The sequence below is a fragment of the Pseudoalteromonas piscicida genome (assembly GCF_002744175.1).
In the GTDB taxonomy this organism is placed as follows: Bacteria; Pseudomonadota; Gammaproteobacteria; order Enterobacterales; family Alteromonadaceae; genus Pseudoalteromonas; species Pseudoalteromonas piscicida_B.
In genome coordinates this window covers 1-57,671 of the sequence record NZ_NKHF01000099.1, presented here as the reverse complement: position 1 = coordinate 57,671, position 57,671 = coordinate 1, and the positions used below count along the sequence as shown (strand labels likewise).

Sequence of the window (57,671 nt, the reverse complement as noted above, 5' to 3'; positions counted from 1 at the left end):
CAGCAAAGAGAGACGTTAACTCGGCAATATCCTTTAATTGAAAAACTTGAGGATGTCCCTGATGAAATCACTAACCTTGGTCTATTTAGACGTTACGCTGAGACGTATTTAAAACAGCACGACGCAATTAATCAAGACTGCTTGTGTATGGTGCGAGAGCTTGCACCAACGCAACATGGTCTCCCTGTTGAGTTTTACTGTTTTAGCCGTGATAAGCGTTGGGTTTTTTACGAGCATTTGCAGGCCGATATTCTCGACTATATGCTTAGTGTAATGCCTGCTTTTGGTCTTCGGCCATATCAAAGCGTGAGCGACTACTTTGGCGCACACCGGGTTAATACCAATTAGTCTTAATACTTGCTCAATTTGAGGGAGCAAATCTGACGCTAACTGCGTTAAAAATTTCTCATTTAGAACAACTAAATAGCAAAATTTTTGCCTTGCCTACACGGATGTAGGTACCTTGGCGATAGCAGGATGCGGTAGCGGTGTTATCGACAAGATTCTCTCGCCTCAAAATAGATCACCTAATTAAGCTAATTGGTATAAGATAAAAGCTGGACTAAAGCATTAGGTTTTATACCAATTGTTTAATATACGATGTATCACTTTGGATGCGATACATCGTGTTAGCAGCTTGCATATAAATCAAAAAGGAGAACTGATGTTCTCCTTTTTTGCGAGTTACGCGGGTAAATATCTATATGATTGAGGGGCGGTGATATTTTCACCAAGCTCACTTAAACATAAAGGGCGCTCATATTTGACTACATTTCCAACCTTTATGGCTGTACCTCTTTCTCTGCCTAAATAGTATTCATCGAAAAATTGTTTAGAAATGCCCGCAGCTTTCTTCGTTCGGTGCCAAAGTAGCTCTGGGTGTTCGGATATGACATCTTCAATATCAAACTCACCGACCACTTTACCTACAGGCATAGTTGAATAGACTACGACTGTTTTAACGCCATTTCGTTTGAAAGTGTTTTTCCTAAACTCAAATTTTTTTGTGCCTTCAAGGATTTTATCTACAAACTCTGGCTTAATCGACAATAAGACTTTCATTGACCCCTCCTAACCTAGCAATGTGTCTAAACTGCTGGTTCGTTAACTGCATCACACCTGGGTATGCGTTTTTATCAATCCCGACTTCCTCAATCAGGCGACCACGAGTAATACGTCTGGAAAGAGCCGCATTATAAGTGAATCTGATGATATGACAGTATCTTTTTTCATTATAGATTGTTATTAATTCATCGTTAGAAAAAACAGAGTAAGGGGCGCAATATGATAAAAACTCCTTTAATGAGCTGAACTCATGGATATGCCGATATTCTTCGACCACTCCGATTGAAGTGGCTACTGACCGATACCAAGCAGATCCTTGACCGTCTGATGTACGATAAATAACCAATCCGTCTCCAGGTCTAAAATAAGATACGCCTTTCATCTTACAAATGAAGATTTTATGGATGCTATTTGTGTGAGAAACGTCCTGAATAATGTCATGAGTTTCGTTGTTTAGAATGGAATCAGGCAGTAGTCGGGAGTGGAATTCAGGATAAATTGATAACAAATACTGATTAGCTTGGTTTAAACTTACAAAGGGGTAGCTTTGTATAGTTGAGCCTACTTGCTCTCTCATTATTCGAACTAAAACTGACTCAGTGCCATTCGTAGTACTTTTTGTGCCACATGTTATAAATCCATATCTTGAAAACAAACTTTTCAAATATTCATGCTTATCAAATACTGTCACATAAATACTATCAACGTCTTGTGCAAGCGCATGGTCAAAAATCTTTTTAATAAATCTTTCTCCACGACGTGTTCCATGTGAGTTGAACTTAAAAGTGCCAACTTTCAGATGCTTGCCAGGTGGTAAGTGTGGAGAAATATCGGTAATAGGGCCCATTTCTTCTTTTAAGTACATGAATCCGTCAATAGCACGCCCATCTACCAATACGTATGCGAACTCATTTTGCTCTGCTTTACGGAAGAACCAAGCTGGAAACTCGGAATAATCAGCTCGCAATGTATCAAAAAAAGAATCCTGTAGATTAATTTGCCTGAAGGGCATATAGTGCAGGCTTTCCATAAGCTTACTCCAAGTGGGAGCTGATAAATAGAGTCAGCTCTAGTGTATCGTTATTAGTATCGTGGATAAAAAGAGGAACATCTAGCCGTTCGGCTACAGACTTGGCATGTTCTAGTTCACTATTGTTCAACTCTTTATATGCTGATTTGTCGTGTTGTATGCCATCTCTTGCGGCAATTCTCTCTAGGACCACTTTAACATCACAAGTTAGAACACACATAGCCACAGGCTCAATAGATAAGAATGTTTCTTCTGGCACTAGTTGAACGTTATGATTAGCATCGAACAGTGCAAAATGTCCATCCAACAAAAAACAAGGATCATCCACAAACTCATTTAAGGCCGTCAGCAGAACATCTTGGTTTTTTGATACATTAGCAACGGATTTGTTTTTGGTAAAGAGACCTTGCTTTGCTCTTTTTATCAGATCACTGGCTGAATAATGAGGTATATTAAACTCAGAAACTAATTTGTTACAGAGGGTAGACTTTCCGACACCATGAATGCCGCCAATAAATATCACTTTCCTTTTCATCACTACATTTCCATATACGGTATAAACAAATATATAGAACTAAAGCTTCCATCAATTGTCAATGTAATATTAATAAATATTTAATTGATGTGAGTTTATGGCTGTCATACGTATCATGATAGCCCCGATAAATGTCAGGCCATTAACATTTGGTTATTTCGCCGATAGTCTTGCTAATAACCCCGCTACCATCTTGATGACCCATCATGAAATGATGACTCCAATAGTGCGAATAGTTTATCTCTAGCTGATTTTCTACGCCAATCTTCTTTCCAAGCCATTTCATTTGCATAGTCAATCATATATGTCGCTTGCATTTTGTGTGTTGTTCCATGTTCACAACGACTAAAAAAGACTCGGCTTGATTGTTATTTATCTCATCTATCGCTTAGTATTCATTCGAATTATCGACTGTTTAATGGGTGAATATGATTTTATAAGAGTCATAAGCCTTATTATCATCATTTTTTGGTACACATGTTTCTTAGCTGGTGAGAAACAGGTTACGGAGTCTTAAGTACTCAGTTTCTGATGAAAATTCAACTTCAAGAGATTGAACTACAGCATAGAAAACCTAGGGAATTGATGCATCCGAACCTTTCGGAACATTTCTAGGTGCTTCAATAAGGCTGAGGATAAAGATCCATACTTTAACTTTTTTGAGTTAAATTTTTCTAGTTAGTTGTAGTTCAGGTACGTGGATAGGCACTTCATGAATATCGATTACACGCTCTAATGATGCTACATCGGTGTATATTTCTTTCAAGCTCAACGAACTCTGATTTAGCAGAGATGTACTTTTTAGCAAGTTAAGAAACCGATGACGGAGTTCTTGTAGTCATGTGAAGAAGCTTAACTTTTTCACATGATCATTTCATATGCGACAGCTACATAATAGCAGTATTAGCCTTGGTCACTGTGAGCACTAAGCGCTTTAGGCTGTAGCGATGAACTGAGCTATACATTACCAGCAACAAGACCAAACACCACAAAAGCAATCAGTAATTGCCAGATAGCGGGCTTTAACCACTTCAAGACCACAAAACCCAGCACTACTGCAACCATATCTAGCCAACTGTGCACGGCGGAAAGCCAAATAGGCTGATAAAATGCTGCCGCTAAAATACCTACCACACCAGCATTTAACGCAGCACTGATACTGGCAAAGCGAGGCATGGCGATCAGTGATTGCCACTGTTGATTAAATGCCCACATCAATAACAGGCCAGGTAAGAAAATTGCGACTGTTGCTATGATTGCACCTAAGATAGGATTGATTTCTGGTGCTGTCGCGCCAAGAAAGCTGGCAATGGTGAACATAGGACCTGGAATTGCTTGTGCTGCGGCATAAGCGGTTAAAAAGGTTTCCTGTGCGATATTATCAACGCTGGTTTGCAATAAGGGCAATACGACATGACCACCGCCAAATACCAAAGCACCAGCTTGATAAAATTCGGCAAATAGCTGAGTTGGTAATGCCGCAAAGGTGAGCAAAAATAATCCAATAAACAAAGCAAACACCGACCAGTTAGTGCCACTGTGCGGGTTACCCTGAGCACTTGGTGCGTTGCTAAAAGAATAAAAGCAAGCAATCACGGCGAGGACTACGAGTATGCCAAGTTGAGAGCCCAAACTTGGTAAAAACAGCAGCACGAGCGTTGCGATAAATGTGACGATTTTAAGTGCCGTGGTTTTACAAAAGCTTTTTGCCATGCCGAGTACCGCGTCAGCCACGATGACAACAGCAAACAGTTTTAGCCCATCAATAATGGCAAGCGCCGACCCTGAAAGTTGTTCGGCCGTTAATGCCAGTAGTACCATCAACAAGAAAGAAGGTAGGGTAAAACCTAAAAAAGCAGCAACCCCGCCAGCAACTCCCGCTTTTTCAAGACCGATGGCAAATCCCACTTGACTAGAGCCTGGGCCTGGTAAGATCTGCGAGAGACTAATCATGTTGGCGTAGCGCTCGCTACTTATCCATTTTAAGTTATCGACAAAGTGTTTTTTAAAGAATCCGAGATGTGCGGCAGGACCGCCAAAACTTGTGCAGCCTAATAAAAAAAACTGATAAAATATTTTCAGAAACATAGTTTACCTTGTGATATTGTTAACTCTATATCCTTACAGTTTTATATGACATTTTTATGACTATTGCGTACACATGGGTCGCAGTTGGATAATCACTATGCAAATAAGATTATTGCCGTATTTGTTTGCTTTGCTTACAAGTTTTACCGCCTTTGCTCAACAGATAAACGTTGCGGTTGATCATGCGCCCCCTTATAGCATCATCGAAGACAGTGGTGAAGTTCATGGTTTAATTCTAGATATTCTTACCACCATTCGCGAGCAAAGTGCTATCGATTATCAAATTAATGCGGTGCCATGTCCGTTTTCTCGCTGTATGCGCATGCTAGCACAAGGTGAGGTGGACGTGATGGGAGGCTTGATACGTACACCGAAGCGGGAAAAGATCATGCAGTTTGTAGATCCGGCTTACATGACTTTGACTTCCTCTTTTGTGTTTTATGCAAGACGAGATAGCGACATTACCGTAGAGCAATACACAGATCTTTATACCAAGCGGATCGCAGTCATGCGAGGTGGTGCTTTTTATCCTCGCTTTGATGAAGATAGGGAGCTTAATAAAGTACCTGTTTTTAGTGAACGTATTGCCTTTGATTTATTACTAAAAGGGCGCGTTGACCTAGTTATTGCTGTTGAGGATACAGCTGAAGTTGCCATGGAAGTATTAGGTCAACCGATTGAAAAGCTAAAGAAGGTATCTTATCGACATCAACAAGCCATTTATGGACATATGGCGATGAGTAACCAATTTAATGATAGTCCTCTAGCGCAAAAAATTCGTCAGGCAATGGCGCGTCTAGCCAAAGAAAAGCAATTAGACAGCGTGGTTGCAAAGTATAAGCTTCCCCCTGTCTCTGAACATATTCAAGGTGTAACACTGCCACATCCTTAACACCCCCAGCAAGCACGCTTCAGCGAGCGTTAATTGTTTATTGCAACAATAGACACAATCAAGTTGAATTAAACTCAGGTGGGATAATGATTGCAAGAAATATGTTAATCGGTGCAGCAGTGGTGGTTGCGTTGTCAGGATGTGAAATGAATAACACAGGTAAAGGCGCTGCGATTGGTGCAGCGACTGGTGCTGTGCTAGGAAAAGCAACCGGTAATCATAAAGACAAGCGATTAGCAATTGGTGCTGCCGTTGGTGCCATAGCCGGTGCAGCTATTGGTAATTATATGGACAAGCAAGAAGCCGCTTTTAATCAAGAATTGGCAGGTACTGGCGTGGAAGTGGTACGAGAAGGCGATCATATGCGTCTAGTTTTACCGTCGAATATTACTTTTGCCAGTGGTAAATCAGCGATAAGCCCTGGTTTTTATAACACATTGCAAGGTATTGCACGTGTTATGCAACAGTACGACAAGACATTCCTCACGATTGTAGGCCACACAGACTCCACAGGTTCAGCAAGTTTCAACCAAACGTTATCTGAGCAACGTGCTAATAGCGTGAAGCAGTACCTTTTATCGCAACAAGTGTTGCCGGCACGATTATATGCAGAGGGGATGGGAGAGTCCCAACCTGTTGCAAGTAATCAAACTGAGCAAGGAAAAGCACAAAACCGCCGAGTAGAAATCAAAATTATTCCAAACCGCGCGTAGGAAAATCAAGGAGTGCTATGTTTGAGCACTCCTTTTTATAGATTTCGGCTGCTATAAAAATAAGGTATTTATCGAATTAACAGATAAATCAGGCCTGCGCCGATAATGCCCCCAACACTTAGGGATAAGATTGCAGTAAACAAGAATAAATGGTAACTCACTGTTTTGTCAGCTTTGTTTCCTTTACTTTGGAGCATGCCAGTCAAATCAATAAGCTTGGCTTGGGAGATTTCAAACACTGCACACAAGCTCATGACAGTCTCTTTACTTGCCGTCCCGTCGCTCTCGACGCGTTGAATTGTGCGTAGACTAACTCCAGAGGCATCTGCTAAATGTTGCTGAGTCCAACTCTTTTCGGTTCGTAACTGCTTTACTGTATTGTTATTTATTTGCATGATCTACATCCTTGATGCGCTTTTAAAGTACTGTGCTGCCGTACCAACGCCCCAAGTAGTAGGCTAGAGTGAATAAGAAAATGCTGGCAACCAGGCCGTAACCCATAAAAGTGAATATGATCTTGGCTAAGGTCAACTTTTCATTTACTGGAGTGCTTGATTGTCTACCAAGTATTTTTTTTCCTTTGAGTAATAGGCACTCAGTTTCAAAAGTAAAACTGTTAATTACGCAAAATTTGGCTTCATAGTCCTGATCTGCAAAAGTAAATCTATGGGTGCCTCCAAAAGAAAAGTTGCGCTTTTTAGAAACACAAACATCATCAACGAAAACATACTCACAGCCATTTAGAACGTTTGCACAGCATGTAATCTGGTGATCTCCATCTTGGAAATATACTTTGTAGGTAGCTTTTTCTAGTTTTTCTAAGTCAGACATATTGAACTCCAGTTAAGTTGTTGTCTCCACTGTGCCTGTTTCTCCATTAAAACACGCCGACACACTTACGTCAGCGCTTAAACTGTCATATGACAATAATTTATAAAATTAATTAACTTAATGATTTTAATGCTTTTATACCGAATGTTAAGGTTGGGTAAGACATGGAGGTCAGAAAAAGCACTGAGCTTTATAAAGCTTTATGACTCAGTGCCTCAACAAAAAGAGAGTCTAATGTGTTTAAAGCGTGTCACACACCACTTCAGCTTTGCAGGTAATTACGCTGACATTGGTGTAACCGATACGTGTAAGTTGCTCTGCGGCAAAAATAGCACGGCCACCAGCAGCACAGTGCAAATAAATTGGTCGGTCTGCGTCTTTTTCCAGTTCAGGAAGTTTAAACTCCAATAAACCTCGAGGAATGTTGATTGCCCCACTGGCCGATTTTTGGCTATGTTCGGCGGGCTCTCGAACGTCTATGACCAAGCCATTATTTTGTGTGATCTCTGATTTTGCTTGCGCTGCATCGATACAACGCTGATTTGGCTTTACTGTTTTTAAGACATCTTGGGCAGATATCAGCATACGTCACTCCTTATTAGTTTACTTGTCTCATTATGGCTTACCTTTCCTGAATGCCAAGTTTCTTCAAAATGGTGATCATTGGACACCAGTTTGTAAACGCAGATTGCACCAAGTTGGCACATATAAATACACTAAACCAGATCCAATCGGGACTGACAAAATGTGTAAGCAGTAAGGAAATTGCAAACATCACACCAGCGATTAATCGAAGTAAAGGATGTAAGGTCATAACGAAACTCCAATATATTAGTTATCACTAATATTAGACATTGCTAATGTTTGTGTCTATACTTTGTGCAAATTTATTTTTAGGGAGTCAGCATGGATCTTCAGCAAATGGCACAAAATGCCGAGCAGGCGGAGTCGCTACTTAAATTAATGGCAAATAAAAATCGTTTGATGATTCTGTGTTCACTGCAAAAACAGGAGTTAAGTGTTAGTCAACTTAATGAGATGGTGCCACTTACACAGTCTGCTCTATCTCAGCACTTGGCCAGTATGCGAAAAGCTGAAATCGTATCAACTCGCCGTGATGGAGCCACTATTTATTACCAAGTCAGTGATAGTCGGGTGGCGACCATGCTAGAAAGTCTGTACCAGCTTTTTTGTGCTAATTGACCTGTTAGGATGCACTGATTTATGCAAAAGATAGATAGCGCGATTAAGCAAAGCTTACAAGGGCATTTGCCCACGCTTATTTTTCTGTGTTCTATTGTCCTTGGTTTATTTGCACTGCAAATGACACCGAGAGAAGAAGAACCACAAATTGTTGTGCCAATGCTAGATATTCATGTGGAAGTGCCTAACACCGCCTCTCCAGAGGTGGCACGTTTGGTTACCACACCGCTGGAAAAGCTGCTATTACAAATTCCTGGTGTAGAGCACGTATACTCCACAACGCAAACAGGGGCTGCGGTTGTCACATTGAGGTTTCATGTTGGAGAAGACAGAGAGCGGGCGATTTTAAATACCTACACAAAATTGAACGCCAATCAGCACACCATGCCCGGTATCGTAAAGCAATGGCAGATCCGCCCTATAGAAGTAGATGATGTGCCAATCCTCATGTTGGGGTTGTCTAGTTCAAACCCTGCCTTGTATGGCGACTATGAACTGACGCGTTTCGCACAAGAGCTATCTATACAGCTGCAAACTATTCCAGATACCAGTGAAGTCACTGTAATTGCAGGGCGAACAAGAGCATTACGTGTCGAGTTAGATTTGGCCGCATTAGCTGCACATCAAACTACGCCAATGGATGTGCTAGGGGCGATCCAGGCGAGTAACCAAGTTGAGCGGGTCGGGCAGGTGAGTGCAGGCAAGTATTCCTTTACCTTTGAGTCTGGGGATGCGATCCGCGACAAGTCTGCGCTTGAAAACCTTACCGTTAACGTGATCAACGGCAGTGGGATAGTCTTAAAGGATGTGGCTGCGGTGATCGACGGGCCAAGTGAGCCTGAAAGTTATCAGTGGCTTGCAAGCAGTAACCTTGGTATGAATGCGCCGCTGGTGACCATTGGCGTGGCAAAACAAAAAGGCAGCAATGCCGTGACTGTAGCTGAGCAAAGCCTCGCACTCATCGCTCAGTTACAACAAGACCTACTGCCTGCTGAAGTGACCGTAAAAGTACTGCGTAATTACGGAGAAACAGCCAATGATAAAGTGAACAACTTAACCTCCAGTTTGGCCTTCGCGGTGTTTACTGTGGTGGTTTTTGTTGGTGTCTTCCTTGGCTGGCGTCCAGCGATTGTTGTGGGGTTGGCAGTGCCTATCTGTTATGGCATTACACTAGGGCTAGATTTTGCGTTTGGCTATACCATTAACCGCGTTACTTTGTTTGCATTAATTCTGTCCTTGGGCTTGCTGGTTGATGATCCAATCACGGGGATCGATAATATTAGTCGATTTATTCACCGTGGGAATGGACAAGATAAAGACAATAATATTGTTGCTGCCATGGTAGAAATAAAGTCGGCACTACTGATGTCTACCTTGACCATTATTATGGCATTTATTCCGCTGGCATTTATCACCGGCATGATGGGGCCTTATATGGCACCAATGGCATTTAATGTGCCGATAAGCGTAATAGCCTCAACCTTAGTGGCCTTTTTAGTGACGCCATGGTTATCTAAAAAATTACTAAAAGCCAAATCAATACCAAAAGCGATTGCCCCGCAAGCCTCTTTTTATGGCAAAGTGATGTTGCCATTGCTAAAACATCCCACCAGAGCCAAGTGGGTGCTATGGGCTGTACTTGGGCTGTTTGTTGCTAGTGTCAGCTTGCCGATATTTCGAGCCGTGCCGCTTAAACTGCTGCCGTTCGACAACAAAAGTGAAATCCAAGTATTAATTGATATGCCCGAAGGCACTAGCCTTGAGCAAACCGCTGCGATGGCCAAACAAATACAGGGGATTGTCTGGTCCGAGGCGGAAGTAACCGATATCGCTGCGTTTGTTGGCAAACCATCGAGCATGGATTTTAATGGCATGGTACGTGGTTACTATCGTAGGTATGGGCCTCATCTAGCTGAACTGCGTGTGCTTTTGGTAAATAAAGAAGCGCGAGCGCATCAATCTCATGCTGTGGTGATGCGACTACGTGAGAAGTTACGGCCGTTCAATCAGGACTTAACCCAAGTTAAAGTGGTCGAAGTGCCGCCTGGCCCGCCTGTTTTGAGCACACTTGTTGCCGAAGTATATGCTCAGCCATTTGTGTCTCGTGCTACTCATGAAACCGCCGCTCAACAAGTTGCAGAAAGGCTAAAGCAAGAGCCTCATGTGGTAGAGGTGGACACGTCTATGGCTACTCCCACCGTATTTAAACGCTTTGTGGTCGATAAGCAAAAAGCTGCGCTGTCTGGTGTCGCCACTGCGGATGTGAACCAGTCTTTGGCCATAGCCAGCAGCACAGTTCGAGCAGGGTTTCTTTATACCGAACATGAAGCAGCAACGGTGCCCATTGAATTAGGGGTAAACTATGCTCAGCGTAATCAATGGCAAAACCTATTAGCTATGCAAGTTCGTGGCCGCCAAGACTTAGCAAAAACCACACAAGAATATGGCTTAGAGCAAGCTGCCAGGCCATTGGTGGCAATCGCTGAACTGGGTGAGTTAACGTCCGTACCAACCGCTCCCATAATAATGCGTAAAGATCTTCAAGAAGTGATTTATGTGTTTGCTGAGCTTAACGGCCGTACACCAGCGGAAGTCATTGCCGATGTCGTTGCGGACGAAAACCAACAGCAGGCTCAAAGCCATTGGTCATCGCGCACCTTTTTACAAAGTGGTGGTGGCATTAGCTGGTCTATGCCTGAAGGCACCAGTTATACCTTTAAAGGGGAAGGTGAATGGCGTATTACAATTGATGTATTTAGAGATATGGGGATCGCGTTTGCATTTGCGCTTGCTGCAATATTTGTGATTTTACGAATACAAACTGCGTCGAGTAGTTTGTCGTTGATTATTATGTCGGCCATCCCTCTTACCATGATAGGGATCATGCCAGGTTTTTGGCTGCTTAATCAGTTTGGTGAACGTGTTATCGCTGGTGCACCAGAGCCGGTGTTATTCACCGCAACAGCGATGATTGGCATGATAGCGTTGGCTGGCATTGTAGTAAGAAACTCTCTTATCTTAGTGGAGTTTATCAATCAGTCTCGAGCGGCAGGCATGGAGATAATTGATGCCTTAATTGCAGCTGGGAGTGTTAGGATGCGGCCCGTGCTACTCACCGCAGGTACGACTTTATTAGGTAACCTAGTTATTATTTTAGACCCAGTATTCAGTGGGTTAGCACTCGCAATCATTTTCGGCATTATTGCCTCAACATTATTTTCGCTGCTGGTTGTGCCAATTGTATATTACTTGGTATTTAAAGAGACGCCAGTATCAGCTCAATCACTCACGAGTTCATCAGGTCAGGAGTCATCACATGTCTCGTAATAAAATTATTATTCCTGTCGTCGCCGTTTGCGCCTTACTACTAATGGTGGTGTGGCTCGCTGGTGGTTTCCAGAATAAATTAGCCCCAGGTACAAAAGCGCAGCAACCGCCGTATCAAGGTGAGCGGTATACGGTACAAAAATCCTCAGTTGCAATCATTGAGCAAGTGCCAGCGAGTGTCGTCGCAAAAGAAAATACCTTAGTATCGAGCCGGCTATTGGCTGAGCTAAAAACACTGAGTGTGAGAGCCGGTGATAAGGTCGTTGCAGGTCAGTTAATTGCAACCTTGGATGATGCGGAGCTTAAAGCGGAATTACAGCGTGTAGCAGCGCAGCAAGCGGCAAACTCGGCCAAGCTTGAGCAAGCAAAAAAGCAGTTAGCACGAAGCAAGTCTTTAAATGAAAAAGGGTTGATAGCGATTAATCAAGTTGATGAGTGGCAAGCCAGTGTGGATGAGCTGCAAGCACAAGATAGCGCTCTGCAAGAGGCCTTTCGCAGTGCCCAAGTGGCATTGGGGTATACTCAGATAGTAGCGCCTATCTCAGGTAAAGTGGTTGAGCGTTTACAAGAGCCTGGCAGTACGGTTAGTCCAGGAAGTGCCATTGTTTCTTTGTTTAACCCACTGCAATTGCAAATCGAGGCGCCAATTCGAGAAGCGCAAGTTAAACACATTCAGTTAGGCAGCGAAATTAAAGTACGTATTCCCGCGCTAGATGTGACACAAATGGCAAGGGTGTCGGAAATGGTTCCTGTTGCCGACAGCCAAGCACGTAGTTTTGTCATTAAGCTTGATATGCCGCTGATGCAAAACGTTGTGCCGGGCATGTATGCCTTAGTGGAGCTGGTGCTTGGAGAGCAGTCCGTGATCCAAATACCCACTCAGATGATCAGCAAACATGGGCAGTTAGCGATGGTTGAAGTTATTGAAAATGATCAGCGCAATAAGCGCTACATCCGCTTGGGTGCTGAGGATGGCAACAAAACCGTTGTGATCACCGGGCTCAACGAGGGCGATCAACTAGCTGTTCATTAACAGCTAGTTGTCCATTGTTTAGATGAAAGTGGCGATCTCTTCGAGTGATTTTTTTACTGTCGCATGTTCAGGGATAGTCGCTTCATCACTTGGATAGCCTGCAACCAGCAACATATAAGGGCGTTCATTATCTTTGTCTCTGCCGCATAACTCAGTTAAAAAGCTCATTGGCTTTGGCGTATGTGTCAGTGTTGCTAGTCCCGCATTGTGAAGCGCTTGGATCAAAAAACCGGTAGCAATACCTACAGACTCGTGTACATAGTAATTGGTATTTTTATCTTCAGCGTGGATCCCGCCTTTTTTCTGACTAAAAATCGCAATTAACCATGGTGCATGCTCAAGGTAGGGTTTTTGCGCGTCAGTTCCCAGTGGTTTGAGGGCGTCTAACCACTCATCACCTGCTCTTCCTCGATAAAATGAGCGTTCTAGCTCTTCAGCTGCAGCTCGGATCTGCTGTTTCTTTTCAGGGCTACCGATCGCTACAAAATGCCATGGTTGGTGGTTTGCACCACTAGGTGCTGTACCTGCGGCCTTTATACAAGTTTCAATGATTTCTTGTGGCACTGGGCGGTCGCTAAAAGCGCGAATACTATGACGCCTTTTACTGTTTTCCAAGAAGGCTTCTGCACGACTTAACATCTCGTCATGAGGATATTCGATAAAATCCGTCAGTGGGTGGTTGGCATGATCTTGCATGTTAGTTTTCCTTGGGTTTTGTAAACTAAGAGTGCTCATTAGTGTTTCAGTGTTTACTTTTATTTGCAATTGATATGTTTGTGTTAATTGTAACCATTTGAGGTAAGTGTTATATAAAGAGCAATAATAAAAATCCAAAAGGGAAATAAAAATGCTCGAAATATCAGGACTTTCAAAAACCTATGACAATGGTGTTCATGCTTTACGAGGCGTAGAGTTGAATATTCCAAAAGGAATGTTTGGTCTACTTGGGCCCAATGGCGCAGGCAAATCATCGTTAATGCGAACCATAGCAACATTACAATCTGCAGATTCAGGCTCAATACAGTTTGATGGTATCGATGTATTACAAGAGCCCAAAGCACTGCGTGAGCGGTTAGGTTACTTACCCCAAGATTTTGGTGTTTATCCTCGAGTTAGTGCCTACGACTTACTCGACCATATGGCCATTTTAAAAGGTTTGAATAACAAGAAAGTGCGTAAGGAAGCAGTAGATGGCTTACTTGCGCAAACCAATTTGTATGACCATCGTAAAAATGCCGTCAGTGGTTTTTCAGGGGGGATGCGTCAGCGTTTTGGTATAGCGCAGGCACTGCTTGGCGATCCTGACTTACTCATCGTTGATGAACCCACAGCAGGACTAGACCCAGAAGAGCGTAACCGCTTTCACAACCTTTTAGTGGGCTTAGGTGAAAGTAAAGTCGTTATTCTATCTACACATATTGTTGAGGATGTATCTGAGCTATGTCCGAATATGGCGGTATTGGCCAGTGGACAGATCTTACTTGAAGGTAATCCAATCGCGCTCACTGAACAGCTACAAGGAAAAATTTGGCGCAAATCTATGACGCTTGCCGAAGCGAAAGAAGCTGAGCAGCATTTGCCTGTCATTTCCAAACGCTTATTTGCGGGTCAAACCTTACTTAACGTATTTGCCGATCAAGCACCTGAAGGGTTTGACGCAGTTCCAGCTGATTTAGAAGACGTCTACTTTTCTACACTGCATACACATCGTAATAATCAAGCAGCGTAAGGAGTAGGCAGATGCTATTTAAAATGATGCGCTTTGAGCTGCGGTACTTTATCCGTCAGCCCTCTTTTTATGTCACTTCTTTGATCTTATTTTTGCTGACCTTTTTTGCGTCAGTTTCGGATGCTGTACAGATCGGTGGAGGGAGTAATGTTAACGTAAACTCTCCTTATGCTATCTTGCAAACCGTTGCCATTATGACGATTTTTTCCATTTTTTTGGTGGTAAACTTTGTTGGTAGTGCGGTGATAAGAGATGAACAAAGCAAGTTTAGTGAACTTATTTTAAGTAAACCCTTGGACTTAGCTCAATATCACTTGGGACGATTCCTTGGTGCTTATCTGGTCACCTTGATTGTGTTTTCAATGTGCTTAGTGGGGATCTGGGTAGGTTCAGGTGTTGGTGGTTTAGCCGGTTGGCTCGACGTACAACTAATCGGGCCTAATAAGCTCAGTTATTACCTAACACCGCTATTCATTATCGCAGCGCCTTCCTTGTTCTTTATGGCCAGCTTATTTGCACTGGTGGCACAAAAATTTAGAACCATGATAGCGATGTACTTAGTTGCTGTTGGTTTATTTGTCACTTACTTTGTCGCGAACACTATCTTCTCAGATATTGAATACCGAGCTATTGCTGCATACCTAGATATGTTTGGTCTATCAGCGATTTCAGCACAGTCAGAGTACTGGAGTATTGCTGAGCGTAATACGTTACTCATCAAGTTAGCTGATGAGGTGCTTTACAACCGATTAATTTGGATGGCTGTTGCGTTGTTCAGTTTAGTTGCGTTGACACTTAAATCATCTCACTATTTACCACAAAAACAAAAAACCAAGAGTAAAGCCAAAGGCGCTGGCAATCAAACTGCTGCCTTGCAGAATCGCTTTGACTTTAAAGCTGGCACTGGCAGTGCGTGGGCACATTTTTGTACCAGAACCACTTTCGAAGTGAAGCACGTACTCAAAAGTTATCCATTCTTAGTATTATTAATTCTGGCCGTTGCAACCTTAATACCGGCATTAGTGGGTTCTTTTAATTGGTATGGTACAGAAGTATGGCCTGTGACTTTCAGAATGGTGGAGCTGATCCATGGCAGCTTCTGGCAGTTGTTGGTAATTGTCTTGGTATATTACAGTGCTGAACTGGTTTGGCATGACCGTGACTCAAGAATGGGAGATATTGTTGATTCGTACCCTGTTGCAAACTGGGTATTTTGGGGCTCCAAATATATTGCTTTAGTAGCGGTAATGACGTTGCTATGCGTATTTGGTAGCTTAATCACGATTAGCTATCAATTAATGTCTGGTATAACCCAGATAGATCTTGCGCAGTATATTGTGCGGTTGGGTTATCTGTATATTTTAGGTTTTGCTTTTCAAACGACGTTAGCATTTTTGATACAGGTAATGAGCCCAAGTAAATATATGGGTATGGGCTTATTTGTTGTCTATTTCATTGTTTCAATCGTGTTGACCAATTTTGGTTTTGAGCACAACATGTATCACTTAGGCCAAACTTCTTCGGTGCCGTACTCAGATATTAATGGTTATGGTCATTTCCTCAGTGCTGCGCATTGGTACAATTTGTACTGGTTTGGTTTTAGCATGATGTTAGCGACGCTCAGCTATGGACTGTGGCCTCGTGGTGCCGGGCAAACGCTTAAAGCACGAATTGCGCAGATGAATTATCAATTAGGCAACACGGGTAAAGCATTATTGGCGTGTGGTGCTCTCATATTCGTGGGCAGTGGTAGCTACATTTACTACAACACCCAAGTGATCAATGAGTTTATCACTCAAGATGAAGCAGAAGATATTGCAGAGCAATATGAACAGCAATTTGCCCAGTACAAAGATGATCCCGTGCCAGTCACGTTAGATGTGCAGCTTAATGCCGAGATATTTCCGAAGACTCGTCGTATAGAAGCACAGGTAAAATTGTTGGTTGAAAACCGCTCTGATAAAGAGATTACGCGCTTCTTGGTGAATAAACCTAACCATACGTTAGAGTGGCAGGTTGAAATGGCTGGCGCTACGCTTGGTGAGGAGGACAAAACCTTTAAGCATGCTTGGCTTGAGCTCTCACAACCGATGACACCGGGCGAGCAGCGTGAAATCACGATGTCGGTCGTACGTCAAACGTTGGGTTTTGTCGATCAAGGCAATGACGTCATGTTGGTGAACAATGGCACCTTCATTGATAACGCTGAGCTATTCCCAACATTTGGTTATGATTTCTACAAACAAATTCTAGACAAAAGTGAACGCCGTCAACGCGGTCTTGAACCGCTAAAACGTGGTAATAAGATTGAAGAAACCCACTATCATCATGAGCCATTATTTGCGGAAAACTTCGTCACATTTGCAGCAACAGTGACAACAGATGAGTCGCAAGTTGCGATGGTGCCAGGCTATTTGCAATCTACACAGACCAAAGATGGCCGTACCACTTATGTTTATGAGATGGATGCCCCAATGTTGCACTTCTACAACATCTTATCGATGGATCTCGAGGTAAAGCGAGAAGAGTATAAGGGGATCGCACTTGAGGTTTACTACCATAAAGATCATGCGTGGAACGTCGATACTATGTTGCAGTCAACAAAAGACTCAATTGATTATTTCACTCGCGAATTTGGACCTTACCAGCATAAGCAAATGCGTATTATCGAGTTTCCTCGCTACCGAGATTTTGCGCAAAGCTTTGCCAATACCGTACCTTACTCGGAGAATATTGGCTTTTTAACGGACACCCGCAATCCTGATAATATCAACGTACCTTATTATGTGACCTCACATGAGCTGGCACACCAGTGGTGGGCGCATCAGGTGATAGGTGCTAACGTTGAGGGCTCAAATATCCTCTCGGAAATGCTGTCGCAATATTCTGCAATTATGGTGATGAAGGAAAAGTACGGTGAGCATAACCTCCGTAAATTCCTGAAGTATGAATTAGATCGCTATTTAAGTGGACGAGGTTCAGATCCGTATGAAGAGCGGGCGCTATCCAGAACCATAGGTCAGCAATACATTCACTACAACAAAGGCTCTGTTGTGATGCTAGCATTGCATGACTTACTTGGAGAAGCGCGATTAAATAGTGCCTTAAGAAGCTTCTTAAATGACTATCGCTTCAGAACGGATATTTACCCAACAACGCTCGACTTTTTGACTTACTTAAAAGATGGCGCCTCTGAACAAGAGCAAGTGTTCATCGAGGATCAGTTTAATGCAATTACTTTGTATGAGCTGAAGCTTGCGAGCGTTGAAGTACAAAAAGCAGCGCAAGAGGGGGAGCTTCATACAGTGACCTTAACGATTGATGCGGCGAAAAAGCACGCGGATGGTGAAGGTAACGAAGAAGAGATTCCGCTTAATCAAGAGATTGATATTGCGTTGTTCTCTGCTGATCCTAACAACATCCAAAGTGATGAAACGCTGTTATATCTGCAAAAGCATGCGATCACATCGGGTGAAAACAAGATCGAACTGAAAGTAAAAGCGTTACCGAAATTTGCTGGAGTTGACCCGTTTGTAAAGCTGATTGATAAGAAAACAGCCGATAATATCAAGTCACTCTAATTTGCTTGACGATAGTGAAAGGGCTTTTTATAAAGCCCTTTTAATTAGCCTGAGCTTCGGATAATTTAGTTTGTTATTAAGAACAATGAATTAACTCTTTTGTTATCCAAGCCTCAGGTTAATTAGGTGTCGCGAATATATCACGGTTGCAAGCTGCCACTTCAAGGTGCGTACTCGCTCTCTTAGAGGGTACTGTTAATACCGTTATGCTTATGAATACACAACGAGGGTAGAATGTATCTACATACTGATAGTAAAAATAACAAGATAAACTTACCTGCGGGAAAGGTCGTGTGTGTTGGAAGAAATTACGTAGCGCACGCGAAAGAACTAGATAACCCGGTTCCAAGTAGTCCGTTACTGTTCATTAAGCCTGCAACTAGCTTAGTACCATTTGACAATACTGTGACGCTGAACGCGGCGCTTGGGCAACATCATTATGAGGCAGAGCTTGCGTTATTGGTTGGCGCGAAAATTGATGCGGACACTCCAGAGCCGCTTAAACATATTGTAGGGATTGGGCTTGCACTAGATCTTACCTTGCGAGACTTGCAAAGTGAGCTAAAAGCACAAGGACATCCTTGGGAGCGCGCTAAAGCGTATGATAATAGCTGCCCGATAACACCTTTTGTGCCGTGTGATACGGATCAGTTGTCTCGCAATATTGAATATCGTTTTTGGCAAAACGAGACACTTAAACAGCATGGTCATTCTGAGCTGATGATTTTCTCTATTGCAACGTTACTGCAAGCAATCACGCAATATTTCACTTTATCTCCTGGCGATGTAGTACTCACTGGCACACCTCAGGGAGTAGGGTGTTTATCACAAGGGGATCACTTACAGCTGCAACTAGGCGACCACACTCCATGGCGCGCCCAGTTGCAGTTGGTTTAAGTCCAGATGATGGTATAGCGCTCGCTTACGAGGGTTGCACTTTCACCTGTTGTTCGTGTTGGTTTAGTACACTGGCATGGCATAGGATGATAGCGATGATGGATATGCCTCCTAATAAGAGCCAGCTGTTGGTCAAATTAGTGTAGGTGAGTAATAAGGCTGTCATCGCAGTGCCAAGGAGGCCACCGAGGCGCGTACTCAATGAGGTCACCGACTCGATACTTGCTCTGACGCTATCACTGCTAAGCTGATGTTGCAGCTGCAATTGTGCAGGCTGTGCTAACCCCATGCAAAAATAGAAGCAAACCAATGCAAGTATAAGCATAGGTACAGAGCTAACCCAACTGAGTAATACCACAAACAGCAGCTTGAATCCGTGTGAAAATGCCATTACATACCCTAGGCGTTGGTCAAACCAGCGGCAAAGTGGTGTACTTAGTGCTGCGGCAAGGCCATTTAATGCAAACCCAAGCGCTAACATTGCCGGAAATATCCACGCTAGTGCTTCTACTGGCACCTGACTATATTGCTCAGCGACGGCAGGCCAAAACTTCTCTATGCTACTTGCAACGGGCACTGCAAATACCAGTATTATCAGCAGCTTGCGCATTCCGCGTTCTTTGCAGGTATTCAGCATAGTAGTGCAATGAGAAAGTAAGGGGCGTGTTACGTCGCCGGTGTGCTTGCTTGTTTGTGCGCTGACGATAAAAAAAGTGCGGGTAAACGTGACCCCGAACACCACAATAGAAATCACGAATAGGGCTTTATACAAAGTGGTTAACTGAAAGTGACTGACATCCATAAACGCTAGAAATAATGTCGCAAATAATGCAGCACTTGCTCCAATAAGATAGCTTAATCCATACACTTTACCAAACCCACTATTGAGGGGCTCATCGCCATCTAATTTTTGATAGGCTTCAACAAACCAAGCGTTGAGTGTGCCAGTCAACGATGCTTGACTTAACCCCCAAAAAACCATTGCAGCACATAGCTGCCATAAGTGTTGGCTAAACAGTAAAGTGAGGTTACAAAGTGCGGCAAATACTAAGGACGACAAGAATACTTTGCGTCGACCTAATGCATCGGCAAGGACTCCACTGGGCACTTCAAACACAATAATAGTCAAAGCCATTACCATCATTGCAATTGCGATATCCTGTAGCACAAAGCCTAGGCTCAGCATATAGGGCGTAAAGATCGGCAGCACTAGCATGCTCGCAAACATGGTTAGTCCAAGGTGTTTCCCATACTGGATGGCAAATTGTGAGCGGGTCATGCGTTAGATACCTGTAAAGTTGAAAATGCTTGGCTAAGCTTATGGCTTATCGTGCTTGCAATGCATTCTAAGTCTCTTTGATCTGTCATGATTTCATCATGTAATCGCAGCAGCGGTACTACCTCTACCGACGTTAGTATGTGATCTAAACCATTACAAGGAGGTTTAAAGGCATCATGATAAAGTGATGGTATATCAGTTACTTGATGTATTATGTTCAATACCTTTAACGGCACGGCAGCATCACTGACATCGTTCGCTGAAAAGAAAGTCACATCATGTTGATAAGGGGCGGTAGTGGAAAAGTGTCGAGTGAGTGTTAAAAAAGCCTCGGCGATGGTTGCAGACTTCACATCATCACTTTGTGCAACCAGCTGTTCTGCTTGTTGGCGTTCAGAGCTCGACAGCAATGGTAATACAGGATCGATTAAAAAGCAGTGTGCAACTTGATAGCCTAAATCACTGAGGTAGTTCGCTACCTCAAGAGACATCATGGCGCCTTCACAAAACCCACCGATAAAGAATGGCCCTGAAGTCTGTTGCGCCAGTATGCGTTCGGCATAGTAAATCACCAAAGGTTGCATGCTAATGTGCTTTCCTGTGAACAACTTTACGTTTTCAACAGCGTGAAGCTGGCAGGACCGGCTTAACTCCTCCCCAAGCTGTGCAAAGCTATCGGCGCCTGCAGCCGCGGGTAACATATGTATCATAGGGAGTGCACTATCATTAAAGGTCAGGCTCGGTGTAAAGTGTGGATGAGCAAGAGCTTGTGCAAGCGCTTCTTCATCATTTAGATGGGCAAACTGTTGGGTTGCCAAGTCACGTATCACCATAGCCAACTCACGAATGGAAGTATGCTCTAACAAGATTTGTGGAGTAAGTTGCCAGCCAAGCTGGCGAGCTTGACCACAGAACTTCAGCATACTGATGGAGTCGGCACCATAGTCGGTAATGGGCTCTAAGACTGAGATCTCATCGCAATGTAAAATTTGCTGCCACAGTGCTAGGATGTTGTGCTCGGTTGTTGTGCTTGGAAGCTCAATAGGCTTGCAGGTAAGCTGTGGCTCAGGAAGCTTTCGTTTGTCTAATTTACCATTTAAGGTTAACGGCAGCGTATCTAAAAACATAACTGTGCTTGGCAGCATATAACTGGCAACCTTGGGACGTAGCGCTTGAAGAACCGCTTCAGCTGTAAGACATTGTTCATCACGTCGTTCGCTAATGATGTAGGCATGTAGCTGTGTTTGACCATGCACGTTACGAGCGATGACCGCGCTACTTTTAACCCCGTCAATGGTATTGAGCTGCTGTTCAATACCAGCTAATTCAACTCTGAAACCGCGTATTTTTACCTGCTCATCATTACGGCCAACATAACATAGCTGATTTTCTTGGTTCCAATAAACTAAATCTCCAGTACGATAGTAAGTACTAGCATTACCCCATAACGAACAGGACACGAATTTGCTATTGCTTAGCTCAGGTTGCCCAATATAACCTGCTGCAACACCACTGCCGCTGACCAGTAATTCACCGGGGCAACCTAGCGGTAACAATTGGTTATGCTGGCCTACAACTGCTACAGCGCGCCCAGGGATCGGTTTACCTATGGGGATTGGCGTATCTTGGGCAGTAACGGTATGTAAAGTGGTAAAGGTTGTACACTCAGTTGGGCCATAGCCATTGATAAAGTGTTGTGGTGCACATTCAGAAGACACCAATTGATGAACAAGGCGCTCCGTCAGAGCTTCTCCCCCGACCAGAAGATAAGTTAAAGAGTGGAAAATCGCGTTATCTTGGCTAAACATGGTGTCGAATAAAGTACGGGTGAGCCACAGTGTCGAAATATTTAACCGGACAATGGTGTCTTTAAACTCGTTTGGAGAGTGGAGTATGTGTTGGTATCCGAGGTGCAGCTGAGCGCCATTCAATAAAGGACCCCAGATCTCAAATGTGGCAGCATCAAATGCAGGGTTAGCAAGTTGAATAAAATTATCATGCGCTGAAAACTGCAGCTGTTCGTTGCTTTGAACCAAAGAAGTACAACCTACATGTGTAACTGCCACCCCTTTTGGTTTACCCGTTGTACCAGAGGTATAAATGATATTAGCAACATCTGTACGCTTGGGTAAATCAAATGGACAAGAGGTGTCACCATCCTCGAAGAAAAGGGCCTCGTTGACTTCAAAGCCGATGACGCTGTGCGTATCAAGTAAGGGCGCCACTGATTGAGCCGAATTGTCATGATAGAGCAGTAGATCTGCTTTACTGTCGTCCAGTTGATAGCGCTTTCTATCATTAGGGTCCTTTAAGGCCAATGGCGTATATGCCGCGCCTAATTTGAGTGTGGCGAGCATAGCAACTACCATGGCAATATCGCTTTGCATACAAATAGCAACGACACGAACCGATGGTACTCGTTTGCGCATCAAATGAGCGAGTTGATTTGCTTTGCTATCTAACGCCCGATAACTTAGCTGAGTTGTGGCATTACTGACTGCGATATTATCTGGGGTCGTAGCCACGATTTGGTGAAAGCGCTCAACAATGCTAGGGGTATTAAAGTCACTGCTTTGCAGACCGCTCAGATGTTGCTGGTGGTTGATATCATGATCGGTAAGCAGATTAAGCTCGAATAATTGGCTGTGAGCAGGTTCGTCAGCATAACAACACAGTATACGTTGAAATAATGCCGCAACCTGCTTCATATAGCATCGAGTATAAAGCGTTGTTGCATAAGTTAAACTGATCTTTGGTTGGTCGCCCATGTGCAAATAGGCTGCCAAATCAAATTTTGCTTGATTGTCGTCAACCGCTGGCAGTTCAGCTACAGACCAGTGTTGGCTGGTTTGAGTAGGGGTAAACTGGCTGAGCGTAAAGATACTCTGAAATACGGGATGCATGCTGGTATCGAGTTTGATATCCAGCAGCGACTTTATCTCTTCAAAGGCAAGCGCTTGGTGTTGTTTAGCGCGGTTAATCTGGGCATTTACCTCGGCTATCCAGCTTGACACCGACTGCGTGTGCTTAAACACAGGTTTTATCGGCAAGGTATTCACAAAGTAGCCAATAATCCCTTGCTCTGCCATGGAGTTTCTATTGTCACTGGGCATACCCAGAGCAAAGTTATCTTGGCCGCTAAGTAACGCAAGCGTATGATACCAAGCTGCTAACCCTATGGTATTGAGAGAAACTTGATGATGTTTAGCAAGTGCTTCAAGCTTGCAATTTAATCTTGGGTCTAAGGGTAATTGAACCGTATCACCTTGATGGGCAAACTTTGCGGGCCTAGTTTGGCATTGCGCAAGGGTTAGCGGTGAGAGGTCGTCCAGTTGAGTATACCAAAATTGCTGAGCGTCTTGCTTCGATGTTAGTTGCTTTGGCGATGCCTGAAAATAAGCATAATCATTAAATTGTACCGCCCGTGCCAATGGCTGTTGTAAATACAGTCGTTCAAGCTCTTGCAAAAACACGCCTAACGACCAACCGTCGAACGCGATATGATGCCAAATGAGTAGTACGTAATGAGTATGCTCAGTATCAATGAAAGTTACTTTAAAGGGGCGTTGCTCACTCAAACTAAATGGTGTGTCAAATGCTTCTTTACAATAGGTATCCAATGCAGTGTTTGCGATCGAGACATGTTCAAATGCTATCGGTTGATGACACTGTGTTTGGATTGGATCACCCGTTTCATCAAATGACACCATACTGTTTAATGCGCTGTGTCGAGTGATGATACTTTTAAGCGCTTGAGCTAACTGTGAGTGGCTGCAAGTATCTGCCAGCGTGAGCAAACACGGAATATGATACGTGCTGGCGGAGTCAGATGCGGTTTGGGCAAAATACATTTGCTTTTGACCAAGTGTTAAAGGCGCATGAGAGTGGGGCGCAGGCAAAATAGTTAAGGCATCAAATCGTTGCTTACTGATGATATTGAGCTCAGTTAAGTAGCTCAGTAACTCAGCTTTATGAGCTTTTAGTGTGGCGACCGCATCGCTTTTTGATATGTCATGTTGGCTGGCAATTTTAAGTTTTTCTTGGTCTTGCCAAATACTTATCCCTTGCTGCTTGAGAGCATAAATAATATCGGTGATCATGGTTTAAATCTCCATTTCAAATTCGTCGTGAGTAGCTTGGCACTGTGCTAGTTGCGCTTCTATTGCTTGGGCAAACATTTTGAACTCGGGGTTGGTAAGCAACGTAGACACCGGTATATCCAGTGCAAATTCAGTGCAGCATTGGCCGACCAATTTGGCGGCAACAATGGATGAACCTCCTAGGGTGAAAAAGTGTTGATTTAGGTCCGCTTGTTCTACTTCTAAATGAGCTGTCCAAAGCGGAGCCAATGCTTTTTCTACTTCCGTTTCTGGAGGTTGTGGGCGGCTGTTGAAAGCATCAAAGTCATGAGGTAACTGAGCGACATCTAGCTTTCCATTAACTGTTAACGGGATTGCTGCAAGCGCAATTACGGCGCTAAGCTGCATATAATGGGGCAGCTGTTGGTTGAGCCAGTGGCGTATGGGCTGTGTATTTTGGCTTGGGGTTACGATATAAGCGACTAGTTTGTTACCGCCAGAAGGTGTTTTAAATAAGTGCATTACCGCTTGTTGCACATCGCTATGCTGTAACAACCTGCGTTCAATTTCACTGGGTTCGACACGGTGACCGTCAATATCCCACTGGCTGTCAACTCGGGCGATAAACTCAAGCGCGTTATTCTCGTTTATTCTAACCAGATCTCCGGTGCGATATAATCGCGCTTCTATCTTGTCATTAGCAACCCGAAAAGTATGTTGAGCAAAGTGGTTATCAGTTAGTTGTGGGTCTTTCCAATACCCTAAACCAATAGCGCTGCCGCCCACATAGAGCTCACCGATCGCACCGTTTGGCACTATATTTTGCCGCTCATCAAGTACGAATAAATGAGTATTGCGAATAGCATGTCCGATGTTGATAGGTTTAGTGTGTTGTACTTTTGATTGTGTGACACACACACTGGTTTCACTCAGCCCATACTCATTTAAGACTGTCGCGGCAAGCTTCTGCTCGGGAGAATTAAGTGTAGAACCTCCGGTAAATAACAGCTTTAGTCCCACCGCAGCGATGTCGCTGGCAAATTGATTGATGAGCACCGTTGGCAAAAATGCCACGTCGACTTGCTGCTGCGTCAAATAGCGGCATAGGGCTTTGGGGTCTTTTCTGAGCAGCTCAGGAATAACCTCAAGTTTTGCCCCTGCTGCTAGCGCCGGAAAAATCTCGCAGATGGAGGCGTCAAAGACATATTCTGCAAACTGGCTTGTGGTTACTTGCTGAGCATTTTCAAGCTGATGGCTTTGGCGCATTTCTATGCACAGATTGGCAAGCCCACCATGATGCAACATCACGCCTTTAGGCTTACCTGTAGTACCCGATGTAAAAATCAGATAGGCAAGCGCTTCCTCTGAATAGGGCGCTGGTGCAAAATCATGAGGCTGAGAATGGGCGAGTATAGTATCCAGTTCAACCACCAGCGCATTGCCTGAGTACCAGGCTGGACACTGTGAGCATAACAACAACTGAGCTTCTGCTTGGAGCAGTACTTCTTGGTTACGTGCGGCAGGCTGGTTGGTCGATAGGTTAATAAATGGGAGTCCCGCTTTTAGGGCGGCTAACATTACTAACGGAGCCTCAAGCCCCTTGTCAAAATACAGCCCTATATTTCCCAAGATCGTTGGGCGATGGCTTCTCAGTTGAGCGGCTAAGCTATCTGAGCTTTTGTCTAATTGCGCATAAGTGATCTCTTTACCTTCAAAGCTCAGTGCAGTACGAGAGGGATAGCGGCGCACGGTGTCTTTAAATTGCTGTAAAAACGAAGGCGTATGTTTAACAGGTCTAGGCATTAAAGATAACAACGTAGACTTGTCGATTGTGGGCACTGTATCTAAAGGCTGCTGGGCGTTATCGCATAAATTAGCGAGATAGACAGTGAAAAAATCAACAAACTGCTGACACCTTTGAGGCAAATAGCAGGCAGTCATATAAATAAACTGAGCGTGGATCGTGTTTCCTGCATCTTGGCAGATTAAACTCCAATCAAACTTAGCGGGGTGATAGTCTGTGGCTTTGGTGTTCGTTGTCGCTACGCTAAAGTGGCGGTCTCTGTGATTATGAATATCAAACTGATCAAGGCTGAAAAACGTTTGAAATAAAGGAGAAACGCCAGCTTCGCGCTGTGGCTCAACAGCGCGACTTAAGACCTCGAGCGGCACCGATTCATGGCACTTTGCAGCAGCTAAGTAGGCTTGGTTTTCGCGTAAATGATCAGCAAAGCTTTGTTGGTTTTGCTTATTCAGCACGTGCGGCAAGGTGTTAACAAAATAACCAATGGCCTGCTTCAAGGCAGCTGGGCGGTTATCACTTGGTGAGCCAACTACGATATGCTGTTTTTGACTCCAAGTACAAAGTGCTAATTGGTACGCGGTAAGCAGCACTGTGTATAGTGAAACATGCTGTGCGCTGGCGAGATCTTTTAGCTTTTGCGTTAGTGTCTCAGGCACAGAAAAGGTAATCGATTGGCCGATATGATCATTTACAGGCTTGCGTGGAAGGTCGGTTTCCCATGGCGTCAGTGTTAGGTTGTCAAATCGTGGCTGCCAAAATGTCAGATCATCGGCTATGTTATCAGCTTGCCATGCGGCATAGTCCTTAAACTGTAAGGTATCTGGGTGATGAGTCTGTCCACTTAACTGGGTGTTAAGTGCATCTAAAAAGACCTGAGTAGACCAGCCGTCAAAAGCAATGTGGTGGAACACCAAGCAAATAGCATAACTTGCTGTATCTGAAGGTTCGAGTAAAGCTAAGCGCACAGGGGCTTGCTGAGCAAGATCAAAGCTGCGTTGGGTAAAATCATGGAGCTGTGATAGTGCAATAGTCTCGACACTAACGTCAGTGAATGTTTCACCATAACCCCACTGCCCATGCTGCGTTTTGACGTAGGTGGTACGCAAAATATCATACTGACCAATAACCTGCAGTGCAGCGTTACACAATGCCTGTTGCTGTTCGGGATTATCACACTCTAGCATCAAAGGTATATGGTAGGCGCCTGTATTGGCATTGAGCTGCTCGTGAACTAACAAGGAGATTTGCTGGGCAGTTAGCGGTTGTTGGTGCAGCGGTCGATTACTGGGTTGAATTTGCTCAATAGCCATTGGTAGGTTACCAAGGTTGGCGATGGTGCGAGTCATCAAAAATTGTTTTAGCTCAATAGGAAACGATAAGGTACTCTGCATTTTTGCAACCAGATTCATGGCACTGAGTGAGTTACCTCCAAGTGCAAAGTAATCATCATCTATTCCCACTCTCTCGACTGATAAATCATCTTGCCACAACTCACATAGGAGCTGCTCTTGACGGTTGCGTGGTGCTCGGTAGGGCTGTGCAGAACTAATGCTGACAGGTTCTAGTGCCGCTAAGTCAACTTTATTATTTGCCGTAAGTGGCAATGTATCTAGCCAACTTACAGCGCTCGGATGCATATAGTCAGGTAAGAGTGTGGCAAGGGTTGAATGGATCGATTCAAGCGTGCAGGTTGTGCCACAAAGGTAGGCTACCAATACATCTCCTTGGGGCGAGCTTTGTACTTTGGCACAGGCTTGGCTGATACCTGAATGTTGCAAGAGTGCGTTTTCAACTTCTGTGAGCTCAATGCGATAGCCACGCAATTTTATCTGCCTATCATTACGCCCTAAATACTGATAGTGGCCGTTGGCTAACTGGCGGGCGAGATCACCGGTTCGATAAAAGCGTTTCCCTTGATGGGTGATAAAGCGAGATTGAGTGTGTTGTGCTAAGTTTGCATAGCCTCTTGCAACCCCTAGCCCGCCAATTAACACTTCGCCAGGACAGCATTGCGGTAAAGGGTTGAGTGCCTCATCGATAATCAGAAACTCGGCGTGATCTAGTGTCGAGCCGATATTAGCAGGGACGGAGTGTTGTGCTGAAGTGGCATACACCGAGGCGGTAACGGTAGCTTCTGTTGGACCATACTCAATGAACAGAAGTGGCGTCCATGTCTCAATGAGGTCTCGGTGACACGCTTCTCCCCCTGTCACTACTCGTCTTAGCTGTGCCTCTTCTGGGCGGGTAAGTGCGTTTAATAATGCAGGTGAAATGACCAAGTGAGTAATATCTCGACTGATCAATGTATTAATCTGTTGTGGTGATCTGGCTGTTTGTTCAGAGGGGAGCACCAGTGTTGCGCCGTTGAGCAGGGTCATAAACAGAGGCTCGACAAAGGCATCAAAGTAATAGGGAGGCAAAGCACACACTTGCTCATCTTGCGTGAACTGGTAGTAAGCCGTGGTGCTATCAATGAGCGCCAGTACTTGTCGGTCTTCAACTAAAACACCTTTTGGTGTGCCTGTACTACCCGAGGTATAAATAATATACGCGAGTGAGTCATTCGAACGTGTCGCTGTGCTCAGCGACTGAGGCGTCGTTTGTTTGAGTGCGTCAATACAAAGTGATGGGAGCACTACATCTAATTCATTGATCTGTGTATTGCAGTCTGTACTATGCAGTAGTAAAGCCGCTTGGCTATCTTTCAGCATAAACTCGGTGCGATTACTGCCCTGTTCCGGGTTGAGCGGTACATAGCAACCACCCGCAGCGAGTACGGCCAATATTGCAATTACCATATCTGGACTGCGATGAAACATCAGTGCCACTTTTCGAGACTGTTGTTGTGCGAGCAAAGGCTGAATATGCATGGCTATATGCTCTACTTGTTTAGCCAAATCACCATAGCTCAGCGTCTGGTCTGCATATCGCAGCGCAATTTGCGCTCGGTGCTGTTGCACAGCATGTGTGAAGCAGCGATATAAGTCGCGATTGCCGTCAAAGTCCGGGGAGTCACCCTCTGTGGTAGACACTGCTTGTTGATACAGCTTTACCAGCGGCGTATCTGGGTCCTCAAGTGCAGCGGTCATATTGGTGATGTAAGCGCTACCAAACTGCTCGACAAAAGCATCATCAAATTTACTTGGGTCGTAATTGAGTTGACCTTGTAATTGTGCCTTACTATCATCAAATGCTAGGCGGAGATCGCATTTAATAGGGTTATATAAGGTGTCATTGTCAAACTCATTAGCCCGTTGAAATGGTAAATCAAATTCATCCACAATATCGCTGCCAAATCGCTGCACACTAAACATTAAGCCAGGCAGGGCGCTATCAGTCGAATCGCTTAAATATTGAAGTTGTTCGTCATAAGGTAAATGTTGATAGCGCTTAGCATCGTTTAGGGTACTTGCTGTACTTTGGATAAGGGCATTGAAGCTAGGTTGTGTTGCGGTGTTAACTCGCAATAATAGGGTATTGATCAAACAGCCAATGATCTCTTGAGTTTGAGGGTGATCGCGGTTATCTGTCGGTACACCTACCACCACATCAGGCTCACCACTATATTGCGAAACCTGCCAAATATATAGGCTTAATAACACCACATAAGGAGTGGTGTTATGTAGTTTAGCTATCTCTTTGATGCGATGGCTGTGTGCTTCAGATAAAGAAAAGTAGTGATTCTGTGCTTGGCCATTGCTGAGCGTATGGTATTGAGTTGGCTGAATTTGAGTGGCGGCAGCGCCCTGTAGTTGCTGCTGCCAATAAGCGTGGGCGTCTTGGTCGTTTTGCTTAGATTGCCAACGAACGTAGTCAAAGTAGTTGGTCTTTTTATGGACCTCTTGATAGGCGCAGTGTCCGGCAAGGGTTTCAAAAAATAGGCGCATAGACCAAGCGTCAAAAGCAATATGGTGCCACAAAAAGAGACAATAAAGCGCTTCTCCGCATTGGTAAAAGGTTACTTTAAATGGTGCTTCTTGGTACAGGGCGAATGGCGTATGAATTGCCTGATGAACCTGTGAGTGAAGCGCTTCCAGTGATGCTACCGAACGCATTTTTATGTCGATTGGATTCGCTTGAGTTTGACAGCTCAATCCAGCTGGATGCTCAACAATATGGCTATTGAGCACCGGATGTTTGGCAATGGTACGATGGATCTGTTCTGTTAACTCGGCAGCGGTGATTCCAGCATTAAGCTTGACTAACAAAGGGATGTGGTAGGCGCATCGCATTGGCTCAAGACTGTCGACAAACAGCAGTCGAGCTTGAGTATTTGAAAGCGGCACAGGGGTTACCAACGGCCAGTTTAAAAATGCCGTCTCTGAGCGGATATCATGCGCTTGAAGAAGTGCTAATAGCGCTGCTTTATTGGTTTTGAGTGTCGCGAGTAACTCTGGTGCTACGTTATCCTCATATCCCAGTGCCAGGGTATTTTGCTCGGACACCCACACGCGCATATGCTGCGCGTGAAGTTGTTGTATTAATTGGGTTAACTCCATGACTATAGCTCCATTACCTGAGCTGAACGTGGCTGTGATGTATCCTCAGTGGCGTTGATTTCTGTTAATGTCATCGTATTGAGATACTGTGCCAGAGCTGCCACAGAGGGGCATGCAATGATGGCCGATAGCGGAATAGCGAGCTGATGCCACTTTTGTGCATTACGAACCAATTGCACCGCCAAAATAGAATTACCACCTAAACGATAGAAATTGTCGTGGATCCCAACCTGCTCTAACTCCAAGGTTGTTTGCCAAACGTCACAGAGTGTCTGCTCAAGTGCGGTGCGTGGCGGGGTGTAAGTATCAGGTGTATTGCGCTGTGGTAATGGCAATGCTTTGTGGTTGAGTTTTCCGTTTACTGTTAAAGGCATGACACTCAACTCAGTGATACTGTCTGGCACCATATAAGTTGGCAAGTGTGTTCGCAATTGGTTGAGTAGGTACTCATCGTCAAATATGGCATGGTTCTCCATCACCACATAACCACTTAGTGCTGTTTGTTGTTGACGCTCATAGGTGATGACAGCAGCCTCTTTTACGCCTTCGCATTGGAGTAGTTGTGATTCAATTTCACCTAGCTCGATTCGGTGACCTCTGATTTTTATCTGATTATCTAATCGGCCTAGGTATTCTAAGTGGCCATTGGGTAGCTGCCTCGCTTTATCACCTGTTTTGTATACACGGATCTGCTGACTATCAATAGTGAGCGTGAAAAAGCGTTGATTGGTGAGCTTAGGTTGATTGAGGTAACCCACTGCCAAGCCTGCACCTGCGATAAACAGCTCACCAGGGACACCTACAGGCACTTGGCGCAATTGGTTATCCAGTACAAAGGCCGTCATATCATTGAGCGGTTTACCTATGTCAGCAATAGCCGTATTCATATCAGGATGAAGCGGTAAGGCGGTAACGTGTACTGTGGTCTCTGTGATCCCATACATATTGATGAGGTTGATAGTTTGACCAAAGTGCTGCCACCATGCCGTTAGTCTTGTGTAGTTGAGTTGTTCACCACCAAAAATGACCGTTTTTAATGTATTAAGCTTTGCGCCTGATTCAATGGCAACATCACTAAAGTTATAAAATGCACTGGGCGTTTGATTGAGTATCGTGACACCATACTGCTCGCACTGTTTGACAAAAGTAAAGCTGTCTCTAACTTCTTCATAACTCGGAATGAACAGCTTGGCGCCATGACATAATGCCCCCCAAATTTCCCAGACGCTAAAGTCGAAAATAGTATCGTGATAAAGCACCCAAGTATCTTGTGCGCTGAATTGAAAATCAGGTTGAGTTGCTTGTAATAGACGCGAAACATTTTCATGATTTTGGATCACGCCTTTGGGTTGCCCCGTGGTGCCTGAAGTGTAAATAACATATGCATTACTCTTTGGTGTTGCCATGGGCAACGTGGCATCGCAGTCGGTGATATCTTTGTCGAGGTTGAGCAAAGGCCACTCATCACGTTCGATACTAGATAGTGTGCTGATACTCTTTGTATCGCTCAGTACGACTTCAAGTTTAGCGTCTTCAATGATAAAGCGGTTTCGTGCTGCCGGAGCTCTGGTGGACAATGGCACATAAGCCGCTCCCGATTTAATCACCGCTAGCATTGCAATAATGGTTTCAACGGAAGGCTGCAGATATAGACCGATAAAATCTTGTTTGCCAAACTGTGTGATGAGGTAAGCCGCTACTTTATCTGCACGGTCGCTCAGCGCTTGATAACTTAATGTACCTTCACTTGTGATTAACGCCGTTTGGGCAGAACGAGACTGTACTTGTTGGTTGAAAAGAGAGAGTAAATCCTGCTTTGGATGCTCTGCTGTGCTGACATTATGCACAAGGTTACCGGCCAAAGGCAGCTGCTCGATCGTTGTGCTGCCTTCTACATTTATGAGCTGTGATAGTACATCATTAAAGCTATCACTGAGTGTATCAATAAACCAAGGATCATAACGGGTTAGGTCAAACTCCCACAGCATAGTGACAGAGTCATCTTGGTCTTGTCCCATCCGGGTGATAACAACGATATTGAGTTCGAATTTTGATGATTGACTGCTGATCGCTTCGTAATAGTCGATGTTATCTAAGCCCGGTAAAGTGAGATCAGGTAAGGGAGAATCGTGGAAACTAAAGCAAATCTGAAATAAAGGATTCACACCTTGGATCCGCTCTGGGTTGACATCAGCTACCACTTCAGTAAAAGGAAGCGTTTGGTTGGCTAACATATCATTGCTGACATCAAAGCAGTGTTGGATAAGTGCATCAACACGCATTTCAGGTGTTTGCTGAACACGTGCCACAACGGTGCTGACCAGCATTCCTATGGTGTTTTCAACATTGGTATAACTGCGGTTTGCCACGCCGGAGCCAATACAAATATCTTGATCGCCACTAAAGCGTGATAACACCACATTCAGTGCAGCCAGCGCCACGGAAAATGGGGTGACTTGGTGTTGTTGACTGAAGCGTTTAAGGTTATCCCAAAGTGCTCGCGGTAATTTTACTCGATGCGCTTTTCCGCGTGCGGTGGGTGTTTCACCTAATCGAGAAACCGGCAAGTTGATCCGACTGGGGGCATCTTTTAATTGTGCCTTCCAAAATTCACGTTGTTGGGTTGCTTGGTCCGAGCGCAACCAGTCATGTTGATAAGCCGCATAGTCCGCATATTGGGTTATTTCTGGTAGTTGCCCTTGATGTGCACCATTGAGACGTTGTTTATAACAGCTGAAAAGGTGGTTTATAAAGATATTAGACGACCAGCCATCATGCACTAAGTGGTGCTCAATATGGATTAAAATATGCTTAGTATCGTTTATTTTGACGATAGCAAACCGTGCCAATGGCAGCATGTTTATCGCAAATACATCATTCATTTCACCATTAACTAGCTGATCGACATGCTCTAGTGCAGTTGCTTCGGGATAGTTACTAAAATCAAAATAGGGCACATCTTGTTGATAATCAGGATCAATGTATTGGATTGGTTGGTGTAAATCATAGTAAGTACGAAATACATCATGATGCGCCACAACATCCTGAATGGCACCTTGCATGGCTGCTACGTTGAATTCACCGCTAAACGTTGTAGTACATTTAGCATGGTACGCTTTATCATTCGGATCTGCTTTAGCAAGAAACCAAATTGCACGCTGCTGCAAGGATAGCGGCACAGTATTTTGGTATTTCGCATCTCGTTTTGGTAAAGCAACGGTTTCGAACTGGTTAGATTGTAACGCTTGCCAAACCTGTGCAGCGCTGCGGTGACGGTAAATTAGTGTTGCAGGTACACTTATGCCTAGCTGCTGGAACAGCTGGTTACTCAGATTAATGACAGAAAGCGAGTCGCCCCCTTGTTGGAAAAAGTCCTGCTGCCATTGTAGTCCTGGTAAACAAAAGCTTTGAAATTGCGCTAAAAAATCTTGTTGAGTACGACTAAGTGTAATATCACTTTCGTCTTGGGCTGAGGTTAACTCATAATGTGACAGTTCATGGGCATCTACCTTGCCGTTTTCAGTCATGGGCAATGCTTCCAAGCGTTGATAGTGATCTGGGATCATGTAACTTGGCAATGTTTTTTTAGCGATGCCATTAATGCTTTGCACTAACTGGCTATCTAGCGCTTGATGCGTGACTAAAAAGGCCACTAAAAATTTCGCGCTGCCACGCGTGACGACTTGGCAGCTCACGAGTTTAACTGCGTCATGTTGGGCGATAACTTGTTCAATCTCGCCCAGCTCAATACGGAAGCCACGTAGCTTAATTTGATTGTCATTACGACCAATAAAATGATATCGCTCGCCATCAAAGCGAACGAGATCACCGGTTTTATATAACTTAGCAAAATGAGATGGATCGCGATGAGGGTGATAGTAAGGGTTATCAATGAAGCGTGCTTTGGTCAGCTCTGGTCGATTTAAATATCCTTTCGCGATACCTGCACCACTGATATACAACTCCCCCTGATCTCCTTGGCTGACTGGCGCTAATTGTTCATCTAAAACATAGAATCGAGTATGAACAAAGGGAGTGCCAATAGTAAACTCATTGTCCTCAAGTGAAAACTCGTTAGCGCAGGCACCAACTGTATATTCTGTGGGGCCATAACCATTGAAAATGCGCGTGATCCTAGACAGGTTTTGCAGCATTTCTAAGTTAGGTGTTTCCCCTGCCACGACCAGTGTTTCGAGTGTATTAAGGTCTTCGGGTTCCATCAGTGCAAGAAGAGCAGGGGGAATACTTGCAAATTGGATAGCATTGCTCTTGAGTAATCTACCTAGTGCTTTTTCATCTTTTCGTTCTGCTTCTGTGGCAATATAAACCGTATGCCCTAATAAAATTGGAACGATTAACTCAAAGACACTGGCATCAAAAATATAAGAAGCAAAAAGCAGCACGCGGTCGACTTTATCTAACTGAAACCTCTCAATTTGTGCTTCTGCTAAATAATGTAAATTTTGATACGGGATCTCGACCCCTTTTGGTGTGCCGGTAGTGCCTGAGGTGTAAATAACATAAGCGATATCTGTCAACGCTGAATGAACGGGTTCAATGTTTTGTGATACTGGAGATTCAATCCATACTTGAGCGGTGTGACCTAGGTGTGGGGCGTCTTTATAGTGTTTGTGTGTGAGCACAATCGCAGCTTGGCTATCTTCAAGAATAAATTGGCAGCGCTCGGCGGGAGCCTCTGTTGAGATAGGAATATAAGCCATCCCAGCTCGAATAGCAGCCAGTATGCCGATAACCATATCGATACCACGGTCAAGATAAAGTGCAACATAATGAGCGTTAGAATGCGTTAACATTGCCTTATGTCGAATATTTGAAGCGACGCTTTCAACCTCTTCCTCAAGTTCTCGGTAAGTTAATACTTTGCCATCACACACTAAAGCAGCTTTACTTTCGTGTTGTGCAAAGGCTTGATTCAAAAGAGCTTGAGGATGCTCACTTAAGTTGATAGGTGTTATTGTGCCCATTTTAGTAATCCTTTAAACATATAAATTTTGCCTGCGCAGATTATGTAACAAATGTGTTTAAAATGTGTATATTTTTTTGTTAGGTTTGTTTTTGTTTGATTAATCATCAAGGATGAGTTGGTGTGAGGAATTAAAAATCGCTACCATGGGGCATCAAACCAACCAAGGAACCATCATGAAAATCAAACCTCTGGGCACGCCCTTTTCGGCAACTGCTTGCAAAGTCTTACTCTGCGGTGGTGGCGAACTAGGAAAGGAAGTCGTTATTGAATTTAAGCGCTTAGGTGCTGAAGTTATTGTATTAGATCGCTACGATCATGCCCCGGCGATGCAAGTAGCAGATCGCAGCTATACCTTGTCTATGTTGGATGGTGAAAAGCTAAAAGCAATTATTGAACAAGAGCAACCAGATTATATTGTACCCGAGATTGAAGCTATTGCGACGGACAAGCTGGTGGAATTAGAGGCTGAAGGCTATACAGTTGTGCCCACCGCGAAAGCGACTCAACTTACCATGAACCGAGAAGGGATCCGCCGCCTTGCCGCTGAAGAGCTTGGACTTGCAACTTCTCCTTATCAATTTGTTGATACCTTAGCGGACTTTAATGCAGCTGTAACGCGTATCGGCATGCCGTGTGTGGTTAAGCCGGTGATGAGCTCTTCAGGTAAAGGTCAAAGCGTGATTAAAAGTGCTGCCGATATTGAACCTGCTTGGCATTATGCTCAAGAAGGCGGCCGCGCAGGTCAGGGCCGAGTGATTGTGGAAGGGTTTGTCGACTTTGATTATGAAATTACACTCTTAACGGTACGCCACATTGATGGCACGAGCTTTTGTGAGCCAATCGGACATGTGCAAAAAGACGGAGACTACCAGCAAAGTTGGCAGCCGCAGCACATGTCACAACTGGCACTAGAGCGCAGCAAAGCAATGGCTGAAAAAGTCACGGAAGCGCTGGGTGGTCGAGGTTTGTTTGGCGTTGAGCTCTTTATTAAGGGCGATGATGTTTACTTTAGTGAAGTGTCACCTAGACCACATGATACCGGTATGGTCACGCTTATCTCTCAAGACTTAAGTGAGTTTGCGCTGCATGCTCGCGCAATTTTAGGCTTGCCTATCCCTACCATTCACTTTAATGGACCATCGGCATCAAGTGTGATCCTTGTCGAAGGGCAGTCTACACAATTACAGTTCAGCAATATTGCACAAGCGCTTGCAGAGCCGCTAACGGATATTCGTTTGTTTGGTAAACCTGAAGTAAGTGGCAAGCGCAGAATGGGCGTGGCGTTAGCGCGCTCAGATTCAACCGAAAGTGCCGTCGAAAAAGCCAAGCAAGTGGTTGCAACAGTAGGAATTACATTATGAACTCAAACACCCGCGAACTTGACCCATTAGTATTGGGGTTTTGGCGGCTATTAGATTGGCAAATTACGCCGCAAGAAAACTTAAGCTTTTTAAAGCAAGCGATTGATCTTGGAATACGCGATACCGATCATGCTGATATCTACGGTGAGTATCAATGTGAGGCGGCGTTTGGCAAAGCTTTAGCGCTAGAGCCTAGCATTCGAGAGCATATTCGTATCATCACTAAATGTGGCATTAAGCCCGCATTTCCGAGCTTAGGACTGGCGGGAAAGGCGAACCACTATGATTCGAGTAAGGCCCATATTATTGCTCAAGCGCAGCAATCATTAAAGCACTTTGGTACAGATAGGCTAGATGTGCTGTTGATCCATCGCCCTGATTATTTGATGGATGCTGATGAAGTTGCCGATGCGTTTAACACGCTTAAACAAAACGGAGATGTGCTGCATTTTGGGGTCTCGAACTTTACCCCCAGTCAACTGGCCTTATTGCAATCGAGACTCGATTTCAGTTTAGTGACCAACCAAATTGAGTTTTCACCTTATGAGATGAAGGCGCTTGACGATGGCACGCTTGATCAGTGCCAACAACTGGGTATGAATCCCATGCTGTGGTCGCCGCTGGCGGGTGGCAGAATATTCTCTAGCGAAGACGAAAAAGCCAAACGACTGCGTGCGGTACTACAGCAAGTGGGCGAAGAAATAGGAGCTACTGAACTTGATCAAGTGATCTACGCATGGCTTGCGATGCATCCATCGAAACCTGCTACTGTGCTTGGAACGGGAAATATCACTCGAGTTGCCAGCGCATTTGCTTCGCAGTCACTTACTATGAACCGCGAGCACTGGTATCGCATTTGGACGGCGTCTACTGGGCACAGTGTGCCATAAAGTGAATTCGGACTAATTGGTGTAGAGCCTGGCGTTAAAAAAGGGCCTTTCGGCCCTATGTGTTGCAGCAAGTAAAAAAATAAGGTGATGCGGCTGTCACAGGGCCGCTCACCTTTGGTCATCACAGATTAAAATCTAATCCATAACTCACGTAAGCTTTAATGTCGTCATTACTGTCTAGGTCGGTTTTTACCAATCCAAAGGTAAAGCCTTGCGTAGACAAACTCACCCCATAATCCATGTAGGAGTCGTCTTCTCCTGTCCATTCGAGTACCGTGTCTCCGCTGGAGCGACCAATGTGCAGAGTGAGTTCACTGTCTTTAAAAACGGGAAAGCTGGCCGACACTTCCGCATATAACATGTCTTCTTCTGTGGTCGAGTCGCTTTGCGCTGTGGCAAGGTGGCTAAGTTTAAATGTAAAGTATTGCCAACCAAGCGCGGCATAAATCTCGCCAAAATCAATATCTCCACCGGCATCGGGATAGGCGTAGTGGATATAACCGAAATCAAAGCTCATGCCTTTGATTTCGCCTGCATAACCTGCGTACAGATCCATTTCATAACTAGCGGAGTCGCCAAAGTCGATGTTGGAGACCCAAGTGCCTGCATAAAACCCTGACTCATTACTATAATCTAAGCCGCCAGACACCGCAGCACCGTCATCGGTCTGGGTGATACCACGCCAGTAATAATTTGAGCTTGCCGCAATGTTCGCTGTTACTTCGGCCTGCGCCGAGATACAAAAACACGCAGTCAGGCCACCTAGTAGCATAAGTAAAGGTTTGTTTTTCATTCTGTTTTCCCCATTGAACGCAGAGTTATTATTCGGTTGTTGTCATTGCATTTTTTGCAAAGGGTAAGTGCAAGGGGGAGGCCAATGTCGGAGAATGCCGAAAAGTTTATTCTATGTTGTTAAAAGTATTAGAATTTAATTTCAACCTTTCGAAATTAGGAAGGTGTGGCTTGCATAAATATTGCACGTGACTGGTGCAAAAAACCGTAGCTTGCACATTATTAATGCAAGCTATGGATTGCGTTAGTCGTTATTGCAGTTTAGGTTAGTTACCCAAAGATAGCGCGCATTAGGTTAATGGTTTCATCAACACTGCGGCCTTTTTCTACTTCAGCAACGATCGAGTCGCGTTTGGCACGAATATGCTCAGGAATAGATTCATCCGCAAGTGCACGGTCAACTAACACTTCTGCTGATTCTTTACCGCGACGCACGCTTTTTTTACCGCCACTGGTGCTGGCGCGTTGAGGCTTATGCAGTAGCTTAAAGTAATTGGAATTAGTGGCAGTGTCTTTATCTGCGTAATAAAATAGACATGGAAGTAGCGCTTTAATGTCAGCAAGCTGTGTTTCAAACTCATCTGCAGGCGAGGCCATTGTGTACCAAGGCATTGCTTTAATGGTGCAGACCACATCTGTCCAGTAACGCTCAAAATCGCGGTTATTAAGTTTAGCAACACCAAGCGCTTGGCATAAGGCGTCAAGCTTGCTCGAGGTTATTGGTGTAAACACATCTGGGCGGCGCATTGCTAATAGGCGAGTGGCTGGTGCCAGGGTTGGCTTCTCTTCGCTCCCAGCAAAGGCACTTAAATACTCCACCATAAATGACTGATAATGCTCGAGCGTCACGTCACCCTCTGCCGGGATAGCGGCTAGCGCGTCATCAAATGCTCCTGGTAGGTCGTCTAGCAATTGGTGAAACCCTTTTGCACTTTTAGTGGAGGCGAACCACTCTACGTCAAACTGATACACGCTGGTATCTAAACTTGCGGTATGCTTACCAGTAAAAGCGAGGCGATCTTCTTTAATCATGTCTTTGAGCGAAGTGCTGCGCATTGGTTTTAGATATTCAATTAGTTTTAATTGCTCATCTAGTGCAATCACTTCTTTGTGATCGGCAACAAATGCAGTCACCATAGGCCAAGGTGCAATACGCAAGGTTTTTAGTTGTAAAAAGCTAATGGCTGCGATGAGCAGATCTTGTAGCTTTTTCACTGTAGGTAATTGATGGTCATCCAGTAAATCAAAATTGATACGGTTTTTCGCCACATCAAGCAGTTCATAACACCAACCAAGAAAATCTTCAGGATGATTTTCCACTTTAACCGCCATCAGATTAAGGCTGATCTCCGTGGCCTGTTTGAGGATATTTTGATAAATCTGACTTTCTTGTTCGCCCAAGGCCATGTTTGACGGTGATATGAGCAGTTTCTTCATGCGGGTTAAGTACTCCAAGGTTGATTAATAAACCAGCCAGTAAAATATAGCTAATGATGCTAAAAACTGACAAGGGCGAGGATCATACCGATTAGTCGTAAGGTTGCAATCGCTCAGTTCAAATTATTTGCCTTTATTCATGGTATATTCGACTACAGCCGTTATCATAAAGATAACCAAGCCTTACGAAGGAAAAGCAATGAACCGGCTAGTTAAAATTGTGGGCGCCATTGTTGCGCTTATTATTATTCTTGTTATCGCTGCCCCGTTTTTAATCCCCAAACAGGCAATTATTGACCAAGTCACGTCACAGGTTGAGTCAGTGACAGGCAGAAAGCTGTCGATTGATGGCGACTCTGACATCGGTATTTTCCCAACGCTACACATTGAGTTAAATCAAGTGCGATTTGCCAATATGGCAACGGGTAGTCGCCCAGATATGTTCGCCATGGAGCAACTCGCCGTACATATTCCATGGTTAAGTGCGCTGTCTGGAGAAGCTAAGCTTGAGCGCTTTGTGGTCAATAATCCTAAAATAATTCTAGAAACGGATAAGCAAGGTAATGCGAATTGGCAGTTGCTACCCACCAGTGCAGAAAACACGCCAACGGCACAAACCAGCTCAAAAGGTAGCATGCAATTACCGGAAGGTTTAGACGTGAGCCTTGGCGAAGTGGCGATTTATGGTGGCTCGGTGACTTACCTTGATGGTGTGACAGGCGCTGAATATCAGGTAACTGATTTAGACATTAGCGTGATGCTATCGTCACTATACCAACCACTAGAGGTTGACGGTAAGCTGACTTTTCAAGGTCAAACTTTTAACCTAGTTACTACACTCGATAATCCAGCAAAGGCGATCGAAGGTGAAACCTTTAATGTTGAACAACAAGTAAAATCAGCGCTGTTCAACCTTGACTATAAAGGTGAAATTGCAGAACAAGGTAAAACCATTCGCGGTCAATTGACGTTGACAGGCGACTCGGTAAAAGCGTTAGCTAAGTGGCAGGGCGTTGACCTAAAAGCGAAAGAAAATGCGTTCAACGACTTTGACCTAAACGCCAAAATGACGATGCAAGGCCAAGTATTTACTCTCAATGCCTTAGAAGCGACCTTGGACGAATTGGTAATAAAAGGTCAAAGTAAAGTCACCCTCTCTGGTAAACCTGATATTACCGCGAGTGTTGACCTTGGCATGTTAGATCTTAATCCTTATTTGCCAGAACCGGTGGAAAAACCACAAACGCAACCTGAGTCAGAAGACGCACCTGCAGAGCCTATCGTCTGGGATGACACTGCAATTGATTTATCAGCACTTAACAGCCTCAATGCCGATGTGAAGATCACCTCCACAGGGCTACGTGCGAGAGAAATTAAGCTTGGCGAAAACCAAATCAGCTTAGTACTTAACTCAGGTAAAGCGACACTAAGCCTAGATAAGTTCCAAGCCTATGAAGGTCAGGGTAAAGGTAAGGTTGTTGTAAATGCAGCAACAAAACCTTATGCCGTCAGTACTGATTTTGCGTTAACAGCAATTAATGCCGAGCCACTACTGACCGATGCCATTGGCTTTGACAAAGTATTGGGCAAAGGTAGTCTTAATTGGGTGTTAAACACGCAAGGTGTCAGTCAAAAGCAATTTGTGAATGCCTTAGGTGGTAAATTAGCTTTTGAGTTCAAAGATGGTGGCGTAAAAGGCGCAAACCTTGCTGAGATGATCCGAAAGGGCAAAGACATGCTCAAAGGTGACTTCTCTTCGGTATCGCAAGGACTCAATGCCAATTTCGACCCCGATCAAAAAACCGACTTCTCAGCCATGACTGGGACCTTTATCTTTACCAAAGGGGTAGGCCAAAACGATGACTTTTCGTTAGCAAGCCCATTACTGCGAGTGACAGGTAAAGGCACCGTTGATTTACCACAAACTTTAGTTGATTACCGTGTGGTGACTGGAATTGTTGACACTATTGAGGGGCAAGCCAGCAGCGATGACAGTACCGGTTTTAAAATTCCGGTGCGGATCAAAGGTCCATTTCACAAAGTGGATACTAGTCTAGACCTAAAAGAGGCGGCAAAAGACAAAGCCAAAGACAAGGTAAAGGATAAGGTAAAAGACAAACTTAAAGGTTTGTTTAGTGGATAGGTTTTTACAGCACCTCTATAAATAGCTTATTTACTTAATACATTGGGTAGAACAAGGGCTTGCCGATGGTAGCCCTTGTTCTATATTCATCGCGAGTTAATTATCTATATGTAGTTATAGTGAGCTTATGACTGGCTTATGCCTATAAGTTGTAATCTACAGCATTAGTATTACTGCTATTCATGTGCTTAAATGGATACGGATAGCTCTACAAACAAAGGAAGGATAAAATAATGAGTACACCTACTTATTTACTCGAATACATGGTGACCCCTAAAGCTGAGGGTGACTGGATATATGACGATAAGCCAGTTAAACTTAAATTAGCCAAGGGTGAAAGCGCTGTTCTAACTTATAAGCTCGTTACCGATGAAGCTGGCTGGAGCTTTGCTGAAAACGGTACCTACTTTATCGAGGCGCAAGATAACTTCAATTATAACCTTACAAGCACATTAAAAGATGAGTTAACGGTTGAGGTTAAGATTGAGGCATTGAATGTTGCGAATACGCTAAGTGAAAATGATCTCAAAGGGCTTTCAGCTGACCCCGGTGCGAGGGTTGTTACACTAGTGAGGAATAACAGCTCGAATATTGAGTTCAGACTCGTTGCTCAAAATAATTCTGCAAATGGTGCCGTGCGTTATTTTTCTCAAGATCCAAGGGTGATAATTGACAACCCAGATGCTCCAGTCTAATTCGTAATTTGCACTTGGCACAGGTAGGTAAAGTGTTCTGTGCCAATTCTTAATTCAAGTGATGGCGAGTGACATAGTGTCTTGAACCATGACAAGCGATAAAAAGACGGGCTCCAGCCTAAATCAATGCTTTTTTTCAGTGAAGCCATCGCGGAATACTTTTCTTCTATCAGCGTCTGAATTAACGATTTTACGTAAAAAGCCTCAGCTGAATCGGGGTACTCTGCCAAATATTCATCAATTGCTATTAATGCCTCTTGGTGCCGACCTAGGTGTGCTAGAGCTTGGATGCGCACGACTTCAACTTGGCTTGCTGGAGCACTGGCTAAAATTTGCAGATACACTTCACTGGCTTTCGCCTTCTCGCCCATTAGTGAGTATATGTCTGCGTAGTTAAGCAAGATTTCTACATTGCTGGGCGCCAACTGAGTGGCAAACGTGAGTGCCCGTTCTAAATCACCTAAGAGCATCAATACAATGGCATAATTATTAAAGGTAGCCGTACTTGTATATGAGCGCTTAACTAGAGCTTAGTAGAATTTGTTTGCTTCATATTGAGCAAGGCTGCATTGCGGATGACTTTTATAGTACTTCTCATCGAGTTGAGCCTGCTGATTATGGTTTCGGCTTTGGTGAATCACTGTAGTCGATTTGCTTGCTGTAACCTATTGTAATAGCATTGGTGCAGCTGATGTGCTTATATTAAGTGCGAATAGCTCTGCAAACCAACGAAGGATATTAAAGATGACGCAACAGTCGCTCAGTTATATAGTTACTCCTGGTTTTTTACCATCTGTAGAACACTCTGATGAGGCGGCGAAAACTGCCCCTTGGAAAATCACTAACCTTCAACACGAGGATATAGAAAAAGTCGTTATAGACATTTCTGAGTTATCTGGAAAGTCTGTTAACTTATATTATGAACTTGATTCTGGAAGCTTTGATAGCGGTTGCAGTTCGGTGATAACGGTACGCTATTTGTTAATGCACAAGACAACTTTAACTATCAAGTGAGCAGCATTGTTGCCAACGATGGTCGTAGTATGATTGTAAGTATCAGTAGTATTGAATCGTCTAAAACGATTTTAGAAGGTGCTGCTCAGGAAATGGCAGGGCACCTAGACTCTGGGTTTGCAATCCCGTTGCAGTCTAACAATAACTTTAAAATTGCTTATCGACTCATAGCAAAGCATAAGAATGATTCACAAATGCGTTATTTCTCTCAAGACCCAACGATTGTTATCGAAGATACAGAGCCAAATTAAAGCTCTAATTCAGAGCGCGACAGCGCTCTGAATAGTTGTGCTTCTCCAGTAGATTCTGAAACTCAACTATCCCGCACAACGGATCAAACCACTTCAAATTAAAAAACTGTACTGCCCAGCCTGAATCCAAGCTGGCTTCTATTTGTATAATTGCTGAACTTTCATCCCCTATCAAAGTCATGATAAGGGCACTTACAAAAGGCAGCTCATATAACTTTGGAGCTTCTGATTTTACGAGTTGAATCAATTTTAGCGCCTCAATACTGTAACCGAGATGCGCCAGAGCCTGGGCCTTTATTAACTTATCAATTGGTTTATTTGGGGTTTCTAAAAGTTCTATCACCTTCATGTAGGTGAGATCTGCATTTTTGTTAGCTAGAGCCAAGGCATCAGCATAGTTGAGTACAATATCAGCTCTTTGCTCATTTATCTTATATGCCTTAGTTGCGTAATCTAGGGATAAGTCTTGTTCTTTTATTAAACTTAAGGCCGTGCTCAAATTTGTTAAATAGTTTGCGTTATTACTATCAGATTTTACTAACGTCTCGTAGAGTTCAATTGACCTATTAAGATTACCAGTGATTAGTGAAATATCCGCGGTAATTTTGATGAGCTGATGATCTTTTTGAGTTATTGATAATGCTTTATCTGCGAAATGAAGCGCTTCAGAGAAGCTTCCAGATATCGCATGTATTTTCACTAGATTCCTTAGCACAACCAAGGTCGGTTTGAGCTGATATGCTTTATTAAAAGCAGCTTTCGCTTGGTCATAGCGGCCTAATTTTTGATATATGCTACCTTTTAGGTTTAGCAATTCGTATGAGTTACTATTGCCACCTTTGTAACCGCTCAGCAGTTTCTCAATATCGTCTTTCTTGTTTAGCAACAGAAGTAGCGAGGTTCTATTTGCTAGGTAGTCCAAAGTCTCTTTATATTCTTGAGGGCTTGATTCCAATACTTCTTGCAAATCGTTTATGATCTTCATCTCTAAAGTTCGATTATATAGCCTGAGGCTACCTTTGGTATAAGTCGTGTAGAGAGAAAAGTGCTTAGGGTATGTCCTAATGAATTCCCTAAGTTGATTAATTAAACTGATATTGACAGTGTTTTCTTGGTGTAATTGTTCTATCAGGGCTGAATATGCATTATTAAAATTGTCGTCCATTAATTGCTCTGAAGTATCAGTGATATCCAGTGCTTTGGATAATGTTTGAGAGATGGAAATAAAAGTTGCAGAAATTTGCGTATTTATCACAGTGATCCTCTCTGAAAACTCAACTACTTTCCCTGATTTGCCTATCAATTCTAGTTGGATGGTACAGCTGTAGTTATTACACTCACCTGTCGGGATGAATAACTTATCTATTTGTAAAGAATGAGAAATATCGGAAGGTTTCGCGGTTCGACCTAAAGATGTAAGCGTTTGCTCAACTTCTTTCTTTGAAACTGGCTCATAGTCCTTACTTGTAATGAGAAACTGATAGATGGCGTCTTCAACTGTTTGCTTTACTATCTGCTTGTGTGAATTTGGTATATCACTTTGTCCAATAAATTCTATCGGCAGCGCTGCAATATAGATCTTAGGTTTGGTTTCCTGCCAATACCAGTACCCACCAACGACTAAGCACACTAAAAAGGTGAAAAGCGCTGCAATACTTAGCTGCTTTTGACGTGCTTTGGCTTTGCTCTTAGCTCTATCTTGTAACTCTATTTCTTCAAGGGATAATGTCGCTTCGCTATTATCATAGCTAAGGGTGTGCAGAATTTGTTTTAACTGTTGACTGACTTCGCCTGCGCTGCTCGGGCGAGCGTTTTTGTCGTATTGCAATAAGCGATCAATAAGCTGTGCCAGTGCAGGGGGAATATCTAAAATACGTTTAGCACTGGCTTTTAATGGCTGGAACTTGATCTGTTCAGCAATAGACTTGTCACTGCCATCGTCAGCTTGCTCGAAGTAAGGATGGTGCCCAGCTAACAGTTGATAAGCAATTAGCCCAAATGAGAATAAGTCACTGCGGCTGTCTAGTGTTTCTTCACGAAGCTGCTCTGGCGACATTGCGGTAAGGCTACCATAGCTTGTATGGGGGCGAGTGGCTTGATTGTCTTCTATTTGTGAAATGCCAAAGTCCGCTATTTTTGCAGTGCCTTGTTCATTAACCAAAATATTGCCTGGTTTTAAGTCTAAATGAAGAATATTTTGGCTATGGGCGGAGGCGAGGCCGTCGGCGATATCGTTGAGCAACTCAATTTTTTGCTCGGTACTTAATACGTGCGTTTTTGTATAGTGTTGTAAGGTTGCGCCTTGCACGAACTCCATTTCCAAGGCCATTTGACCATCGCTTTCAAAGACATCGTAAATTTGTACAATATTTGGGTGATTAAAGCGTGCTAACAGACGAGCTTCGTTGAGTGCATCGGATTGCGCATGTTGAGTCAGCGACATTACCTTAACCGCGACTCGGCGGCCTAGCTTTTTGTCGGTAGCAAGGTACACTTTGCTCATCCCGCCTTCGGCGAGTAAGATCACGTCCTGATAGTATTCTTCTAACTTCAACACTGCGCTGTCTTTCTCGTTTATTATTGGGGGTTAGTGTATCGCTAAAAATGCTAAATTAGTACTGTTTGCGATACAGTAAATAGCAAATAATAAGTTGAAAATTTAACACTTTGCCATACTCGTCACGTCATGTAGCTTACTAAGATAACCTGAACTGCAGATAATTAATGCCTTTCTAACAGCCAGTTTTAGCGCTAACTGGGTTAAATTCACTACCGAACGCTGGTTATTGGTGTGTAAATTCGTCTTGCCTACAACAGAATGTAGTATCTGAGCGAGAGCAGGACGCGGAAGCGGTGTTATCCTAAAAACGCTCTGGCTAGATAAGAATGTAATTTAATGTGATTTTCAGAACAATGAGTAAGTGCATTCTTTATCCAAAACTCAGGTTAAGATAGACATTATTAAGGAGAAATAAATGGCAAAATTACACTCGACTCTTGTTTTACGTTTTTATTTTACAGCCATGCTGGCCTGCATTTTGTTTTACCATACCTCAAGTGTATCGGCAGAAAGTGCATCAAATTTTGACTACCCGAACAACGCTAAAAATGCGATCAGCCTTACGTTTGATGACGCTAGGCCTAGCCAAGTGGAAGTTGGTGTTCCCTTACTTAATCGCCATAAGGTGAAAGGTACATTTTATGTTATGCCGCCTCAAGTGGAAGAAAAACTGGCGCAATGGCAAGCGGCAGCTAAGCAAGGGCATGAGATCGGTAACCATACTAGTGAGCATTTGTGCACTGGCAACTTTGCATGGCTTAGGGAGAAAAACAAAGGTCTTGAACAAGTTGATTTAGCATATATTGAGCGTGATATAGTCGAAACCACTAAATATATTGAAGCGCATTTAGGAGTCAGCCCTAAAAGTTTTGCTTACCCTTGTGGTAATACATTTGTTGGCCGTGGTGCTGAAGTAAAAAGTTATGTGCCTTTAATTGCTAAACACTTTGAGAGTGGTCGTACGTGGCTAGATGAAACGGCTAACCTCCCAACATACACTGACTTTTCTCAGTTAACTGGTGTGCGTATGGATGGCATGACCTTCGAAGAAATAAAAGCGTTGCTAGCACACCTCAGGAGCAATAATAGTTGGATTATTCTTGCGGGGCACGAGGTCGGAGAAAAGGGGCGCTACACGGTAGATAGTAAGATGCTAGACAAACTGATCCCTTATTTAAAAGATCCAAAAAATGGCTACTGGTTAGATACTGTGAGTAACGTCACAGATTACATCAAACGTAAAAGAACGCTCTAGGTGAGGCTTACCTCGGCTTAATTAAGCTATTTCTTGCTCAATGTTCAGGAAGTGGGTAGTGCAAAGCGTGAGTGGTAAAAAACTTTTCATGACAAATGCTGTTTAATAATTGTGCAAGTGGTTGAATTCTCGAATGCTTGCCGCCATATCCTCAAACTGTAATCAGTACGTCACGTTAACGCGTTAAATTAATTAAAAATTGAACTATCTTTGATGGGACTTTGCTGGTACAATTGCCCGCCCTTGAAAGACATAATCACAGTTTTTTGAGTGGAATTTAACCTAAATGCCTTGATTTTGAACGAAATCTCGGCGAGTTGTAACTACACCGGAGGTCATTAAGATGATCCAAATGCAAACTCAGCTGGACGTTGCTGATAACAGCGGCGCTCGCAAAGTGCAGTGTATAAAAGTCCTTGGTGGTTCGCACCGTCGCTACGCAGCGGTTGGCGACATCATTAAAGTTTCTGTTAAAGAAGCGATTCCTCGCGGCAAAGTGAAGAAAGGTGATGTTAAAAACGCAGTAGTAGTGCGTACTAAAAAAGGCGTACGTCGTCCAGACGGCTCTTTGATCCGTTTCGATAGCAATGCGGCTGTTATCTTAAATGATAACTTACAGCCTATTGGTACTCGTATCTTCGGCCCTGTGACTCGTGAACTTCGTACTGAAAAGTTCATGAAGATCGTTTCACTAGCACCAGAAGTACTATAAGGAGTCGATCATGGCAGCAAAAATCCGTCGTGATGACGAAGTAATCGTACTAGCCGGTAAAGACAAAGGTAAGCGCGGTAAAGTGCTTTCAGTTGTTACTGAAACTGGCCGAGTATTTGTTGAAGGCGTTAATATCATCAAAAAACACCAGAAGCCTGTACCACAACTACAGCAAGCTGGCGGTGTTGTTGAGAAAGAAGCGTCAGTCGACGTATCAAACGTAGCGATTTTCAATGCCGAAACTGGCAAAGCGGATCGTGTAGGTTTTAGATTTGAAGACGGTAAAAAAGTCCGTTTCTTCAAGTCTACCGGTAAAACTATTTAATAGTTGGAGTAGACGATGGCGAAACTGCATGAAGTGTACAAAGACAAAGTAGTAAAGGAGCTTCAAGAGAAGTTCGGTTACAGCTCTGTCATGCAAGTCCCTCAGATCGAAAAGATCACACTTAACATGGGTGTGGGCGAAGCCCTAGCTGACAAGAAAATTCTAGAAAACGCAGTAGCAGATCTAGAATCAATCTCTGGTCAGAAGCCTCTAGTGACTAAAGCTCGCAAATCAGTTGCTGGCTTTAAGATCCGTGAAGGTTACCCAATTGGCTGTAAAGTAACCCTACGCGGCGAGCGTATGTGGGATTTCCTAGAGCGTTTAGTCTCTATCGCGATGCCACGTATTCGTGACTTCCGCGGTGTTAGCGCAAAGTCTTTTGACGGTCGCGGTAACTACTCTATGGGCGTACGTGAACAAATCATCTTCCCAGAAATCGATTATGATAAAGTAGACCGCGTTCGCGGTATGGATATCACAATCACTACTTCTGCGAAAACAGATGATGAAGGCCGTGCGTTGTTAGAAGCGTTCAACTTCCCATTCAAAAAGTAAGGGTAGGGTTATGGCAAAGAATTCAATGAAAGCACGCGACGTAAAACGTGCTAAATTAGTTGCTCAGTATGCTGAAAAGCGTGCTGCGTTAAAAGCTATCATCAGCGATGTTAATGCATCTGATGATGAGCGTTGGGATGCAGTGTTAAAGCTACAGTCTTTACCACGCGATTCTAGCCCTTCACGTCAACGTAATCGTTGTAACATCACGGGCCGCCCTCATGGTTACCTTCGCAAGTTCGGCTTAAGCCGTATCAAGGTTCGCGAAGCAGCGATGCGCGGTGAAATTCCTGGCCTTAAAAAGGCTAGCTGGTAATAGAATCACGGGAGTAAGACATGAGCTTGCAAGATCCAATTGCGGATTTGTTCACACGTATCCGTAACGGTCAGTCTGCGAAGAAGGTATCTGTTTCAATGCCAACTTCAAAGCTGAAAGTAGCTGTAGCTAAGGTACTTAAAGACGAAGGTTATATCACTGACTTCGCAGTATCTGGTGACGTAAAAGCAGAATTGACTATCGAACTTAAGTACTTCGAAGGCAAAGCTGTAATCGAAAACATCCAGCGTGTTAGCCGCCCTGGTCTACGTATCTATAAGAGACGTGACGAATTACCAAAGGTAATGGGTGGTCTAGGTATCGCTATCGTATCAACTTCTAAAGGCCTGATGACAGACCGCGCTGCGCGTACCGCTGGTGTTGGTGGTGAAATCATTGGCTTTGTAGCTTAATCGGAGGGGAACTATGTCTCGTATAGCGAAGGCTCCAATCAATGTTCCTGCCGGTGTTGAAGTTACAATTAACGGCCAGGACATCAAAGTTAAAGGCAAGAACGGTGAATTAACTCGCACAATCAACGATGCGGTTGAAGTTTCACTAAACGACAACGTTATCACAACGGCTCCTCGTGAAGTTGCTAATGCTTGGGCTCAAGCAGGTACTGCACGCGCCCTAATCAACAACATGATTGTTGGTGTTAACGATGGTTATGAAAAGAAACTACAACTAGTAGGTGTTGGTTACCGTGCGGCTGTTAAGGGTAAAGTATTAGACTTAACTCTTGGCTTCTCTCACCCAGTGAACTTCGAGATCCCTGAGGGTATCACTATCGAAGCTCCAAGCCAGACTGAAATTGTTGTTAAAGGCGCAGACAAGCAGTTAGTTGGTCAAACAGCTGCTAACATCCGCTCATACCGTGAACCAGAGCCTTATAAAGGTAAAGGTGTACGTTATGCTGATGAGCACGTGCGTCGTAAAGAGGCTAAGAAGAAGTAAGGTAAGACGATGGATAAGAAAACAGCTCGTCTACGTCGTGCTAAGCGCACTCGTAGAAATATTATCGAACAAGGCACAACACGTCTTGTTATCCACCGCACGCCACGTCACATTTACGCTCAAGTAATCAATGCTGAGGGTAGTGTACTGGCTGCTGCTTCTACTGTTGAAAAAGCAATTGTTGAAACAGTTAAAGGCACAGGCAACATCGAAGCGGCTCAAGCAGTTGGTAAAGCAATCGCTGAGCGCGTAGCTGACAAAGGCGTTGAGAAAATCGCTTTTGATCGCAGTGGCTTTAAATATCACGGCCGTGTGAAGGCGCTAGCTGATGCTGCGCGCGAAGCCGGTCTGCAATTCTAGGAGTAGACAATGGCTAACGTAGAAGCAAAGCAAGCACAGCCAGAGTTGGCTGAAAAGCTAATCGCGGTAAACCGTGTGTCTAAAGTGGTTAAAGGTGGTCGTATCTTTAGCTTCACTGCACTAACAGTAGTTGGTGATGGCGCTGGTAAAGTAGGTTTTGGTTATGGTAAAGCACGTGAAGTTCCTGCTGCTATTCAAAAAGCAATGGAAAAAGCACGTCGCAACATGATCACTGTTGAACTAAACGGTAACACGCTACAGCACCCAATCAAGGGTCGCCACGCGGGTTCACGCGTTTACATGCAGCCTGCATCTGAAGGTACAGGTATCATTGCAGGTGGTGCGATGCGTGCAGTACTAGAAGTAACTGGCGTACAAAACGTACTATCTAAAGCATACGGTTCAACTAACCCGATCAACATCGTTCGCGCAACTATTGCAGCTCTAGAGAATATGAATTCTCCAGAAGGTATTGCTGCAAAGCGTGGTCTTAGCGTTGACGAAATCTTGGGGTAAGACACCATGGCAAATACAGTAAAAGTAACTCAAGTACGTAGCTCGATCGGTCGTTTACCGAAGCATAAAGCTACATTACGTGGCCTTGGTTTACGTCGTATCAACCACACTGTTGAGCTAGAAGATACGCCAGCAGTTCGCGGTATGATCAACCAAGTTTCTTACATGGTTAAGGTTGAGGGGTAATTCGATGAACTTGAATACACTTTCACCTGCTGCAGGTTCAAAAACAGCTGGTAAGCGTGTTGGCCGTGGTATCGGTTCTGGTCTTGGTAAGACTGGTGGTCGTGGTCACAAAGGTCAAAAATCACGCTCTGGCGGTAAAGTACGCGTTGGTTTCGAAGGCGGTCAAATGCCTATGCAACGTCGTCTACCAAAGTTTGGTTTCACTTCACGCAAGTCTCTTGTGTCTAAAGAAGTGAATCTATTCGAAATCGCTAAAGTTGAAGGCGATGTGGTAGATCTGAACGCGTTACAGGCAGCTGGTATCGTTAAAAAGAACATCCAGTTCGTAAAAGTTGTAAAATCTGGCGAAGTTTCACGCGCTGTTACCGTTAAAGGCATTAAAGTGTCTAAAGGTGCACGCGAAGCTATCGAAGCTGCCGGAGGCAAGGTAGAAGACTAAGGAAGTACGCTATGGCTAAACCAGGTCAAGATATGCAAAGTGCACAAAGTGGGCTTGCGGAACTGAAGCGCCGATTACTATTTGTATTGGGTGCTATCATTATTTACCGTCTGGGCTCTTTTGTGCCAATCCCTGGGATTGACGCCGCTGTACTTGCCGAATTCTTCGAGCAACAAAAGGGCACCATTGTTGAGATGTTCAACATGTTCAGCGGTGGTGCGCTTGAGCGTGCATCGGTATTGGCGCTAGGTATTATGCCGTACATCTCGGCTTCGATTATTATGCAGCTATTAACGCACATACATCCTGCGATGATAGAGCTTAAGAAAGAAGGTGAGCAAGGGCGTAAGAAAATCAGCCAGTATACGCGTTATGGTACGCTTGTGCTTGCTACATTCCAATCGATAGGTATCGCTACTGGTCTACCTAATATGATGGAAGGCCTAGTTGTGAATCCAGGCTTCGGCTTTTATTTCACAGCAGTAGTGAGCTTAGTCACAGGAACTATGTTCCTAATGTGGTTGGGCGAACAAATCACTGAGCGTGGTATCGGTAACGGTATCTCAGTTCTAATATTTGTTGGTATTGTAGCTAACCTGCCGTCTGCAATTGGTTCGACAGCAGAAATGGCGCGCCAAGGTGATCTGCATATTTTAGCATTGTTATTGATTGCGGTAATCGTATTCGCCGTAACTTACCTAGTTGTGTTCTTCGAACGTGGTCAACGTCGTATCGTTGTAAACTATGCGAAGCGTCAACAAGGTCGTCAGGTATTTGCAGCTCAAAGCACGCACTTACCACTAAAAGTTAATATGGCGGGTGTTATTCCACCAATCTTTGCTAGCAGTATCATTTTGTTCCCTGGTACAATAGCAAGCTGGTTCGGCCAAGGTGAAGGTCCGGTCGCTGATGTGCTACAAGCTATCTCAGCAGTATTGACTCCAGGTCAACCACTGTATGCGATGGTATTAGCTGCGGCTATTATCTTCTTCTGCTTCTTCTACACTGCGTTGGTATTTAACCCGCGTGAGACAGCAGATAACCTGAAAAAATCTGGCGCTTTTATTCCAGGCATTCGTCCAGGTGAGCAGACGTCTAAATACATTGATAAAGTGATGACACGCCTGACATTGGCAGGTGCTTTGTATATAACCTTTATCTGTCTGGTGCCCGAGTTTATGACTATGGCATGGCAAACGCCATTCTACTTCGGCGGTACATCAATTTTGATTATCGTTGTTGTCATCATGGACTTTATGGCACAAGTACAGACTCATATGATGTCTCATCAATATGATTCTGTGCTGAAAAAAGCGAACCTTAAAGGCTACGGCCGATAAGGTCAGTTTACGGAGTTGAGTAATGAAAGTACGTGCTTCCGTTAAGAAAATTTGCCGTAACTGCAAAGTAATCAAGCGTGCAGGTGTTGTACGTGTGATCTGCAGTGAGCCAAAGCACAAGCAAAGGCAAGGCTAAGCAAATTAAGTCGTGCAGGCTGAGTAAGTTTACTTAGCCTGTTTCTTTGGTAAAACTTGAATGTCGGTTGGGTATCCTATACGGGCTTTCCAGCAAGATGATAATCAAGTTTAATAATAGGAGATATGTTAGTGGCCCGTATCGCAGGCATTAACGTTCCTGATCATAAGCATGCTGTTATCGGTTTAACAAGCATCTATGGTGTAGGTAAAACTCGCGCTAAGGCGATCTTAGCTGCGACAGGTATCGCTGAAACTACTAAAATCGGCGAGTTAAATGACGAAACACTTGACATCCTTCGTGAAGAAGTTGGCAAGTACACTGTTGAAGGTGATCTTCGTCGTGAAGTAACACTAAACATCAAGCGTCTTATGGACCTTGGTTGTTTCCGTGGCTTACGTCACCGTCGTTCGCTACCACTACGTGGTCAGCGTACTAAGACTAACGCGCGTACTCGTAAGGGTCCACGCAAGCCTATCAAGAAATAAGGTGGGGTAAGTTATGGCAAAAGCACCAATTCGTCGTAAAAAGGTCAAAAAGCAGGTTGTTGACGGCATGGCTCACGTTCATGCATCTTTCAACAACACTATTGTGACCATCACTGACCGTCAAGGTAATGCTCTTTCTTGGGCGACTGCGGGTGGTTCAGGTTTCCGTGGTTCTCGTAAGTCTACTCCATTCGCTGCACAGGTTGCTGCGGAGCGTGCAGGTGTTGCTGCACAAGAGTACGGTCTTAAGAACCTAGAAGTATTCATTAAAGGTCCAGGTCCAGGCCGTGAGTCTGCCGTTCGTGCATTGAATGCTGCTGGTTTCCGTATCACTAACATCACTGACGTGACGCCAATTCCACACAATGGTTGTCGTCCACCGAAGAAACGTCGCGTATAACAATAGGTTAGGAGAAAGAACATGGCAAGATATTTGGGCCCTAAGCTCAAGCTAAGTCGTCGTGAAGGTACTGACCTGTTCCTTAAAAGCGGCGTAAGAGCAATTGACTCTAAGTGTAAACTAGAAACAGCACCTGGTCAGCACGGCGCACGTAAAGGTCGTCTATCTGATTACGGTTTACAGCTACGTGAAAAGCAAAAAGTTCGTCGTATCTACGGTGTACTAGAAAAGCAATTCCGTAACTATTACAAAGAAGCTGCTCGCCTTAAAGGTAACACAGGTGAAAACTTGTTACAGCTTCTAGAGCAACGTCTAGACAATGTTGTATATCGCATGGGTTTTGCAAGCACACGTGCTGAAGCACGTCAGCTAGTAAGCCACAAAGCGATTATGGTTAATGGTCGTGTTGTTAATATCCCTTCTTTCGTAGTTACTCCTGAAGATGTAGTAGTAATTCGCGAGAAGTCTAAAAAGCAAGCGCGTATCATCGCTGCTCTAGAGTTGGCTGAGCAACGTGAAAAGCCAACTTGGATTGAAGTTGACGGTAAGAAAATGGAAGGCACTTTCAAGCGTCTACCAGAGCGTTCTGATCTGTCTGCGGACATTAACGAACAACTAATCGTCGAACTTTACTCGAAGTAAAGTTAAGAGTTAAGAGAGGATAAAATGCAGGGTTCTGTAACCGAATTCCTAAAACCAAGATTAGTCGATATCGACGCTGTAAGCTCAACGCGTTCTAAAGTAGTTTTAGAGCCTCTAGAGCGTGGTTTCGGCCACACACTAGGTAACGCTCTACGTCGTATACTTCTTTCATCTATGCCAGGTTGTGCTGTGACAGAAGTTGAAATTGACGGCGTATTGCACGAGTACAGCGCGAAAGAAGGCGTACAAGAAGACATCATTGAAATTCTGTTAAACCTTAAAGGTCTAGCGGTATCTCTAGAAGGTAAAGATGAAGTTTTCCTTACCCTGACTAAGTCTGGTGTAGGCCCTGTGACTGCGGCTGATATCCAGCACGACGGAGATGTGACTATCGCCAACCCTGAGCATGTCATTTGTCACTTAACTGCTGACAATAGCGAAATCAGCATGCGCATTCGTGTTGAGCGTGGTCGCGGTTATGTACCGGCGTCTAGTCGTTTATCCTCTGATGACGATGAGCGCCCAATCGGCCGTTTGTTGCTAGATGCATCATTCAGCCCGGTTGAGCGTATTGCGTACTCGGTTGAGTCAGCTCGTGTTGAGCAGCGTACAGACTTAGATAAACTAATCATCGATATGGAAACGAACGGCACTTTAGATCCTGAAGAAGCGATCCGCCGTGCGTCAACTATCCTTGCTGAGCAATTAGATGCATTCGTAGATTTACGCGATGTTTCTGAGCCAGAAGAAAAAGAAGAGAAGCCGGAGTTTGATCCGATTCTACTTCGTCCAGTTGATGACTTAGAGCTAACTGTACGTTCTGCAAACTGTCTGAAAGCCGAGCAAATTCAATATATCGGTGACTTAGTACAGCGTACTGAAGTTGAGCTTCTGAAAACACCAAACCTTGGTAAGAAGTCTCTAACTGAAATTAAAGACGTGCTAGCTTCACGTGGTCTATCTCTAGGTATGCGCCTAGAAAACTGGCCACCTGCAAGTCTAGCTGAGTAATCTAAGTTACTATATTAGTTTAGTTAGAAGGATAGGGTCATGCGCCATCGTAAGAGTGGTCGTCAATTAAACCGTAACAGCAGCCATCGCAAAGCGATGTTTAGCAACATGGCTGGTTCTTTGGTGAAGCACGAAATCATCAAAACTACTTTGCCTAAAGCAAAAGAGCTGCGCCGTGTAATTGAACCTTTAATCACACTGGCTAAGACTGACAGCGTAGCAAACCGTCGTTTAGCGTTTGCTCGCACGCGTGATAAAGAAGTAGTTGGTAAATTGTTCTCTGAGATCGGTCCACGTTTCGCGGATCGTCCAGGTGGTTACACTCGTATTCTTAAGTGTGGCTTCCGTGCAGGTGACAACGCGCCAATGGCTTACATTGAACTACTAGATCGCCCAGCGACTGAAGAAGTTCAAGAAGACGCACAGTCTGCAGAGTAATTAGTCTTATTAAAGACACAAAAAGCCGAGCATTGCTCGGCTTTTTCTTTTTATACCCTCGAAGATTTTTCGCCTGTCTACAAAGCTATCAATAACTAATATCAATCCGCATTAATACCTGTTCAATTTTAGGGAGTAAATTTGACGCTAAAGGCGTTAAAAATTTCTTATTTAGAACAAGTAAATAAGAAATTATTGCTTTGCCTATACTGATGCAAGTACCTTGGTGATAGCAAGATGCGGTAGCGGTGTTACCAACAAAATTTTCAGGCCTCAAATAGGTCACTTAATTAAGCGTATTGGTATAAACACACTTTTACACCTGTTGATCATTACTCATTTATACAGATAACAATTATATCCCGCTGCTGCTAACCACACTCACTCACACCGTGCTCTGCTCTAATTAAAAAGAAAAATTGAACGTGGCTCAGTTATAAAATAGAACAGGGCTTACAACTATTCACTTTCTGCAGTTGAAGTTCTTAGAAGTTATCTCAATTTCCTTATCCTAAACTAAATGTATTCGGAATCAGGCAGCTTTTTATAGTTAGTGCTCACCAAGTCCATTCTAAAAAGCGCTATCCATATTTAAACGTACCTCTTACATATCCGTAGATTTGAAACTGTGTGAGTTAACCTGAACCCAGCATAACAACTTATTCTCTAGGAGTTGTTTGCCTTTGCGACCACATTAAATTTGCTTGTATTAAAAAGTAACTTATAGCTAGAGTGATATTACACTTTTTAGCTTATGCATTTTAGTTGATTCACTCACTTCTTATTCCGAATTCAGGCTAGTCAAACTAGAAAAGTTGCCTTTAGAAAGCCATATATGCCTTATTAACGTGTTAAAAGTGAGCGTTTCGGCTTTTTTTTG

49 protein-coding genes (1 of these 49 running past the window's edge) are annotated in these 57,671 nt (G+C 44.0%); 32 read left to right on the top strand and 17 right to left on the bottom strand.

What is annotated here, in order from left to right:
* Nucleotides 1-348, top strand: the final stretch of a protein-coding gene (locus CEX98_RS19905) for a mechanosensitive ion channel family protein (RefSeq protein WP_099643738.1). 852 nt of this gene lie to the left of the window's left edge; the window shows 348 of its 1,200 coding nt (coding positions 853-1,200); its start codon lies off the left edge, out of view; the stop codon is at nucleotides 346-348.
* A gap of 336 nt (nucleotides 349-684) precedes the next feature.
* Here CEX98_RS19905 and CEX98_RS19900 read toward each other — a convergent pair whose 3' ends face one another.
* From CEX98_RS19900 to chrA, 4 genes are all read right to left on the bottom strand, one after another.
* Complete coding sequence (locus CEX98_RS19900) at nucleotides 685-1,062, bottom strand: ASCH domain-containing protein (protein ID WP_099643737.1); 378 nt, start codon at nucleotides 1,060-1,062, stop codon at nucleotides 685-687.
* Nucleotides 1,040-2,095, bottom strand: a complete 1,056-nt coding sequence (locus CEX98_RS19895; RefSeq protein ID WP_099643736.1) for an N-acetyltransferase — start codon at nucleotides 2,093-2,095, stop codon at nucleotides 1,040-1,042. Before CEX98_RS19895 ends, CEX98_RS19900 begins: the two co-directional genes overlap by 23 nt.
* 4 nt (nucleotides 2,096-2,099) lie before the next feature.
* Nucleotides 2,100-2,630 carry an ATP-binding protein gene (locus CEX98_RS19890; RefSeq protein WP_099643735.1) on the bottom strand — a complete coding sequence of 177 codons (531 nt, stop codon included), beginning with the start codon at nucleotides 2,628-2,630 and terminating at the stop codon, nucleotides 2,100-2,102.
* Between the two features lie 957 nt (nucleotides 2,631-3,587).
* Entirely contained in the window at nucleotides 3,588-4,718 is a 1,131-nt protein-coding gene (gene chrA, locus CEX98_RS19885; RefSeq protein ID WP_099643734.1) for a chromate efflux transporter, read from the bottom strand.
* Between the two features lie 97 nt (nucleotides 4,719-4,815).
* Here chrA and CEX98_RS19880 point away from each other — a divergent pair, with 97 nt between their 5' ends.
* Both CEX98_RS19880 and CEX98_RS19875 read left to right on the top strand, forming a co-directional pair.
* Nucleotides 4,816-5,610, top strand: coding sequence for a substrate-binding periplasmic protein (locus CEX98_RS19880; protein WP_099643733.1), 795 nt, complete (start codon nucleotides 4,816-4,818; stop codon nucleotides 5,608-5,610).
* Nucleotides 5,611-5,696: 86 nt separating this feature from the next.
* Nucleotides 5,697-6,323 (top strand): OmpA family protein, encoded by a 627-nt coding sequence (locus tag CEX98_RS19875; RefSeq protein WP_099643732.1) that lies wholly within the window; start codon nucleotides 5,697-5,699, stop codon nucleotides 6,321-6,323.
* A gap of 68 nt (nucleotides 6,324-6,391) precedes the next feature.
* On the opposite strand, the gene CEX98_RS19870 is transcribed toward CEX98_RS19875, so the two are convergent.
* The 4 genes from CEX98_RS19870 to CEX98_RS19855 form a co-directional block, all read right to left on the bottom strand.
* Nucleotides 6,392-6,718: a helix-turn-helix transcriptional regulator gene (locus CEX98_RS19870; RefSeq protein ID WP_099643731.1), complete on the bottom strand. Its 327-nt coding sequence runs from the start codon at nucleotides 6,716-6,718 to the stop codon at nucleotides 6,392-6,394.
* A 22-nt stretch (nucleotides 6,719-6,740) separates the two neighbouring features.
* Nucleotides 6,741-7,154 carry a hypothetical protein gene (locus CEX98_RS19865; RefSeq protein ID WP_099643730.1) on the bottom strand — a complete coding sequence of 138 codons (414 nt, stop codon included), beginning with the start codon at nucleotides 7,152-7,154 and terminating at the stop codon, nucleotides 6,741-6,743.
* 240 nt (nucleotides 7,155-7,394) lie between these two features.
* Nucleotides 7,395-7,739 carry a rhodanese-like domain-containing protein gene (locus tag CEX98_RS19860; protein WP_099643729.1) on the bottom strand — a complete coding sequence of 115 codons (345 nt, stop codon included), beginning with the start codon at nucleotides 7,737-7,739 and terminating at the stop codon, nucleotides 7,395-7,397.
* Nucleotides 7,740-7,776: 37 nt separating this feature from the next.
* Nucleotides 7,777-7,968, bottom strand: a complete 192-nt coding sequence (locus CEX98_RS19855) for a YgaP family membrane protein (RefSeq protein ID WP_099643728.1) — start codon at nucleotides 7,966-7,968, stop codon at nucleotides 7,777-7,779.
* Between the two features lie 92 nt (nucleotides 7,969-8,060).
* Between CEX98_RS19855 and CEX98_RS19850 the strand changes: the two genes are divergently transcribed.
* From CEX98_RS19850 to CEX98_RS19840, 3 genes are read left to right on the top strand one after another with little or no spacing between them, the layout of a single operon-like run.
* Entirely contained in the window at nucleotides 8,061-8,357 is a 297-nt protein-coding gene (locus CEX98_RS19850; protein ID WP_099643727.1) for an ArsR/SmtB family transcription factor, read from the top strand.
* Nucleotides 8,358-8,378: 21 nt separating this feature from the next.
* On the top strand, nucleotides 8,379-11,684 hold the full coding sequence (locus CEX98_RS19845) for an efflux RND transporter permease subunit (protein ID WP_099643726.1): 3,306 nt from the start codon (nucleotides 8,379-8,381) through the stop codon (nucleotides 11,682-11,684).
* Complete coding sequence (locus CEX98_RS19840) at nucleotides 11,674-12,717, top strand: efflux RND transporter periplasmic adaptor subunit (protein WP_099643725.1); 1,044 nt, start codon at nucleotides 11,674-11,676, stop codon at nucleotides 12,715-12,717. Before CEX98_RS19845 ends, CEX98_RS19840 begins: the two co-directional genes overlap by 11 nt.
* Nucleotides 12,718-12,735: 18 nt before the next feature.
* On the opposite strand, the gene CEX98_RS19835 is transcribed toward CEX98_RS19840, so the two are convergent.
* On the bottom strand, nucleotides 12,736-13,413 hold the full coding sequence (locus CEX98_RS19835) for a nitroreductase family protein (protein ID WP_099643724.1): 678 nt from the start codon (nucleotides 13,411-13,413) through the stop codon (nucleotides 12,736-12,738).
* A gap of 151 nt (nucleotides 13,414-13,564) precedes the next feature.
* On the opposite strand from CEX98_RS19835, the gene CEX98_RS19830 reads away from it, so the two are divergent.
* The 3 genes from CEX98_RS19830 (at nucleotide 13,565) to CEX98_RS19820 (ending at nucleotide 18,924) form a co-directional block, all read left to right on the top strand.
* On the top strand, nucleotides 13,565-14,446 hold the full coding sequence (locus CEX98_RS19830; protein ID WP_099643723.1) for an ABC transporter ATP-binding protein: 882 nt from the start codon (nucleotides 13,565-13,567) through the stop codon (nucleotides 14,444-14,446).
* A gap of 11 nt (nucleotides 14,447-14,457) precedes the next feature.
* Nucleotides 14,458-18,027 carry an ABC transporter permease/M1 family aminopeptidase gene (locus CEX98_RS19825; protein ID WP_099643722.1) on the top strand — a complete coding sequence of 1,190 codons (3,570 nt, stop codon included), beginning with the start codon at nucleotides 14,458-14,460 and terminating at the stop codon, nucleotides 18,025-18,027.
* Between the two features lie 234 nt (nucleotides 18,028-18,261).
* Nucleotides 18,262-18,924 carry a fumarylacetoacetate hydrolase family protein gene (locus CEX98_RS19820; protein ID WP_099643721.1) on the top strand — a complete coding sequence of 221 codons (663 nt, stop codon included), beginning with the start codon at nucleotides 18,262-18,264 and terminating at the stop codon, nucleotides 18,922-18,924.
* Nucleotides 18,925-18,949: 25 nt separating this feature from the next.
* Here CEX98_RS19820 and CEX98_RS19815 read toward each other — a convergent pair whose 3' ends face one another.
* From CEX98_RS19815 to CEX98_RS19800, 4 genes are read right to left on the bottom strand one after another with little or no spacing between them, the layout of a single operon-like run.
* Entirely contained in the window at nucleotides 18,950-20,203 is a 1,254-nt protein-coding gene (locus CEX98_RS19815; RefSeq protein ID WP_099643720.1) for an MFS transporter, read from the bottom strand.
* Entirely contained in the window at nucleotides 20,200-24,303 is a 4,104-nt protein-coding gene (locus CEX98_RS19810) for a non-ribosomal peptide synthetase (protein WP_099643719.1), read from the bottom strand. Before CEX98_RS19810 ends, CEX98_RS19815 begins: the two co-directional genes overlap by 4 nt.
* 3 nt (nucleotides 24,304-24,306) lie before the next feature.
* Nucleotides 24,307-30,585 carry a non-ribosomal peptide synthetase gene (locus tag CEX98_RS19805; RefSeq protein ID WP_099643718.1) on the bottom strand — a complete coding sequence of 2,093 codons (6,279 nt, stop codon included), beginning with the start codon at nucleotides 30,583-30,585 and terminating at the stop codon, nucleotides 24,307-24,309.
* A gap of 2 nt (nucleotides 30,586-30,587) precedes the next feature.
* Nucleotides 30,588-35,570: a non-ribosomal peptide synthetase gene (locus CEX98_RS19800; protein ID WP_099643717.1), complete on the bottom strand. Its 4,983-nt coding sequence runs from the start codon at nucleotides 35,568-35,570 to the stop codon at nucleotides 30,588-30,590.
* Between the two features lie 175 nt (nucleotides 35,571-35,745).
* Between CEX98_RS19800 and purT the strand changes: the two genes are divergently transcribed.
* Both purT and CEX98_RS19790 read left to right on the top strand, forming a co-directional pair.
* Nucleotides 35,746-36,933 (top strand): formate-dependent phosphoribosylglycinamide formyltransferase, encoded by a 1,188-nt coding sequence (gene purT, locus CEX98_RS19795; RefSeq protein WP_099643716.1) that lies wholly within the window; start codon nucleotides 35,746-35,748, stop codon nucleotides 36,931-36,933.
* A complete protein-coding gene (locus tag CEX98_RS19790) occupies nucleotides 36,930-37,823 on the top strand; it encodes an aldo/keto reductase (RefSeq protein ID WP_099643715.1) in 894 nt (297 codons plus the stop codon). Before purT ends, CEX98_RS19790 begins: the two co-directional genes overlap by 4 nt.
* Nucleotides 37,824-37,944: 121 nt before the next feature.
* Here the strand turns inward: CEX98_RS19790 and CEX98_RS19785 are convergent, their stop codons facing one another.
* Together CEX98_RS19785 and CEX98_RS19780 are read right to left on the bottom strand one after the other, a co-directional pair.
* Entirely contained in the window at nucleotides 37,945-38,616 is a 672-nt protein-coding gene (locus tag CEX98_RS19785; protein ID WP_099643714.1) for a TorF family putative porin, read from the bottom strand.
* 269 nt (nucleotides 38,617-38,885) lie between these two features.
* Nucleotides 38,886-40,052, bottom strand: coding sequence for a hypothetical protein (locus tag CEX98_RS19780; protein ID WP_172439812.1), 1,167 nt, complete (start codon nucleotides 40,050-40,052; stop codon nucleotides 38,886-38,888).
* Between the two features lie 199 nt (nucleotides 40,053-40,251).
* On the opposite strand from CEX98_RS19780, the gene CEX98_RS19775 reads away from it, so the two are divergent.
* Entirely contained in the window at nucleotides 40,252-42,195 is a 1,944-nt protein-coding gene (locus tag CEX98_RS19775; RefSeq protein WP_099643712.1) for an AsmA family protein, read from the top strand.
* Nucleotides 42,196-42,428: 233 nt separating this feature from the next.
* Nucleotides 42,429-42,890: a hypothetical protein gene (locus CEX98_RS19770; protein WP_099643711.1), complete on the top strand. Its 462-nt coding sequence runs from the start codon at nucleotides 42,429-42,431 to the stop codon at nucleotides 42,888-42,890.
* Here CEX98_RS19770 and CEX98_RS19765 read toward each other — a convergent pair.
* The gene (locus CEX98_RS19765) at nucleotides 42,887-43,360 is read right to left on the bottom strand and encodes a tetratricopeptide repeat protein (protein WP_242441770.1); all 474 of its coding nucleotides are present in this window, start codon (nucleotides 43,358-43,360) and stop codon (nucleotides 42,887-42,889) included. The two genes, CEX98_RS19770 and CEX98_RS19765, sit on opposite strands and share 4 nt — an antisense overlap.
* Nucleotides 43,361-43,840: 480 nt before the next feature.
* On the opposite strand from CEX98_RS19765, the gene CEX98_RS19760 reads away from it, so the two are divergent.
* Nucleotides 43,841-44,155, top strand: a complete 315-nt coding sequence (locus CEX98_RS19760) for a hypothetical protein (RefSeq protein ID WP_099643710.1) — start codon at nucleotides 43,841-43,843, stop codon at nucleotides 44,153-44,155.
* Between the two features lie 4 nt (nucleotides 44,156-44,159).
* Here the strand turns inward: CEX98_RS19760 and CEX98_RS19755 are convergent, their stop codons facing one another.
* A complete protein-coding gene (locus tag CEX98_RS19755; protein WP_099643709.1) occupies nucleotides 44,160-46,712 on the bottom strand; it encodes a protein kinase domain-containing protein in 2,553 nt (850 codons plus the stop codon).
* Nucleotides 46,713-47,130: 418 nt separating this feature from the next.
* On the opposite strand from CEX98_RS19755, the gene CEX98_RS19750 reads away from it, so the two are divergent.
* The 18 genes from CEX98_RS19750 (at nucleotide 47,131) to rplQ (ending at nucleotide 56,791) form a co-directional block, all read left to right on the top strand.
* A complete protein-coding gene (locus CEX98_RS19750; protein ID WP_099643708.1) occupies nucleotides 47,131-47,970 on the top strand; it encodes a polysaccharide deacetylase family protein in 840 nt (279 codons plus the stop codon).
* Between the two features lie 343 nt (nucleotides 47,971-48,313).
* On the top strand, nucleotides 48,314-48,682 hold the full coding sequence (gene rplN, locus CEX98_RS19745) for a 50S ribosomal protein L14 (protein WP_010378257.1): 369 nt from the start codon (nucleotides 48,314-48,316) through the stop codon (nucleotides 48,680-48,682).
* 10 nt (nucleotides 48,683-48,692) lie between these two features.
* Entirely contained in the window at nucleotides 48,693-49,007 is a 315-nt protein-coding gene (rplX, locus tag CEX98_RS19740; RefSeq protein WP_010378260.1) for a 50S ribosomal protein L24, read from the top strand.
* Nucleotides 49,008-49,022: 15 nt separating this feature from the next.
* The gene (gene rplE / locus CEX98_RS19735) at nucleotides 49,023-49,562 is read left to right on the top strand and encodes a 50S ribosomal protein L5 (RefSeq protein WP_010378262.1); all 540 of its coding nucleotides are present in this window, start codon (nucleotides 49,023-49,025) and stop codon (nucleotides 49,560-49,562) included.
* 10 nt (nucleotides 49,563-49,572) lie between these two features.
* Nucleotides 49,573-49,878: a 30S ribosomal protein S14 gene (gene rpsN, locus CEX98_RS19730; protein ID WP_095728862.1), complete on the top strand. Its 306-nt coding sequence runs from the start codon at nucleotides 49,573-49,575 to the stop codon at nucleotides 49,876-49,878.
* Nucleotides 49,879-49,898: 20 nt separating this feature from the next.
* Nucleotides 49,899-50,291, top strand: coding sequence for a 30S ribosomal protein S8 (rpsH, locus tag CEX98_RS19725; protein ID WP_010378266.1), 393 nt, complete (start codon nucleotides 49,899-49,901; stop codon nucleotides 50,289-50,291).
* Between the two features lie 13 nt (nucleotides 50,292-50,304).
* Entirely contained in the window at nucleotides 50,305-50,835 is a 531-nt protein-coding gene (gene rplF, locus CEX98_RS19720; RefSeq protein ID WP_099643707.1) for a 50S ribosomal protein L6, read from the top strand.
* A gap of 9 nt (nucleotides 50,836-50,844) precedes the next feature.
* Nucleotides 50,845-51,195: a 50S ribosomal protein L18 gene (rplR, locus tag CEX98_RS19715; RefSeq protein ID WP_099643706.1), complete on the top strand. Its 351-nt coding sequence runs from the start codon at nucleotides 50,845-50,847 to the stop codon at nucleotides 51,193-51,195.
* A gap of 9 nt (nucleotides 51,196-51,204) precedes the next feature.
* Entirely contained in the window at nucleotides 51,205-51,711 is a 507-nt protein-coding gene (rpsE, locus tag CEX98_RS19710) for a 30S ribosomal protein S5 (protein ID WP_099643705.1), read from the top strand.
* Between the two features lie 6 nt (nucleotides 51,712-51,717).
* Nucleotides 51,718-51,897 (top strand): 50S ribosomal protein L30, encoded by a 180-nt coding sequence (gene rpmD, locus CEX98_RS19705; RefSeq protein ID WP_010378276.1) that lies wholly within the window; start codon nucleotides 51,718-51,720, stop codon nucleotides 51,895-51,897.
* A 4-nt stretch (nucleotides 51,898-51,901) separates the two neighbouring features.
* On the top strand, nucleotides 51,902-52,336 hold the full coding sequence (gene rplO, locus CEX98_RS19700) for a 50S ribosomal protein L15 (RefSeq protein WP_099643704.1): 435 nt from the start codon (nucleotides 51,902-51,904) through the stop codon (nucleotides 52,334-52,336).
* 11 nt (nucleotides 52,337-52,347) lie between these two features.
* A complete protein-coding gene (secY, locus tag CEX98_RS19695; RefSeq protein WP_010606805.1) occupies nucleotides 52,348-53,676 on the top strand; it encodes a preprotein translocase subunit SecY in 1,329 nt (442 codons plus the stop codon).
* A gap of 22 nt (nucleotides 53,677-53,698) precedes the next feature.
* On the top strand, nucleotides 53,699-53,812 hold the full coding sequence (gene rpmJ / locus CEX98_RS19690) for a 50S ribosomal protein L36 (protein ID WP_002959476.1): 114 nt from the start codon (nucleotides 53,699-53,701) through the stop codon (nucleotides 53,810-53,812).
* Nucleotides 53,813-53,943: 131 nt separating this feature from the next.
* Entirely contained in the window at nucleotides 53,944-54,300 is a 357-nt protein-coding gene (rpsM, locus tag CEX98_RS19685; protein WP_010378282.1) for a 30S ribosomal protein S13, read from the top strand.
* Between the two features lie 13 nt (nucleotides 54,301-54,313).
* Nucleotides 54,314-54,700, top strand: coding sequence for a 30S ribosomal protein S11 (rpsK, locus tag CEX98_RS19680; protein ID WP_099643703.1), 387 nt, complete (start codon nucleotides 54,314-54,316; stop codon nucleotides 54,698-54,700).
* A gap of 21 nt (nucleotides 54,701-54,721) precedes the next feature.
* On the top strand, nucleotides 54,722-55,342 hold the full coding sequence (rpsD, locus tag CEX98_RS19675) for a 30S ribosomal protein S4 (RefSeq protein ID WP_017218390.1): 621 nt from the start codon (nucleotides 54,722-54,724) through the stop codon (nucleotides 55,340-55,342).
* A 24-nt stretch (nucleotides 55,343-55,366) separates the two neighbouring features.
* Complete coding sequence (locus tag CEX98_RS19670) at nucleotides 55,367-56,353, top strand: DNA-directed RNA polymerase subunit alpha (protein WP_010378288.1); 987 nt, start codon at nucleotides 55,367-55,369, stop codon at nucleotides 56,351-56,353.
* 39 nt (nucleotides 56,354-56,392) lie between these two features.
* Nucleotides 56,393-56,791: a 50S ribosomal protein L17 gene (rplQ, locus tag CEX98_RS19665; protein ID WP_099643702.1), complete on the top strand. Its 399-nt coding sequence runs from the start codon at nucleotides 56,393-56,395 to the stop codon at nucleotides 56,789-56,791.
* Nucleotides 56,792-57,671: the final 880 nt, after the last annotated feature.

Excerpts from the sequence above, each read along its gene's own strand:
- CEX98_RS19900 (WP_099643737.1), bottom strand. The coding sequence starts at position 1,062 with ATGAAAGTCTTATTGTCGATTAAGCCAGAGTTTGTAGATAAAATCCTT.
- CEX98_RS19895 (WP_099643736.1), bottom strand. The coding sequence starts at position 2,095 with ATGGAAAGCCTGCACTATATGCCCTTCAGGCAAATTAATCTACAGGAT.
- CEX98_RS19890 (WP_099643735.1), bottom strand. The coding sequence starts at position 2,630 with ATGAAAAGGAAAGTGATATTTATTGGCGGCATTCATGGTGTCGGAAAG.
- chrA (WP_099643734.1), bottom strand. The coding sequence starts at position 4,718 with ATGTTTCTGAAAATATTTTATCAGTTTTTTTTATTAGGCTGCACAAGT.
- CEX98_RS19880 (WP_099643733.1), top strand. The coding sequence starts at position 4,816 with ATGCAAATAAGATTATTGCCGTATTTGTTTGCTTTGCTTACAAGTTTT.
- CEX98_RS19875 (WP_099643732.1), top strand. The coding sequence starts at position 5,697 with ATGATTGCAAGAAATATGTTAATCGGTGCAGCAGTGGTGGTTGCGTTG.
- CEX98_RS19870 (WP_099643731.1), bottom strand. The coding sequence starts at position 6,718 with ATGCAAATAAATAACAATACAGTAAAGCAGTTACGAACCGAAAAGAGT.
- CEX98_RS19865 (WP_099643730.1), bottom strand. The coding sequence starts at position 7,154 with ATGTCTGACTTAGAAAAACTAGAAAAAGCTACCTACAAAGTATATTTC.
- CEX98_RS19860 (WP_099643729.1), bottom strand. The coding sequence starts at position 7,739 with ATGCTGATATCTGCCCAAGATGTCTTAAAAACAGTAAAGCCAAATCAG.
- CEX98_RS19855 (WP_099643728.1), bottom strand. The coding sequence starts at position 7,968 with ATGACCTTACATCCTTTACTTCGATTAATCGCTGGTGTGATGTTTGCA.
- CEX98_RS19850 (WP_099643727.1), top strand. The coding sequence starts at position 8,061 with ATGGATCTTCAGCAAATGGCACAAAATGCCGAGCAGGCGGAGTCGCTA.
- CEX98_RS19845 (WP_099643726.1), top strand. The coding sequence starts at position 8,379 with ATGCAAAAGATAGATAGCGCGATTAAGCAAAGCTTACAAGGGCATTTG.
- CEX98_RS19840 (WP_099643725.1), top strand. The coding sequence starts at position 11,674 with ATGTCTCGTAATAAAATTATTATTCCTGTCGTCGCCGTTTGCGCCTTA.
- CEX98_RS19835 (WP_099643724.1), bottom strand. The coding sequence starts at position 13,413 with ATGCAAGATCATGCCAACCACCCACTGACGGATTTTATCGAATATCCT.
- CEX98_RS19830 (WP_099643723.1), top strand. The coding sequence starts at position 13,565 with ATGCTCGAAATATCAGGACTTTCAAAAACCTATGACAATGGTGTTCAT.
- CEX98_RS19825 (WP_099643722.1), top strand. The coding sequence starts at position 14,458 with ATGCTATTTAAAATGATGCGCTTTGAGCTGCGGTACTTTATCCGTCAG.
- CEX98_RS19820 (WP_099643721.1), top strand. The coding sequence starts at position 18,262 with ATGTATCTACATACTGATAGTAAAAATAACAAGATAAACTTACCTGCG.
- CEX98_RS19815 (WP_099643720.1), bottom strand. The coding sequence starts at position 20,203 with ATGACCCGCTCACAATTTGCCATCCAGTATGGGAAACACCTTGGACTA.
- CEX98_RS19810 (WP_099643719.1), bottom strand. The coding sequence starts at position 24,303 with ATGATCACCGATATTATTTATGCTCTCAAGCAGCAAGGGATAAGTATT.
- CEX98_RS19805 (WP_099643718.1), bottom strand. The coding sequence starts at position 30,585 with ATGGAGTTAACCCAATTAATACAACAACTTCACGCGCAGCATATGCGC.
- CEX98_RS19800 (WP_099643717.1), bottom strand. The coding sequence starts at position 35,570 with ATGGGCACAATAACACCTATCAACTTAAGTGAGCATCCTCAAGCTCTT.
- purT (WP_099643716.1), top strand. The coding sequence starts at position 35,746 with ATGAAAATCAAACCTCTGGGCACGCCCTTTTCGGCAACTGCTTGCAAA.
- CEX98_RS19790 (WP_099643715.1), top strand. The coding sequence starts at position 36,930 with ATGAACTCAAACACCCGCGAACTTGACCCATTAGTATTGGGGTTTTGG.
- CEX98_RS19785 (WP_099643714.1), bottom strand. The coding sequence starts at position 38,616 with ATGAAAAACAAACCTTTACTTATGCTACTAGGTGGCCTGACTGCGTGT.
- CEX98_RS19780 (WP_172439812.1), bottom strand. The coding sequence starts at position 40,052 with ATGAAGAAACTGCTCATATCACCGTCAAACATGGCCTTGGGCGAACAA.
- CEX98_RS19775 (WP_099643712.1), top strand. The coding sequence starts at position 40,252 with ATGAACCGGCTAGTTAAAATTGTGGGCGCCATTGTTGCGCTTATTATT.
- CEX98_RS19770 (WP_099643711.1), top strand. The coding sequence starts at position 42,429 with ATGAGTACACCTACTTATTTACTCGAATACATGGTGACCCCTAAAGCT.
- CEX98_RS19765 (WP_242441770.1), bottom strand. The coding sequence starts at position 43,360 with ATGCTCTTAGGTGATTTAGAACGGGCACTCACGTTTGCCACTCAGTTG.
- CEX98_RS19750 (WP_099643708.1), top strand. The coding sequence starts at position 47,131 with ATGGCAAAATTACACTCGACTCTTGTTTTACGTTTTTATTTTACAGCC.
- rplN (WP_010378257.1), top strand. The coding sequence starts at position 48,314 with ATGATCCAAATGCAAACTCAGCTGGACGTTGCTGATAACAGCGGCGCT.
- rplX (WP_010378260.1), top strand. The coding sequence starts at position 48,693 with ATGGCAGCAAAAATCCGTCGTGATGACGAAGTAATCGTACTAGCCGGT.
- rplE (WP_010378262.1), top strand. The coding sequence starts at position 49,023 with ATGGCGAAACTGCATGAAGTGTACAAAGACAAAGTAGTAAAGGAGCTT.
- rpsN (WP_095728862.1), top strand. The coding sequence starts at position 49,573 with ATGGCAAAGAATTCAATGAAAGCACGCGACGTAAAACGTGCTAAATTA.
- rpsH (WP_010378266.1), top strand. The coding sequence starts at position 49,899 with ATGAGCTTGCAAGATCCAATTGCGGATTTGTTCACACGTATCCGTAAC.
- rplF (WP_099643707.1), top strand. The coding sequence starts at position 50,305 with ATGTCTCGTATAGCGAAGGCTCCAATCAATGTTCCTGCCGGTGTTGAA.
- rplR (WP_099643706.1), top strand. The coding sequence starts at position 50,845 with ATGGATAAGAAAACAGCTCGTCTACGTCGTGCTAAGCGCACTCGTAGA.
- rpsE (WP_099643705.1), top strand. The coding sequence starts at position 51,205 with ATGGCTAACGTAGAAGCAAAGCAAGCACAGCCAGAGTTGGCTGAAAAG.
- rpmD (WP_010378276.1), top strand. The coding sequence starts at position 51,718 with ATGGCAAATACAGTAAAAGTAACTCAAGTACGTAGCTCGATCGGTCGT.
- rplO (WP_099643704.1), top strand. The coding sequence starts at position 51,902 with ATGAACTTGAATACACTTTCACCTGCTGCAGGTTCAAAAACAGCTGGT.
- secY (WP_010606805.1), top strand. The coding sequence starts at position 52,348 with ATGGCTAAACCAGGTCAAGATATGCAAAGTGCACAAAGTGGGCTTGCG.
- rpmJ (WP_002959476.1), top strand. The coding sequence starts at position 53,699 with ATGAAAGTACGTGCTTCCGTTAAGAAAATTTGCCGTAACTGCAAAGTA.
- rpsK (WP_099643703.1), top strand. The coding sequence starts at position 54,314 with ATGGCAAAAGCACCAATTCGTCGTAAAAAGGTCAAAAAGCAGGTTGTT.
- rpsD (WP_017218390.1), top strand. The coding sequence starts at position 54,722 with ATGGCAAGATATTTGGGCCCTAAGCTCAAGCTAAGTCGTCGTGAAGGT.
- CEX98_RS19670 (WP_010378288.1), top strand. The coding sequence starts at position 55,367 with ATGCAGGGTTCTGTAACCGAATTCCTAAAACCAAGATTAGTCGATATC.
- rplQ (WP_099643702.1), top strand. The coding sequence starts at position 56,393 with ATGCGCCATCGTAAGAGTGGTCGTCAATTAAACCGTAACAGCAGCCAT.